Annotated in this window: 53 protein-coding genes and 3 pseudogenes (1 of these 56 only partly in view); 34 read left to right on the forward strand and 22 right to left on the reverse strand. The window is 72.9% G+C overall.

Annotated elements, in window-relative coordinates; genetic code table 11:
* Positions 1–130 precede the first annotated feature (130 nt).
* The 4 genes from ACFW48_RS25450 to ACFW48_RS25465 form a co-directional block, all read right to left on the reverse strand.
* A complete protein-coding gene (locus tag ACFW48_RS25450; RefSeq protein WP_386318179.1) occupies positions 131–1,288 on the reverse strand; it encodes a SchA/CurD-like domain-containing protein in 1,158 nt (385 codons plus the stop codon).
* Between the two features lie 152 nt (positions 1,289–1,440).
* Positions 1,441–2,109, reverse strand: coding sequence for a class F sortase (locus tag ACFW48_RS25455; RefSeq protein WP_386318181.1), 669 nt, complete (start codon positions 2,107–2,109; stop codon positions 1,441–1,443).
* A gap of 106 nt (positions 2,110–2,215) precedes the next feature.
* Positions 2,216–2,788, reverse strand: coding sequence for a hypothetical protein (locus ACFW48_RS25460; protein WP_386318183.1), 573 nt, complete (start codon positions 2,786–2,788; stop codon positions 2,216–2,218).
* Positions 2,789–3,494: 706 nt separating this feature from the next.
* On the reverse strand, positions 3,495–5,393 hold the full coding sequence (locus ACFW48_RS25465; RefSeq protein WP_386318184.1) for a SpoIIE family protein phosphatase: 1,899 nt from the start codon (positions 5,391–5,393) through the stop codon (positions 3,495–3,497).
* 112 nt (positions 5,394–5,505) lie between these two features.
* On the opposite strand from ACFW48_RS25465, the gene ACFW48_RS25470 reads away from it, so the two are divergent.
* Entirely contained in the window at positions 5,506–6,225 is a 720-nt protein-coding gene (locus ACFW48_RS25470) for a hypothetical protein (protein WP_386318395.1), read from the forward strand.
* A gap of 147 nt (positions 6,226–6,372) precedes the next feature.
* Here ACFW48_RS25470 and ACFW48_RS25475 read toward each other — a convergent pair whose 3' ends face one another.
* Positions 6,373–6,813, reverse strand: coding sequence for an ATP-binding protein (locus ACFW48_RS25475; protein WP_386318186.1), 441 nt, complete (start codon positions 6,811–6,813; stop codon positions 6,373–6,375).
* A 122-nt stretch (positions 6,814–6,935) separates the two neighbouring features.
* Positions 6,936–7,673, reverse strand: coding sequence for an SAM-dependent methyltransferase (locus ACFW48_RS25480; protein ID WP_386318188.1), 738 nt, complete (start codon positions 7,671–7,673; stop codon positions 6,936–6,938).
* Positions 7,674–7,852: 179 nt separating this feature from the next.
* Here ACFW48_RS25480 and ACFW48_RS25485 point away from each other — a divergent pair, with 179 nt between their 5' ends.
* Positions 7,853–8,821, forward strand: coding sequence for a LysR family transcriptional regulator (locus ACFW48_RS25485; RefSeq protein WP_386318190.1), 969 nt, complete (start codon positions 7,853–7,855; stop codon positions 8,819–8,821).
* Positions 8,822–8,951: 130 nt separating this feature from the next.
* Positions 8,952–10,157, forward strand: a complete 1,206-nt coding sequence (locus tag ACFW48_RS25490) for a cytochrome P450 (protein ID WP_386318396.1) — start codon at positions 8,952–8,954, stop codon at positions 10,155–10,157.
* Between the two features lie 38 nt (positions 10,158–10,195).
* Here ACFW48_RS25490 and pgm read toward each other — a convergent pair whose 3' ends face one another.
* The 4 genes from pgm to ACFW48_RS25510 all read right to left on the reverse strand — a co-directional run bounded on the left by pgm (position 10,196) and on the right by ACFW48_RS25510 (position 14,276).
* A complete protein-coding gene (gene pgm, locus ACFW48_RS25495) occupies positions 10,196–11,836 on the reverse strand; it encodes a phosphoglucomutase (alpha-D-glucose-1,6-bisphosphate-dependent) (RefSeq protein WP_386318192.1) in 1,641 nt (546 codons plus the stop codon).
* Positions 11,837–11,972: 136 nt separating this feature from the next.
* Positions 11,973–12,401 carry a hypothetical protein gene (locus tag ACFW48_RS25500; protein WP_386318194.1) on the reverse strand — a complete coding sequence of 143 codons (429 nt, stop codon included), beginning with the start codon at positions 12,399–12,401 and terminating at the stop codon, positions 11,973–11,975.
* Between the two features lie 152 nt (positions 12,402–12,553).
* On the reverse strand, positions 12,554–13,294 hold the full coding sequence (locus ACFW48_RS25505; RefSeq protein ID WP_386318196.1) for a Type 1 glutamine amidotransferase-like domain-containing protein: 741 nt from the start codon (positions 13,292–13,294) through the stop codon (positions 12,554–12,556).
* Between the two features lie 46 nt (positions 13,295–13,340).
* A complete protein-coding gene (locus ACFW48_RS25510) occupies positions 13,341–14,276 on the reverse strand; it encodes a LysR family transcriptional regulator (protein ID WP_386318198.1) in 936 nt (311 codons plus the stop codon).
* 94 nt (positions 14,277–14,370) lie between these two features.
* On the opposite strand from ACFW48_RS25510, the gene mdlC reads away from it, so the two are divergent.
* From mdlC to ACFW48_RS25525, 3 genes are all read left to right on the forward strand, one after another.
* Positions 14,371–15,951 (forward strand): benzoylformate decarboxylase, encoded by a 1,581-nt coding sequence (gene mdlC, locus ACFW48_RS25515; protein ID WP_386318200.1) that lies wholly within the window; start codon positions 14,371–14,373, stop codon positions 15,949–15,951.
* Between the two features lie 78 nt (positions 15,952–16,029).
* Entirely contained in the window at positions 16,030–17,484 is a 1,455-nt protein-coding gene (locus tag ACFW48_RS25520; RefSeq protein ID WP_386318202.1) for a benzaldehyde dehydrogenase, read from the forward strand.
* A gap of 95 nt (positions 17,485–17,579) precedes the next feature.
* Complete coding sequence (locus ACFW48_RS25525; protein WP_386318204.1) at positions 17,580–18,842, forward strand: MFS transporter; 1,263 nt, start codon at positions 17,580–17,582, stop codon at positions 18,840–18,842.
* A 97-nt stretch (positions 18,843–18,939) separates the two neighbouring features.
* Here the strand turns inward: ACFW48_RS25525 and ACFW48_RS25530 are convergent, their stop codons facing one another.
* Entirely contained in the window at positions 18,940–19,659 is a 720-nt protein-coding gene (locus ACFW48_RS25530) for a PepSY domain-containing protein (RefSeq protein ID WP_345636659.1), read from the reverse strand.
* Positions 19,660–19,769: 110 nt separating this feature from the next.
* A complete protein-coding gene (locus ACFW48_RS25535) occupies positions 19,770–20,717 on the reverse strand; it encodes a LysR substrate-binding domain-containing protein (protein WP_386318206.1) in 948 nt (315 codons plus the stop codon).
* Between the two features lie 229 nt (positions 20,718–20,946).
* Here ACFW48_RS25535 and snpA point away from each other — a divergent pair, with 229 nt between their 5' ends.
* Together snpA and ACFW48_RS25545 are read left to right on the forward strand one after the other, a co-directional pair.
* On the forward strand, positions 20,947–21,630 hold the full coding sequence (gene snpA, locus ACFW48_RS25540) for a snapalysin (RefSeq protein ID WP_386318208.1): 684 nt from the start codon (positions 20,947–20,949) through the stop codon (positions 21,628–21,630).
* Positions 21,631–21,767: 137 nt separating this feature from the next.
* Positions 21,768–22,028, forward strand: a complete 261-nt coding sequence (locus ACFW48_RS25545) for a hypothetical protein (RefSeq protein ID WP_386318210.1) — start codon at positions 21,768–21,770, stop codon at positions 22,026–22,028.
* A gap of 37 nt (positions 22,029–22,065) precedes the next feature.
* On the opposite strand, the gene ACFW48_RS25550 is transcribed toward ACFW48_RS25545, so the two are convergent.
* Entirely contained in the window at positions 22,066–22,749 is a 684-nt protein-coding gene (locus ACFW48_RS25550; RefSeq protein ID WP_386318211.1) for an adenosylcobinamide amidohydrolase, read from the reverse strand.
* A gap of 181 nt (positions 22,750–22,930) precedes the next feature.
* Between ACFW48_RS25550 and ACFW48_RS25555 the strand changes: the two genes are divergently transcribed.
* Positions 22,931–23,281: a hypothetical protein gene (locus ACFW48_RS25555; RefSeq protein WP_386318213.1), complete on the forward strand. Its 351-nt coding sequence runs from the start codon at positions 22,931–22,933 to the stop codon at positions 23,279–23,281.
* On the opposite strand, the pseudogene ACFW48_RS25560 reads toward ACFW48_RS25555, so the two are convergent.
* Positions 23,265–23,806, reverse strand: a pseudogene (locus ACFW48_RS25560) (hemin transporter); the annotation flags it as partial. The gene ACFW48_RS25555 and the pseudogene ACFW48_RS25560 overlap by 17 nt on opposite strands.
* On the opposite strand from ACFW48_RS25560, the pseudogene ACFW48_RS25565 reads away from it, so the two are divergent.
* Positions 23,805–24,041: pseudogene (locus ACFW48_RS25565) on the forward strand (hypothetical protein); the annotation flags it as partial. The pseudogenes ACFW48_RS25560 and ACFW48_RS25565 overlap by 2 nt on opposite strands.
* 31 nt (positions 24,042–24,072) lie before the next feature.
* Here ACFW48_RS25565 and ACFW48_RS25570 read toward each other — a convergent pair.
* Entirely contained in the window at positions 24,073–24,756 is a 684-nt protein-coding gene (locus ACFW48_RS25570) for an ABC transporter ATP-binding protein (RefSeq protein WP_386318215.1), read from the reverse strand.
* Positions 24,753–25,838, reverse strand: a complete 1,086-nt coding sequence (locus ACFW48_RS25575) for an ABC transporter permease (RefSeq protein ID WP_386318217.1) — start codon at positions 25,836–25,838, stop codon at positions 24,753–24,755. Before ACFW48_RS25575 ends, ACFW48_RS25570 begins: the two co-directional genes overlap by 4 nt.
* 199 nt (positions 25,839–26,037) lie before the next feature.
* Here ACFW48_RS25575 and ACFW48_RS25580 point away from each other — a divergent pair, with 199 nt between their 5' ends.
* From ACFW48_RS25580 to ACFW48_RS25630, 11 genes are all read left to right on the forward strand, one after another.
* Positions 26,038–27,270 (forward strand): sensor histidine kinase, encoded by a 1,233-nt coding sequence (locus ACFW48_RS25580; RefSeq protein ID WP_386318218.1) that lies wholly within the window; start codon positions 26,038–26,040, stop codon positions 27,268–27,270.
* Positions 27,267–27,911 (forward strand): response regulator, encoded by a 645-nt coding sequence (locus tag ACFW48_RS25585; RefSeq protein WP_386318220.1) that lies wholly within the window; start codon positions 27,267–27,269, stop codon positions 27,909–27,911. The genes ACFW48_RS25580 and ACFW48_RS25585 overlap by 4 nt, the downstream gene beginning before the upstream one ends.
* A 136-nt stretch (positions 27,912–28,047) precedes the next feature.
* Positions 28,048–28,740, forward strand: a complete 693-nt coding sequence (locus ACFW48_RS25590) for a GAF and ANTAR domain-containing protein (protein WP_386318222.1) — start codon at positions 28,048–28,050, stop codon at positions 28,738–28,740.
* A 78-nt stretch (positions 28,741–28,818) separates the two neighbouring features.
* Positions 28,819–30,132: a cation:proton antiporter gene (locus ACFW48_RS25595; RefSeq protein ID WP_386318224.1), complete on the forward strand. Its 1,314-nt coding sequence runs from the start codon at positions 28,819–28,821 to the stop codon at positions 30,130–30,132.
* A gap of 176 nt (positions 30,133–30,308) precedes the next feature.
* Positions 30,309–31,988 carry an ATP-binding protein gene (locus ACFW48_RS25600; protein WP_386318226.1) on the forward strand — a complete coding sequence of 560 codons (1,680 nt, stop codon included), beginning with the start codon at positions 30,309–30,311 and terminating at the stop codon, positions 31,986–31,988.
* On the forward strand, positions 31,985–32,392 hold the full coding sequence (locus ACFW48_RS25605) for a roadblock/LC7 domain-containing protein (protein WP_386318228.1): 408 nt from the start codon (positions 31,985–31,987) through the stop codon (positions 32,390–32,392). Before ACFW48_RS25600 ends, ACFW48_RS25605 begins: the two co-directional genes overlap by 4 nt.
* Positions 32,389–32,736, forward strand: a complete 348-nt coding sequence (locus ACFW48_RS25610) for a DUF742 domain-containing protein (RefSeq protein ID WP_386318230.1) — start codon at positions 32,389–32,391, stop codon at positions 32,734–32,736. The genes ACFW48_RS25605 and ACFW48_RS25610 overlap by 4 nt, the downstream gene beginning before the upstream one ends.
* A complete protein-coding gene (locus ACFW48_RS25615) occupies positions 32,717–33,325 on the forward strand; it encodes an ATP/GTP-binding protein (protein WP_386318232.1) in 609 nt (202 codons plus the stop codon). The genes ACFW48_RS25610 and ACFW48_RS25615 overlap by 20 nt, the downstream gene beginning before the upstream one ends.
* Positions 33,322–34,563: a cytochrome P450 gene (locus ACFW48_RS25620; protein ID WP_386318234.1), complete on the forward strand. Its 1,242-nt coding sequence runs from the start codon at positions 33,322–33,324 to the stop codon at positions 34,561–34,563. Before ACFW48_RS25615 ends, ACFW48_RS25620 begins: the two co-directional genes overlap by 4 nt.
* Complete coding sequence (locus tag ACFW48_RS25625) at positions 34,560–35,783, forward strand: cytochrome P450 (protein ID WP_386318236.1); 1,224 nt, start codon at positions 34,560–34,562, stop codon at positions 35,781–35,783. The genes ACFW48_RS25620 and ACFW48_RS25625 overlap by 4 nt, the downstream gene beginning before the upstream one ends.
* 106 nt (positions 35,784–35,889) lie before the next feature.
* The gene (locus ACFW48_RS25630) at positions 35,890–36,291 is read left to right on the forward strand and encodes a hypothetical protein (protein WP_386318238.1); all 402 of its coding nucleotides are present in this window, start codon (positions 35,890–35,892) and stop codon (positions 36,289–36,291) included.
* Between the two features lie 33 nt (positions 36,292–36,324).
* Here the strand turns inward: ACFW48_RS25630 and ACFW48_RS25635 are convergent, their stop codons facing one another.
* Both ACFW48_RS25635 and ACFW48_RS25640 read right to left on the reverse strand, forming a co-directional pair.
* A complete protein-coding gene (locus ACFW48_RS25635; RefSeq protein WP_386318239.1) occupies positions 36,325–37,479 on the reverse strand; it encodes an enolase C-terminal domain-like protein in 1,155 nt (384 codons plus the stop codon).
* Positions 37,480–37,568: 89 nt separating this feature from the next.
* A complete protein-coding gene (locus ACFW48_RS25640) occupies positions 37,569–38,630 on the reverse strand; it encodes a glucose 1-dehydrogenase (protein WP_386318241.1) in 1,062 nt (353 codons plus the stop codon).
* A gap of 180 nt (positions 38,631–38,810) precedes the next feature.
* Between ACFW48_RS25640 and ACFW48_RS25645 the strand changes: the two genes are divergently transcribed.
* Positions 38,811–39,611: a ribonuclease BN gene (locus ACFW48_RS25645; RefSeq protein ID WP_386318243.1), complete on the forward strand. Its 801-nt coding sequence runs from the start codon at positions 38,811–38,813 to the stop codon at positions 39,609–39,611.
* 50 nt (positions 39,612–39,661) lie between these two features.
* On the forward strand, positions 39,662–40,264 hold the full coding sequence (locus ACFW48_RS25650) for a PepSY domain-containing protein (protein WP_386318244.1): 603 nt from the start codon (positions 39,662–39,664) through the stop codon (positions 40,262–40,264).
* Between the two features lie 246 nt (positions 40,265–40,510).
* On the opposite strand, the gene ACFW48_RS25655 is transcribed toward ACFW48_RS25650, so the two are convergent.
* Positions 40,511–41,653 (reverse strand): SDR family oxidoreductase, encoded by a 1,143-nt coding sequence (locus ACFW48_RS25655; protein ID WP_386318246.1) that lies wholly within the window; start codon positions 41,651–41,653, stop codon positions 40,511–40,513.
* Positions 41,650–43,452 (reverse strand): thiamine pyrophosphate-requiring protein, encoded by a 1,803-nt coding sequence (locus ACFW48_RS25660; RefSeq protein WP_386318248.1) that lies wholly within the window; start codon positions 43,450–43,452, stop codon positions 41,650–41,652. The genes ACFW48_RS25655 and ACFW48_RS25660 overlap by 4 nt, the downstream gene beginning before the upstream one ends.
* Positions 43,453–43,993: 541 nt before the next feature.
* Here ACFW48_RS25660 and ACFW48_RS25665 point away from each other — a divergent pair.
* From ACFW48_RS25665 to ACFW48_RS25675, 3 genes and pseudogenes are all read left to right on the forward strand, one after another.
* Positions 43,994–46,033, forward strand: a complete 2,040-nt coding sequence (locus tag ACFW48_RS25665; RefSeq protein ID WP_386318250.1) for an RICIN domain-containing protein — start codon at positions 43,994–43,996, stop codon at positions 46,031–46,033.
* Positions 46,034–46,179: 146 nt separating this feature from the next.
* Positions 46,180–46,821 carry a sugar O-acetyltransferase gene (locus ACFW48_RS25670; RefSeq protein ID WP_386318251.1) on the forward strand — a complete coding sequence of 214 codons (642 nt, stop codon included), beginning with the start codon at positions 46,180–46,182 and terminating at the stop codon, positions 46,819–46,821.
* Between the two features lie 31 nt (positions 46,822–46,852).
* Positions 46,853–47,056 (forward strand): annotated as a pseudogene (locus ACFW48_RS25675) (SAM-dependent methyltransferase); the annotation flags it as partial.
* 46 nt (positions 47,057–47,102) lie between these two features.
* Here the strand turns inward: ACFW48_RS25675 and ACFW48_RS25680 are convergent.
* Complete coding sequence (locus ACFW48_RS25680) at positions 47,103–47,288, reverse strand: hypothetical protein (RefSeq protein WP_337306530.1); 186 nt, start codon at positions 47,286–47,288, stop codon at positions 47,103–47,105.
* Between the two features lie 336 nt (positions 47,289–47,624).
* On the opposite strand from ACFW48_RS25680, the gene ACFW48_RS25685 reads away from it, so the two are divergent.
* The 7 genes from ACFW48_RS25685 (at position 47,625) to ACFW48_RS25715 (ending at position 54,650) form a co-directional block, all read left to right on the forward strand.
* Positions 47,625–48,188, forward strand: a complete 564-nt coding sequence (locus ACFW48_RS25685) for an MSMEG_1061 family FMN-dependent PPOX-type flavoprotein (RefSeq protein ID WP_386318254.1) — start codon at positions 47,625–47,627, stop codon at positions 48,186–48,188.
* Positions 48,189–48,291: 103 nt separating this feature from the next.
* Positions 48,292–49,152, forward strand: coding sequence for a siderophore ABC transporter ATP-binding protein CdtA (gene cdtA, locus ACFW48_RS25690; RefSeq protein WP_386318256.1), 861 nt, complete (start codon positions 48,292–48,294; stop codon positions 49,150–49,152).
* Positions 49,149–50,132 carry an ABC transporter substrate-binding protein gene (locus ACFW48_RS25695; protein WP_386318258.1) on the forward strand — a complete coding sequence of 328 codons (984 nt, stop codon included), beginning with the start codon at positions 49,149–49,151 and terminating at the stop codon, positions 50,130–50,132. The genes cdtA and ACFW48_RS25695 overlap by 4 nt, the downstream gene beginning before the upstream one ends.
* A 7-nt stretch (positions 50,133–50,139) precedes the next feature.
* Complete coding sequence (locus ACFW48_RS25700) at positions 50,140–52,209, forward strand: iron ABC transporter permease (protein WP_386318260.1); 2,070 nt, start codon at positions 50,140–50,142, stop codon at positions 52,207–52,209.
* A 67-nt stretch (positions 52,210–52,276) separates the two neighbouring features.
* A complete protein-coding gene (locus tag ACFW48_RS25705) occupies positions 52,277–52,888 on the forward strand; it encodes an exonuclease domain-containing protein (RefSeq protein ID WP_386318261.1) in 612 nt (203 codons plus the stop codon).
* Positions 52,889–53,101: 213 nt separating this feature from the next.
* Positions 53,102–54,439, forward strand: a complete 1,338-nt coding sequence (locus tag ACFW48_RS25710) for a lipase family protein (RefSeq protein ID WP_386318263.1) — start codon at positions 53,102–53,104, stop codon at positions 54,437–54,439.
* 58 nt (positions 54,440–54,497) lie between these two features.
* A complete protein-coding gene (locus ACFW48_RS25715) occupies positions 54,498–54,650 on the forward strand; it encodes a hypothetical protein (RefSeq protein WP_386318265.1) in 153 nt (50 codons plus the stop codon).
* Here the strand turns inward: ACFW48_RS25715 and ACFW48_RS25720 are convergent.
* Entirely contained in the window at positions 54,614–55,555 is a 942-nt protein-coding gene (locus ACFW48_RS25720) for a DMT family transporter (RefSeq protein ID WP_386318267.1), read from the reverse strand. The genes ACFW48_RS25715 and ACFW48_RS25720 overlap by 37 nt on opposite strands.
* Before the next feature lie 215 nt (positions 55,556–55,770).
* On the opposite strand from ACFW48_RS25720, the gene ACFW48_RS25725 reads away from it, so the two are divergent.
* Positions 55,771–55,843: the beginning of a hypothetical protein gene (locus tag ACFW48_RS25725; RefSeq protein ID WP_386318269.1), read on the forward strand. 677 nt of this gene lie beyond the right edge of the window; 73 of the gene's 750 nt are visible here — the first part of the coding sequence; the start codon lies at positions 55,771–55,773; its stop codon lies off the right edge, out of view.

The raw sequence follows: 55,843 nt of genomic DNA on the forward strand, positions 1-55,843 counted from the left end.
AACCCCCCCACCCCCCGCCGGTCCCCCGCCCCCGCCCCGTCGGCGGCGGCGCGGGCCCGGGCCCCGCCGCCCCCCCCCCCGGCCCCCCGGCCCCCGCCCCCCGACGTGTGCGCGCCGTGAGCGGGGCGGGTCAGGCGTCCGGCGAGCGGCGGTCGGTGACGAGTTCCATGCGAGCGCCCTCGAGAGCGCGGGCGAGGTCACCGCCCGCCGGGGCGGAGGCGTCGGTACCGGCGGGGTCGTCCAGGAGTGTCGTCAGCTCGGCCACCTGGCCGGGGTCCGTGAGCCCGAGGGACACCGCCGGGTCGCCGGCGTCGAGACGGCCTCGTACGTCGACCAGCCGGACCACGACGTCGTCGCGCTGGAAGATCGTGCTGCACAGGACCGGGCTGCGCGGATCGTCCGCCGCCGCCTCGTCGCGGTCGGCGAGCAGCTGGGCCAGCCGCATGCCGCGGCCCGGCCGGGCCGGGTACGACAACGCGTGCCGCCGCGCCGCCGGATCCTCCTCCCCCGCGGTCACATGGTGGACGGCGGGCAGCGCCGCCCGCGTGTAGAACACCCGGGCGGACTCCGGGTCGCCGAGGTCCCGGTCCTGCTCCAGGTACGGATTGATGGCCTCCTCGACGGCCCGCACCTCGGGCTGCTCGGCCACGTGCCGCAGGGCCGCGAGCAGGTCGCCGCGCACCTCGATGGCCCGCACCACCCGGTTGCCGTGCAGGAACAGGGAGGTGCGGCACAGCCGTGTGGTGTCGTCGACCCGCGGCTCGGGCGAGGCGTAGTCGGCGAGGATCTCGGCGACCGCGTCCTCACTGCCCGGCTTCACCGTGAAGGTGAGCGCGTGCCGGATCACGCCGTCACCGATCCGGGGCGACGGCTGGAGCCCGCCCCGGGCGGTACCGTCACCCGCCGCCGGGTGGCTCGTCTCGCGGACGACGTGGAAGCGCAGCGACCTGGTGTCCCGGACGCAGCTGTGCAGCGGCTTCACCATCCGCACGTGCTCCTCGCTGCTCACCCAGTTCAGGAAGGGCGGGGCACTCTCCCATTCGCTGGTGATGAGCCACTGGGAGGGGTTCTCGATGGACTGGCACAGCTGCTCGCCGAGGTGCCCGGGAACGGACTCGACGTGGCTGCGCAGCTGCTCGTACGTCTCGAGGAACTGCTGCTGTGCTCCGTCGTAGACCTCCACCAGCAGGACGACCCGGAGTCTGGAGCCGTCGAACACCGACTGGGAGACACGGTGCGACACCTGTCGCGTCAGCGGTTCGGAAGCAGGGGTGGATGTGGTGGTCATCCTGCGCACATCTCCTTCGCGGGGGCGGAACTGAACGTCGGCCGCGGTGATGCGACGCCAGCGTGCCTCGATCCTGTGCCCGGCCCCGCGGGCGCGCGACTCGTATGCACTGCGCGGGTGACCGGGCGGCACCGGGACGACTCGTACGGGACTCAGGTGAGGTGCGCGAAGACCACCAGGTTGTCCGTGTAGTCCTTGGCCTTGCGGTCGTAGTCGCCCGCGCAGGTGATGAGCCGTACCTCGGCCCGGTCCCCGTCGCCGTACACGCGCTTGCTGGGGAAGTCGTCCTTGTCGAAGGTCTCCAGGCCGTCGACCACGAAGGACGCCTTTCGTCCGTCGGCTCTCTCGACGTGGAAGACGTCGCCCTTCTCCAGTTGGCCGAGGCGGGCGAAGACGGCCGCCGACGTCTTGGTGTCCACGTGCCCGGCGATGATCGAGGTGCCCTCCTCCCCGGGGGAGGCGCCCTTGGCGTACCAGCCGACGAGGTTGGTGTCGTCGGGCGGCGGGGCCTGGAGCTGTCCGTTCGCACCGATGGCGAGGTCGGTGAAGGGGGCGTCGACGGAGATCTCCGGGATGTGCAGGCGTACCGGCTTCGACCGTGGCAGGTTCTTCCCCGGCTTCCCCGAGGCGGGCGGGGCGGACGGGGCGGACGCGCCGGGCTGTGCGGAGAGCGGTGGGCGGGAGGAGTCGGCCGAGGTGTCGTTGCCGCCGATCAGGCTCACCGCCAGGACCAGGAGGGCCACGGCCAACAGCACGGTCATGCCCGAGCGGGACCCGGTCGGCGCCGGCTCGTCGTCGGCGGGGGAAGGGGGGACTGCCATCGAGGACCACCTCACTGGGTCACGGGCGGACGGGGTGGGGGGAAGCGAGCCGGGCCGCCGCGCGGTGCCTGGGCGGCGGCCCGACTGCTATCTCGCCCGGCACGGCTTACGCCATTCCGTGAGCCGACTTCCTGCGTCGGACGGCGTACAGACCGGTCCCGGCGACGGCCAGGACGGCCAGTCCGCCCGCGGTCGTGGTCGGCGTGTCCAGCCCGCCGCCTCCGGTGTGCATGCCGCCGCGCGGCTTCTCGTGCTCGCCGCCGCCCCAGGACTTCTCACCCTCGTCCTGCTTGTAGGTTCCCGAGCCCTGCTTGGAACCGCCCTCCCAGTCGCCCTCGTTCACCGCGGTCAGCGCGCCGCCTCCGGTGTGCATGCCGCCGCGCGGCTTCTCGTGCTCGCCGCCGCCCCAGGACTTCTCACCCTCGTCCTGCTTGTGGGTCTCCGAGCCCTGCTTGGAGCCGCCCTCCCAGTCGCCCTCGTTCACCGCGGTCAGGGCACCGCCACCCGTGTGCATTCCGCCGCGCGGCTCCTCGTGCTTGCCTCCCTTGTCGTGCTCCTTGCTGTAGGAAGAGTCGTCGTGGTCCCAGTCGCCTCCGACCGCCGCGTAGGCGCCGGGAGCACCGAGGACGAGGACGGCCGAGGCCGCCGCTGTGGTCAGGAGCATGTGAGCAGAACGCATCTGAGGTTCCTTCCGTCACGACCGGGCAGCTGGTGCTTCGTCAGCTGAGGTGACCCGGCCCCGACGTGAATTACCGTCAGCCAGTCGTCCCGCTCGCACCACTCAAGGCGCTCAGCCGGGTGACGACCCGCCCGGCGCGGGAGCCCTCCCGCTCGCCCGTCCACCGGCCGGTGGACGACGGGTGCGGCCGGACACCTCCGCCCGTCAACCGCCTTGGCCCGCACGGCAGTCGGCGCCGACGGCCCGAGGCGGCGGACCACCGTGCCGGCGAGGCCGGCCGGAGCGCGGCCTGGGCAGGGAACCACGGAGCAGGTGCCGATCTCCGCCCGTTCGGGTGCCCCGAACGGGCGAGCCGCCGCGCCGCGCCCACCGGCTTCCGTGCCTCGCTTCGGCGGCCTGACCGACGCGGGTCCGACCACGACCGACGAGAGCCGGGACATCGAACCTCTTCAGGTCCTCGTGGGCGTCAAGGGTGCCGAACGCGTCCACGCAGTCGACGCCGCCCGTCCTTGTCTCCCCGCGTGGCCTTGTTGCCGTCGCGGTCGGCGGAGAAGAAGCCGACCGCGGGAGGGACGCCGCTGTGTCCCCCCAGAAGCCGCCGCATCCCCCGGAAGGCGAACGCACCCGCTTCGCCACCGCACGCAGCACGCCGCCGGACGAGTACGGGGAACAGGTGGGCACGTGAACGCGCCGCCGCCCTCCCCCTCTACTCGTCCGGGTCGACGTGTGTCGGGTCCCGCACCTCGGGCTGCTGGCGGCGTGAGCCGGGAGCGGCCCGGTCCGGGCTGGCCTCGCTGTGCGCGGATTGGGGCGGTGGAGGCGGTGCGGTGTCCCCGGGGGCGCCGACGCCGGCGGCGGGCAGGCGCAGGGCGAGCAGCGCGACGTCGTCGCCGCGGGGTGTGATGCGGTCGAGCAGCTCGTCGCAGTACTCGTCGATGCTCCGTCCCTCCAGCCGGCGGGCCAGGACGCCGGCGTGGTGGCGGAGCTTGGCCATGCCGAGGTCGATCGGGCGGTCGCGGCTCTCCACCAGACCGTCGGTGTAGAGCAGGAGGATGCTCTCCGGCGGGAGTTCCTCCCGCGCGTCGGGCCAGCTCAGACCGAGGCGCAGAGTGGCGCTCATACCGATGAGCGGGCCGTGGCCGCCCTCCAGGAAGCGCGTCTCCCCGTCCCGCGTGATCAGCAGGGGCGGCGGGTGCCCGGCGTTGACCCAGTGGAACTTCCAGGGGCCTCCTTCGGGACCTTCGACGCGGGCGAAGAGGAGCGTGGCCATGGGAGCGTCGCTGGTGTTGGTCACGGCCTCGTCGAGGCGCCGCATGACCAGGCTCGGCGGTTCCTGGTGGTCCCAGGCCAGGGCGCGCAGCATGTTGCGGACCTCGGCCATGTGGGCGGCGGCCTGGAGGTCGTGCCCGACCACGTCCCCGATGACCAGTGCCATGACACCGTCGGCGAGCAGAAAGGCGTCGTACCAGTCCCCGCCGACCTCCATGGCGCTCTCGGCGGGCCAGTACCGGGCCGCCATGCGCAAGTGGTCGACCTGCGGGAGAGGTGTCAGCAGCTGGCGTTGCATGGTCTCGGCGACGTTCTGCTGCTCGTGGTAGAGCCGGGCGTTGTCGAGGACCAGTCCGACCCGGCGGCCGATGTCGGCCAGTAGGGCGACCTCGGCCTCGGTATGGGCGGGACGGTCCTCCGCGCGGGCCACGGTCAGTGTCCCGTACGACCGTTGCCGGGTGCGGAGCGGGACGACGACGGCCGAGTGTCCACCGAGCCGTTCGAACAGCACCCGGTGGGTGGCGGCCAGGGGGCTGTGCGGGTCGTTCAGCAGGTCCTCGGCGCTCAGCGGGGCGGGGCGGTCACTGTTGATCAGCCGGGTCAGCGCGGCGCGGGCCGAGTCCGGCAGCGAGGTCACCGGCCCTCTCAGCCGTCCCGCCCGGTGCGGGTGTGTGCTGCTGCGCACGGCGACCCGCTCCAGGACGTCCGACTGTCCCTGGCAGACGTCGACCGCGGCCCACTGGCCCAGCTCCGGCACCAGCAGCCGCAGGAGGCGGCGGAGCGTGGCGGAGGTCCGCTCGGTGGGGATCAGTACCGTGGAGATCTCGGCCACCAGGTGCAGCTGGGCGGTGAGTGCCTCCAGGGCGGCGGTGCGCGCCTCGTTCTCCTCGGCGGCGCTGCGGTGCAGGCTGAAGTCGTGGAAGACCAGCACCAGCCCCTCCTGTCGGCCCTCCTCCCCGACCAGCGGTGTGGCGGCCCAGCTGATCGGTACCGTGGTGCCGTCCGCCCGCTGGAAGTACTCCTCGCTACCCTCCTCGGAGGGCACTCCGTCCAGGGGGTTGCGCAGGGCGCACCGCTCGCGCGGCACGGGGCTGCCGTCGGCGTGCCGGTGCAGGAGGTCGTGCGCGTCGTGTCCGATCATGTCCCGCGCCGGCCGGCCCAGCAGGTGCTCGGCCCACGGGTTCACCGAGGTGATGCGCGCGGACGGGTCGAGGGTGAGGACGCCGGCGCCGAGAGCGTGCAGGACGGCACGGTCGAAGCCGGGCGCCGGGGCACCGTCCGCTCCCTCGTCACCTGGCTCGTCGCCCTCCCGGTGGCTCGCCCAGCGTGATGTCACGACCCTCACAGCCTTCCGATGCCGTCCATCCCGCCAGGTTCCCTCAGTGGGCGGGTACGGACCGCTCCGGAGGGCCGAAGGAGGGAGGTCGGGTAGGCTCCCGGTGCTGATCATGCACCTGGAGGGTTTCGTGCGGACGAAGACCACGACCACGGCGTCGGCCGTGCTGACCTGTCTGCTGGCCGGGACCCTCGTGGCGGGGTGCGGCAGCGGTGGCTCCGGCGGGAACCAGTCCGCCGACGACATGCTCGAGGACGCCAACGCCGCGATGCGGGCGCTGAAGTCCGTGCGGGTCGACTCCACCAGCACCGCGGCGGAGGGCGGCACCGTCTCCATCCGGCTCGTGACCGACCTCGACAGCCGGTGCACCGCGAGGACCACCATGTCCGAGGGCGGCAGCCTCGACCAGATCCGGATCGGCGAGACCGACTACGTCCGTCCCGACCGCGCCTACCTGCAGAAGTGGAAGGGCGGGACGAGCGTCACCGGCGAACAGAAGCTCTGGATCAAGAAGCCCGTGGACGCCGCGCAGCCCGGCGACGGCCTCTCCTCCTGCACGCGCCCCTTCGTCTCCTTCGGCACGGCGAAGAAGGGGAAGACCACCCGCGTCGGCGACCGGAAGGCGGTCGAGCTGACCGTGACCGACAAGGAGGACAAGGACGGGACGTACCGCTTCTACGTCGCCACGCAGGGCAAGCCGTACCTGCTCAAGGCGGTGTACAAGGGTGCCGAGTACGACACCACCACGAACTTCGCCGGCTTCGACGAGCCGCTGGACATCCAGCCTCCGCAGCCGACCGAGGTGGTCGACGCGGAAGAAGCACTGAGGTGAGGCCGTGAGCGGCTCCGGACTCCTTACTGATCGCCTACTGCTCCGCGTGTGGCGGACGTCCGACCTGGCCCCGTCGGCGGCCATGAACGCCGACCCGGTGACTCTCTCCACTCGCGGGCGGTGATGCGCCGCCCGCTACCGTGCCGTTCACGCGTCGGCGAGCCTCACCGCGGCCCTCATGCGCTTGCCGACCGGTTCGCGGTGCACCTCGAAGCTCTGGCAGACGGCCATGACTATCTCCAGCCCGTGCCGGCCGATCCGGCCCGGGTCCGCGGGCTCGGCCACCGGCAGCACCGGATCGCTGTCCCACACCGTGACCTCCACCCGGTCCTCGGCCAGCTCGAGATCGACCAGTGAGGGGCCGGGCGCGTATTTGCAGGCGTTCGTCAACAACTCGCTGACCACCAGCTGCACCAGGTCCGTCGCGCGGTCGGACACCGGGAGGCCCTGCGCCGCCCGCACCCGCGCCAGAAACTTCCGAGCCAGCTCGCGGCCCCGGGCGATGTCGCCGGGCATGCCCTCGTACTCTGCGGAAACCCTGACCAGCTCATTTCTCAGCTGGTCCCCATTGTGGGCAGCCACGTCCATCCGATCCGCCCTCTTCCTGAGCCTTGACCGATACGCCAGCCCGTCTACCCAGAAAATCCGGGAACACCGGAGGAAACCGGAGAACAGCCCGTCCGATCGGCAGAACACCGTGGTCCTGCCACTCAGTCGCCCGTGGGGCGCAGGACGAGGCAGAGGAAGCCCAGCGCGTCCCGGTAGACCCGAAGCCATCCGTCACGGTGGGTGGTGGCCGCCTCGAGCGCTTGCGCACTGTCCGGGTCGGTGGGGTGGTCCAGGGCCCAGGAGGCCAGCGACCCGGTCCAGGACCACTCGTAGTCGTCGAGTTCCCTCCGCGTACTGACGTGTCCGCCCACGGGCGTCCAGCCGTCCGCGACGACCTGCTCCAACGTGGTCGGCAGATCGGTGAGGTCCCCGAGCATCTCGATGGCCTCGGCGGACGGCTCGCTTTCCCAGAAGCCGTCACCGACCAGGACACGCCCCCCTGGCGCCAGGTACTCGAGTGCGGCCGCGAGGGTGGCGGGCAGGCCGCCGAAGGCGTGCGTGGCGCCGACGCACAGGACGAGGTCGTACCGGTGCGGGGCGGTGAACAGTGCGGCGTCCTGACGGTGGAGGACCAGGCGGTCCCGCACGCCGAGCCGGTCCGCCGTCTCCCGGGCGTGTGCGAGCGAGATCTCGGAGATGTCGACGCCCTCGGCCGTGAGCCCCGGATGTTCCGCGAGGGCGCGCAGGAGCCACTCTCCCCCTCCGCAGCCCAGGTCGAGGACGCGCGCGTCACCATGTGGGACGCCGCGTGCCAGGAGCCGGCGTACCGAGTCGTCGTCGAGCGGGGCCGCGATCGGGTGATCGGCATGGGCGAGTCTGGAGATCTTCTGTCGGTCCACCGGCGGAGCCTTGCACAGCCGCCCCGACGGCGCACCCGGTTTCGGAGCGGCTCACGGGGCCGCGCGAGACCGGGCGTCATGCGGTGCCGAGCCAGGCCGTCATGCGGTGCCGAGCCAGGCTTCGCACGTCCGTGGCCGCCCCACGCACAACCACTGGTTGTACTCCTAGGATGGCCGGCGTGGATCTCATCGCCGTACGCACCTTCGTCGCCGTCGCGGAGGCGGGGCAGTTCCAGGTCGCCGCCGCCGAGCTGGCGATCACCCAGCAGGCCGTCTCCAAGCGCGTCGCCGCGCTGGAGCGGGACCTCAAGGTGCCGTTGTTCACCCGCACCGCGCGGGGGGCCCGGCTCACCGTCGACGGGCAGGCCTTCCTCCCGCACGCGCGTGCGCTCCTCGCCGCCGCGGAGCGGGCCGCCGCCTCGGTGCGGCCCGGACGGCGCCCGCTGCGGGTCGACGTGATCGGCAGACGGCTCTCCATGGCCGGGGTGCTGCGCGACTTCCACCGGGCCCACCCCGAGGTCGACCTCGACGTCGTCACCCTCTTCCACGTCGACGCGGACGCGGCCGTGACCGCCATCCGGTCCGGGACGATCGACGCGTCCTTCCGCTGCGTCACCATGCCGGGAAGCACCCTTCCCGACGGTGTCGAGGCCACGCCCGTCTTCGACGAGCCGCTCCAGCTCTTCACCGGGCCCGCCCACGAGTTCGCGAAGGCCCGGGCGGTGACCCCGGCCCAGCTCTCCGGTCATCGCATCTGGATGCCCGGAAACGCCCCCGGCACCGAGTGGTCGGCCTACTACGACGCGCTCGCCGCCGAGTTCGGGCTCGCCATCGACGCGATCGGCCCCGACTTCGGCGTCGAGGGGCTCCTCGACACGATCGCCGAGTCCTCGACGATCGCGACCTTCCTCAGCGAGCAGACTCCGCTCGTCTGGCCCGCCGTCCACGATCTGCGGCGTATCCCCCTGCGCGACCCGACGCCCGTCTACCCGCACTCCCTGCTCTGGCACGCCGACAACCCGCACCCCGCGCTGACCGTACTGCGCGCCTACCTCGCCTCCCGGCCGTCCGGTCGTCTCGACACGGAGGTCTGGACCCCGGCGTGGGCCCTGCGCTCCCACCCACGGGGCGAACGCGCCCGGTCGTGATGTGCGCGGCACGCCCGACTCGGCGGATTCCGGGGGTGGCCAAGGGCCGGTGCGTGGCCGATCCTGTGGACCACGTCATCAAGGCCACGCGGTCACCGGGGCCGTACGGTACTGGATTCGGGGGTGCCCACTGGTGCGCGGCGGACACGAAGCAGCCGGCTCCGCGCGCAAGGCCGACCGGGGTCGGTCACGGCCGGCGTGCCCGGTCGGTCGCGCGGCGGACGGGACGTGGCAGGTACACGATTTCGCGGTCGCGCGTGCGCTGCTGCGTGGCCCGGGCACCGTGCAGGCCGGTCTCGGCATCGAGACGGTGGAGAAGCTCCCGCCCCGCGTGCGCCGGCCCGTGCTCTACCGGGACGGCCCCGAACACCGGGAACACCGCCGGCAGACCGCGCGCTTCTTCACTCCCCGCCGGGTGGACGAGCACTACCGGGACCTGATGGTCCGCATCGCGGAGGAGCAACTGGCGGCCCTGCGCGCGGCGGGCGAGGCGCAGCTCTCCGATCTCGCCTTCGACCTGGCCATCGGCGTGGTGGGCGAGGTCGTCGGACTGCGCTACAGCCGGCCCGGCATCCGCCGCAGACTGGAACGCTTCTTCCCGGAGGAGTTCGGCGAGCCCGGCCTGACCAGCGTGCGGGGTCTCTACTGGTTCCTGCGGCAGAACACCAACTGGCTCCGCATCCATCTGGCCGACGTCCGCCCCGCCATCCGCGCGCACCGCCGCCGCGAGCACGACGACCTGATCTCCCACCTGATCGCGGAGGGCTGCTCGGACACGGAGATCCTCGGTGAGTGCCTGACCTTCGCCGCGGCCGGCATGGTCACCACGCGCGAGTTCATCTGCCTGGCCGCCTGGCACCTGTTCTCGGACGCCGATCTGCTCGACCACTACCGTTCGGCGGACGAGGCCGGGCGCCTCGGCGTCCTCCAGGAACTGCTGCGGCTGGAGCCCGTGATCGGGCGGTTGCGCCGGCGGGCCACCGAGACCGTCGAACTCTCCTGCCCCGAGGGGCCGGTGACCGTCCGCCCGGGCGAGTACGTCGAACTCCTCCTGGACGACGCCAACACCGACCCGAAGGCCATGGGCGACGACCCGCTGGTGATCCGGCCCGGCCGCGCCACAATGGCCGGTGCGGGACTCTCCTTCGGCGACGGGCCGCACCGGTGTCCCGGGGCGCACATCGCCCTCCTGGAGACCGATGTCTTTCTCAGCCGTCTGTTCGCCCTCGACGGCATCCGGATGAACGGGGAACCGCGCGTCGCCTTCCAGGAGGCGATCGGCGGTTACGAGATCCGCGGGCTGAGCGTGGAATTCCCCCGGGCCGGTCGTCGCTGACCGGCCCGGGGACCGGGTGCGGGGGTGCCGGTGCGGCGTCAGCCGCCCAGGGCGCCGAGGACGACGAGCTTTGCCTCGTCCTGCACCTGCCGGAGGTGGTCCGCCCCGAGGAACGACTCCCCGTAGATCTTGTACACGTCCTCGGTGCCGGAGGGGCGGGCCGCGAACCAGGCGTTCTCGGTGGTCACCTTGATGCCGCCGATGGCCGCGCCGTTGCCCGGTGCCTCGGTGAGCACGGCGGTGACCGGCTCCCCCGCGAGGGTGTCGGCGGTGACCTGGGCCGGGGACAGCTTGGCCAGGCGGGCCTTCTCCTCACGGGTCGCGGGCGCGTCGATGCGGGCGTAGGCGGGTTCGCCGAAGCGGGCGGTGAGAGCGGCGTAGTGCTCCGAGGGCGTCCTGCCGGTGACGGCGGTGATCTCGGAGGCGAGCAGCGCCAGGATGATGCCGTCCTTGTCCGTGGTCCACACCGAACCGTCCCGGCGCAGGAAGGACGCCCCGGCGGACTCCTCGCCGCCGAAGCCGAGCGTGCCGCCGAGCAGCCCGTCCACGAACCACTTGAAGCCGACGGGTACTTCGACCAGCCGTCGGCCGAGGTCGGCGGCGACCCGGTCGATCATGCCGGAGGACACCAGCGTCTTTCCCACGCCCGCGTCGGCGGGCCACTCGGTGCGGTGGGCGTAGAGGTAGGCGATGGCGGTGGCGAGGTAGTGGTTGGGGTTCATCAGCCCGGCGTCCGGGGTGACGATGCCGTGCCGGTCGGCGTCCGCGTCGTTGCCGGTGGCGATGGTGAAGCGGTCGCGCTGTTCGATGAGCGAGGCCATCGCGTGCGGCGACGAGCAGTCCATGCGGATCTTGCCGTCCCAGTCCAGCGTCATGAACCGCCAGGTGGGGTCGGTGAGCGGGTTGACCACCGTCAGGTCGAGGCGGTGCTGCTCGGCGATGCGGCCCCAGTACGCGACGGAGGCGCCGCCCAGCGGGTCGGCACCGATCCGCACGCCCGCCGACCGGATCGCGTCGAGGTCCAGGACGCTCGGCAGATCCGAGACGTACGCGTCGAGGAAGTCGTAGCGCCCGGTGCCGGGCGCGGCGAGCGCCTGGGCGTAGGGGACGCGTCGTACGTCCTTCAGGCCGGCCGCGATGATCTCGTTGGCCCGGTCCTGGATCCAGGAGGTGGCGTCGGAGCCCGCGGGACCGCCGTTCGGCGGGTTGTACTTGAAGCCGCCGTCGGCGGGCGGGTTGTGCGACGGGGTGACGACCACACCGTCGGCGAGGCCCGAGGTACGGCCGCGGTTGTGGGTGAGGATGGCGTGCGAGACCGCCGGGGTGGGGGTGTAGCCGTCCGCGGTGTCGACGAGGACGGTCACGTCGTTGGCCGCGAACACCTCCAGTGCGGTGATCCTCGCCGGCTCGGACAGGGCGTGCGTGTCGGCGCCCAGGAAGAGCGGGCCGTCGGTGCCCTGTGCGGTGCGGTACTCGCAGATGGCCTGGCTGGTGGCGGCGATGTGGTCCTCGTTGAACGCCGCCGCGAGGGACGATCCGCGGTGCCCGGACGTGCCGAAGGCCACACGCTGCCCCGGCTCGGCCGGGTCCGGATGCAGGGCGTAATACGCCGTCACCAGCCGGGCTACGTCGGTCAGGTCCTCGGGGCCGGCCGGCTTTCCGGCTCGGTCGTGCTGCATGCGCCCACTCCTCCGCTTCGGTCGGGACTTCGCTCGCGGTCCCATCTTCCCCTGTCCGGGGAGCGGTCCCGCGTGTTCCCGCCGAGGTGGAGGTACCGGGAGCGCCGGTCGTGCCGGCGCACCGGCCGGCCGGACGTCAGATCCGGCCGCCGGTGAGACGGGTGAGAGGACCGTGCGAGTGACGTCCCGCGCGGCGCCCCACCGCGTACGACGCGGCGCTCACGGCGGTGATGCCGGCGCCGACGCCCGCGGCGACGAGCTTGCGGTGGGCGATGGCCGTCCACGCCGTCTTCGCCGTGGCCGCGACCTGTCCCGAGGTGGTGACGACCGCTTGGCGGCCGGCCGCGACGCCCTTGGCCGCCGTCTGCACGGCGCCGTTCGCGGCCTCGGCCGAACGCTGGGCACCGGCCTTGGCCGCCGACGCCGCGTCACCGGCCCTGTCCGCGGCGGCCCGGCTCGCCCGGGAGGCGGGTGCCGTCGCCTTCTCGGCGGCGCCGCCGGCCTTGGACTCGGCGGTCCGGGTGCTGGTGGGCTTCTTGTTCGTGTCCTTGTTCGGATCGCTCATGGAGACCGCCTTGCCCCTCACCGCGGCGGCAAACACGAACGCCTCCTCCGTGCGCTCAACGGGGCTCCGTTGTCGAGCTTTTGACGCGCCGGAGGAGCACGGCCTCCGCCGCGCGAGCGGAGGAGGCCGTCGCGAGTGACCGCGCCGAGCCGTCATCCCCGCAGGCCGGGCAACTCGCGTGGCTCGACGCGCTCCTCCACCGCCGTGTCACCCTCGCGTACGACCACGTAGGCGCCCTTGCCCGGAATCTCCGTGACCGCCTCGGCCAGTTCGGTGCCGCGGTAGACGAGGCCGACGCCGTCGTCCGTGCAGTGGGCCGCCGGGAGGGTGCCGTCGGCGACGAGGCGGTGGATCAGGGGGCGCCGGCCCGGGTCGACGTCGTAGTGCACGCCGTTGCCGTAGGGCAGGAAGCCCAGGGCGTCGGTGACCGGGCGCAGCTCGGGGCCGAAGGAGTCGGTCGCCCCGCCCCGGAACCAGCAGAGGGATCCCGCGCTCACGCCGCTGAGCACGACGCCCGCCTCCCAGGCCCGGCGCAGGATCCGGTCCAGGCCGTGCACGCGCCACACGGCCAGCAGGTTCGCCACCGAGCCGCCCATGACCCATACGACGTCCTGGGCGAGCACGGTCTCCTCCACGTCCTCGACGTTGGGCATGGGGAACAGGTGCAGCGGTGTCAGGTCGAACCCGGCGACGCGGGCCGCCTCCGTCATGCGGGCGGTGAAGTGCTCGGCGTCCCCTATGGCGGTGCCCACGTACAGGACGCGCGGGCGGCGGCCGTGCGCGCCCGAGAGGTCCACGGCGTGATGGACCAGGGCGTCGAAGGTCACCATGGTCCGGCCACCCGCTCGGTGTCCGCCGGAGGTGGCGAGGATGGTCGGTTCCGGTGCCGTCATGCGGGTGATCCTAACGAGGACCCGCCGGTGGCTCGGTGACAGGCCGTCACCGAGCGGCGGTCGGCGGCAACTGGGCCGGGCTCACCTGCTCGCCCAGCACCTGGGCCATGAACTGCACCAGCCAGCGCTGCGCCGGGCTGCGCGAGGACTCGTGGCGTGCGTACAGGGCGATCTCGATCGGCTCGGTCTCGAAGGGCAGCCGCACCAGTCGCACCCGGTGGGAGGCGGTGAAGACCTCGCCGACGTACTCGGGGACGATGGCGATCAGGTCGGTCTGCTCCAGCAGGTAGGGCAGCATCGAGAAGCGGGTGGCGTCCACGGCCACCCGTTCCAGCAGCCCGTGCGCGGCCAGCACGGCCCGGGGCGCGACGTGCCCGCTCGGCCCGAACACCGTCGCGTGGTGCTCGGCCGCGAGGTCCGACAGTGTGACCGCGTCGCCCCGCACGCGCGGATGGTCCGCGGCGACCATGAGGACGTAGCGCTCCCGGAAGAGCGGGATCCGCACGGTCAGGTGCGAGGTGATCACCGGGGTGGCCACGAACGCGTCGAGGTCGCCGCGGCGCAGCTGGCTCTCGGCGTCCTCCACGTCGAAGGGGCGGACGGTGAACGACACCGCCGGCGCACGCTCGCGGGCCGCGGCGAGGAGCCTCGGCAGGAGGGTCGCCTCGCCGAGGTCGGAGAGGGCGATCGTGAAGCGGCCCGACATGGTCCCGGGGTCGAAGGCGTCGCCCTGCCGGACCGTCCCGTCGATCTCCGCCAGGGCGCGCTGGAGCGGCTCGTACAACCGTCGGGCGCCGGCCGTGGGCGTGAGCCCGCGTCCGTTGCGGCGGAACAGCTCGTCGTCGAAGTGCCGCCGGAGCTTGCCCAGGCTGTAGCTCACGGTGGGCTGCGTGACGTGGAGCGTCTCCGCGGTGGCCGTGACGCTGCCGGTCTCGTACAGGAGGACGAAGACGCGGGCCAGGTTGAGATCGAAGGTGCCCATATCGATGGACTCTATATCGGCATGCCGAAACATCTATTGGTGCCCATGTCGCGGGGTGCCTAGCGTGGCGGACGTCACTTCGAAAGGAACGTCCGTGCCATCCGTGCGCCGTGTCTCCCACGATTTCCTGGAGCGCCAGGGGCTCACCACCGTCTTCGGCAATCCGGGCTCCAACGAGCTGCCCTTCCTCGCCGAGCTGCCCGACGGTTTCCGCTACGTCCTCGGGCTGCACGAGGGCGCCGTCGTCGGCATGGCCGACGGCTACGCCCAGGCGACCGGCCGCCCCGTCCTGGTCAACCTGCACGCCGCCTCGGGTTCGGGCAACGCGATGGGCGCGCTGACCAACGCCGTGGCCTCGCGCACCCCGCTCGTGGTGGTGGCCGGCCAGCAGGTGCGGCCCGCCATCGGCCCGGAGGCCAACCTGGCGAGCGTCGACGCGCAGACCCTGATGAAGCCGCTGGTCGGCTGGGCGGCGGAGCCGGCGTGCGCCGAGGACGTGCCGCGCGCGCTCGCCCAGGCCGTCTTCGAGGCGCGGCTCCAGCAGCGGCCGACCTATCTCTCCGTCCCGTACGACGACTGGACGGCCGAGGCCGGCGACAACGCCCTCGCCGTGCTCGACCGGCGGGTCGAGCGGGCCTCCGTGCCCGGCGGTGAGCACGGCCGCCGGCTCGTCGAGCAGGTCGCCTCCGCACGGCGCCCCGCGCTCGTGCTGGGCGGCGACATCGACTCGGCCGGCCTCTTCGACGACGCCGTCCGGCTGGCCGAGCGCCTGGGCGGCCCGGTGTGGGCGGCTCCCTCGCTCTTCCGGCTGCCCTTCCCCAACCGGCATCCGCAGTTCCGGGGCGTGCTGCCCGCCGGGATCGCGCCGATCTCCGAGGCCTTCGAGGGGCACGACCTCGTACTGGTGCTGGGCGCGCCGGTGTTCCGCTACCACGAGTACCTTCCCGGCCGGTACCTGCCGGAGGGCACCCGGTTGATCCAGGTGACCGAGGACGCGTCGGCCGCCGCGCGGGCACCGATGGGCGAGGCGCTGGTCGCCGACCCCGGGGCCGTCATCGACCTGCTCCTGAAGGCGCTCGACCCGCCCGGGACGCCCGCGGGCCCCTACCGGCCCGCGCCCGAGCCGCTCACCGCCGAGGGACCGGGCCTCCACCCCGAGCAGGTCTTCGCCGCGCTGCGCGACGAACTGCCCGGGGACACCGCGTACGTCGTCGAGTCGACGTCGACCAACTCCGCGTGGTGGCGCCAGATGGACCTGCGCCGCCAGGGCTCCTACTACTTCCCGGCGGCCGGCGGACTCGGCTTCGGTCTGCCCGGGGCGGTCGGCGTCGCGATGGCCCAGCCCGGCCGCCCGGTCGTCGGCGTGATCGGGGACGGCTCGGCCAACTACGGCATCACCGCCCTGTGGACGGCGGCGCAGCACCGGGTCCCGCTGACCGTGGTGCTGCTGCGCAACGGCACGTACGGGGCGCTGCGCTGGTTCGGCGGTCTGCTCGGCGTGCCGGACGCCCCGGGGCTGGACATCCCCGGGCTGGACTTCACCCGCGTCGCGGAGGGCTACGGCGTCCGCGCCCGGCATGTCGGCGGGGCCGAGGAGCTGCGCGCCGTACTGGCCGAGCGGCCGGAGCACCCCCGTCTGATCCAGGTGGACACGGCGCTCACCACGCCCTCCTGAGACACGACTCGACCGGCCGAGCGCCCGGAGCCGCCGAGGCGCTCGGCACCCGAAGATCCCGAAGAGAAGGGGAAGACGATGACACTCCTGGACAGCGACGTCTGGGGCGGGAAGTTCTTCAGCGACGGCTGGCAGGACTCCCCCGCCGAGCAGCCGGTGACCGAGCCGGCGACCGGCGACCGGCTCGGCACGGTGGGCCTGGCCACGGCCGAGGACGTCGGCCGCGCCGCGGCCCGGGCCGCCGAGGCCCAGCGAGAGTGGGCGGCGACCTCACCGCAGCAGCGGGCCGCCGTGCTGCGCCGCGCGGGTGAGCTGTTCACCGAGCACGCCGCCGAGATCGAGGAATGGCTGGTGCGCGAGGCCGGCTCGGTCCGGTCCAAGGCCGGCTTCGAGGTGGGGCTCGCCGTGGGCGAGTGCTTCGAGTGCGCGGGCCTGCCGACGCATCCCCAGGGCGAGGTACTCACCTCGGAGGAGGCCCGCTGGTCACTCACCCGCCGCCGTCCCGCCGGTGTCGTGAGCGTGATTGCGCCCTTCAACTTCCCGCTCGTCCTCGGCCTGCGCTCCGTGGCCCCTGCGCTCGCCCTCGGCAACGCCGTACTGCTCAAGCCGGATCCGCGCACCGCGGTCAGCGGCGGCGTCGTCATCACCCGGGTCTTCGAGGAGGCCGGGCTCCCCGCCGGTGTCCTGCACCTGCTGCCGGGCGACGGCTCGGTCGGCCGGGCGGTCGTCGAGGCTCCGGAGGTCCGGGTGATCTCCTTCACCGGGTCCACGCCGGTCGGGCGGGCCATCGGCGAGCAGGCCGGGCGGCTGCTGAAGCGGGCCCATCTGGAGCTGGGCGGGAACAACGCGCTGGTCGTGCTGCCCGGCGCGGACGTGCGGAAGGCCGCTTCGGCGGGGGCGTTCGGCTCGTACCTGCACCAGGGGCAGATCTGCATGACGACCGGCCGGCACATCGTGCACGAGTCGCTGGTGGAGGAGTACACCGCCGCACTCGCCGCGAAGGCCGAGGCGCTGCCGGTCGGTGACCCCGCCCGCGAGGACGTGGCGCTGGGCCCGATCATCGACCGCCGTCAGCTGGAGCGCGTGCACGGCATCGTCACCGACAGCGTCGCGGCGGGTGCGAAGGTCGCCGCGGGCGGCGAGATCGACGGCGCCGGCTACCGCGCCACCGTCCTGACCGGCCTGACGACCGAGATGCCTGCGTGGCGCGAGGAGATCTTCGGCCCCGTCGCCCCCGTCATCGGCTTCTCCACGCCGGAGGAGGCCGCGCGGATCGTCAACGACTGCGAGTACGGGCTGTCGGTCGGCATCCTCGGGGACGTCGGGACGGCGATGAAGCTCGCCGACCGGATCGACTCCGGCAAGGTCCACATCAACGAGCAGACCGTGAGCGACGAGCCGAACGCCCCCTTCGGCGGGGTCAAGGCCTCCGGTACCGGGTCCCGCTTCGGCGGCGCCGCGGCCAACGTCGAGGCGTTCACCGAGACCCAGTGGGTCACGGTCCGCCCGGACATCGCCGACTACCCGTTCTGACCCTTCCGGCCGCCCTCGGCCGACCCGGCCGAGGGCCGCCGCCCCGGCCGTTCCGGTTCCGCTCACTCACACCCGTCCCCGGGGGGAGAGTCACCATGGCTTCCGCCACCACGTCCGGCGCGCCCGCGAAGGCAGGCCGCGCCGGCAACGGCACCTGGACGGTGATCCTGTGCTGGATCACCGTCCTGCTGGAGGGCTACGACCTCGTCGTCCTCGGCGCCATCATCCCCACCCTGCTCAAGACCCACCACCTCGGCATGACCGCGGGCGACGCGACCACCATCGCGACGCTCTCGCTCGTGGGCGTCGCCATCGGCGCGGTCTGCGTCGGTCCGCTGGCCGACCGGCTGGGGCGCCGCCGACTGCTCATCGGCTCGGTGGTGCTGTTCTCGCTCTTCACCATCGTGGTGCCCCTGGCGAACTCCGTCGCGATGTTCGCCGCGCTCCGCCTGATCGCCGGTCTGGGCCTGGGTGCCTGCATGCCGGTCTCGCTCACCATGATGGCCGAGCACATGCCGGCCAGCCGCCGGGCGCGGGCCAGCACGCTGACGATGACCGGCTACCACACCGGTGCGGTGATCACCTCGCTGCTGGCCCTGCAGGTGACCGACAACTGGGAGATCCTCTTCTACCTGCTCGGCGTCGTCGGCCTCGTGGTCGCCGCCGTCCAGTGGTTCAAGCTGCCGGAGTCGGAGGCCTTCGTCCGGGCCAAGCGGGCCGAGCGGGACGCAGACCGGCGGGTGCCGTTCACCGAACTGCTCAAGCCGGCCTACCTGCGGGCGGGCATCGGCATCTGGGTCGCGTCGTTCATGGGTCTGCTGCTGGTCTACGGTCTCAACACCTGGCTGCCGAAGCTGATGAACGACGCCGGATACCCCGTGCCCACGGCCGTCACCCAGCTTCTCGTGCTCAACATCGGCGGCGTCGTCGGCCTGGTCGTCGGCGGGTTCGTCGCCGACCGGCGGGGCATCAAGGGGACCACGATGGTGTGGTTCGCCGTCTCGGTGGTCATGCTCGCGTGCCTGAGCGTCAAGATGGAGAGCGACCTGCTGCTCAACGTCATCGTCTTCTTCACCGGCGTGTTCGTCTTCTCCGCCATGGTGCTCGTCTACGCCTACGTGACGAGTTTCTACCCGGCGTCCGTGCGGAGCACCGCGCTCGGCTCGGCGTCCGGGATCGGCCGGATCGGCTCGATCGTCGGCCCGTCGATCACCGGTGCCCTGGTCGCCTCGGGGATCGGTCACCCGTGGGGGTTCTACTTCTTCGCCGCGGTGGCGGTCTGCGGCTTCCTCGCCGTGCTGACGCTGCCCCGCACGGTGGCGAGCGGACGGACGGAGGCAGTGGAGCCGGCCGCCTGAGACCTCCGGGCACGTACGGCGGGAGCAGCCGGGTGGAGTCACCCGGCTGCTCCCGCCGTACTGCTTCGGTTCTCGTCGCGGTGTTCGGGGCCGGCGCTCAGTCGCGGTCCACGTGCTCGCGCAGGATCTTGCCGTTCGCCGCGTCGACGTCCACGGTCGTCTTGTTCCAGTTGTCGGTCGACACCACGTCGACGCCCCACAGGAGCTGCTGGTTGTCGTTCTCGTCCAGCTCGACGCCGGTGACGGTGCCCTTGGTCTTGTCGGTGGCCACCTTCACGGCCTGTTCCGGCGTCTGCGTCGCCTTCTTCAGCCGGTCGGCGACCTGCTGCTTGTCGTCGGCGTCCTGGTCCTCGACCTGGGTGCGGAAGACCTCGCCGGAGACCGCGTCGACGTCGATCCGGTGCACGGTGCCGTCGGGGGCGGCGACCTTGGCCTCCCACTCGGGGGCGCCCTGGCTGGGAGCCGGGTTCGGCATGCTGGGGCTGGGCGAGCCGGTCGACGCGGTGGCCTCGGCGGACGTGGGCTTCAGTTCGAGGTCGACGAGCTTGCCCTCGGGGACCTCCTTGACGGCGGTGTCGGCCGCCTTGTCCCAGGTGACCTTCGCCTTCGGGACCAGAGCCTGGCGCTCGGCCTGGTCGTCGGTCAGGGACTCGGAGGGAGAGGGGGAAGCGGTGTCGGTGGCGGAAGCCGTGTTGGTGGGGGACGTGGTGGGGGGAGTGGTCTGAGCCGCCTCGGCGACACTGGAGCGTGTCGTGTCGGCGTTCGTGCAGCCGGTCATCAGGAGGACGGAGCTGCCCAGGGCACAGATGACGGCCATCGAACGAAGAGGCGGAAGACGTCGCACAGAGCTCATACACCTCTCCGTAACCATATGACCTTCTTGCCATACCGGTTCGAGTGGAAGACCACCGCAATGGCCGATACGGCTCAGGAGGCCGGTACGAGACGGGGCTCAGGGGGCCCGGCGTGTTCCAGCCACTCCCGGTACGGGGCGGACTGCCGGGCCACCTCCCAGTACGCCTCCTCCAGCGCCGGATAGACGGCGTCCAGCTCGGCCCGGGTGCGCGCGGCCAGCAGCAGGCGTACGCCGAGGGGGTCGCCGTACAGCCGCCGTACGGCCGTGTCGGGGCGGGACTGGGAGCTGGGCTGGCAGACGGTGACCACCTCGCCGGTGGCGACGAGGGACGCGGCGGTGTGGTAGTCGCCGTGCAGGACGCGCGGGTCGAGGCCGACTGCGCGCAGCATGCGGTGCACGCCGTCCCACTCACCGTCGACGGTGGGATCGACCATCCAGCGGTCGTCTGCCAGGTCGGCGAGGCGGACGACGGACCGGGTGGCCGCGGGGTGGTCGGCGGGCAGCATGACGAACTGGGGTTCGCGCTCGACGAGGACCCGCAGCCGCAGGCCCTCGGGGACGCGCAGCGGGCAGCCCTCCACCTCGTGCACGAAGGCGACGTCGAGCTGGCCGTCGGTGACCCTGCGCAGCAGCGCGTTGGCGGAGACGTCCATCTGGAGTGTCGGTTCCAGGCCCGGCTGTCTGAGCCTGCGCAGCCAGCCGGCCAGGGCACGGCTGGCCGTGGAGCCGACGCGCAGCCGGCTGTCGCCGCCGGCCGCGGCGGCGCGGGCCTCGCGGACCAGGGTGCGCATGTCGGCCAGCAGCGGACGGGCCCGGCCGAGGACCGTCCGACCGAGCGGGGTGGGCCGGCAGCCGGTGCGTTCACGAGTGAACAGGGGCCCGCCCAGGGCCTGTTCGATACGGACCAGCTGAGTACTCAAGGTGGGCTGGGCGACGCCCAGTTGGCGTGCCGCCCGGTGCAGGCTGCCGGCGTCGGCGATGGCGCACAGCGCGCGTAGGTGCCTCACCTCGAGCTCCATGCAGGGAGCGTAAAGCGGAACAGTTGGTTGCGCCAGGTGAACAAAACGCGGCGGATCAGGGCGAGTTCTGCACTCCGGTCCAAGCTGTTCCGGGGCGGCCGCACGGCGGTGGCCCCGTGGGTGATAGCCCCGCCCTATCGCCTGTTGCCATCATCACAGCGGGCTCATGGGCGCCCCACACTCACCGGTGACGACTTCTCTCCCCACTCCCCCACACAAGGAGTCATCGATGCGTATCAGCCTGCCTCTGCTGTCCACCACGGTCGGCCTCGGCCTGACGGCGGCCGTACTCGGCTCCGGTCCCGCCGCGACGGCCGCCGCTCCCCAGGCGCCGGACCGGGCCGCCCACGTCGGCTACCAGCCCGCCGCCGGCTCGGGCGAAGACGCCGCCGCCAACCGGGCGTTCTTCGAGGCGGTCATCAAGTCCGTCGCCGAGAAGCGCGCCGCGAACCCGGCCTCGACGGCGGCCGTCACCGTCTACTACAGCGCCACCAACGCGCCCAGCTTCCGCTCGCAGATATCCCGCTCCACCCAGATCTGGAACAGCTCGGTGTCCAACGTGCGGCTCGCGGAAAGAAGCTCGGGCGCCGACTTCGCGTACTACGAGGGCAACGACTCCCGTGGCTCGTACGCCTCCACGGACGGACACGGCAACGGCTACATCTTCCTCGACTACCGGCAGAACCAGCAGTACGACTCGACCCGCGTGACCGCCCACGAGACCGGGCACGTGCTCGGTCTGCCCGACCACTACTCCGGCCCGTGCAGCGAGCTGATGTCGGGCGGCGGTCCCGGCCCGTCCTGCACCAACGCCTACCCGAACGCCAACGAGCGCGGCCGGGTGAACCAGTTGTGGGCGTACGGCTTCAAGGCCGCCCTCGACAAGGCGCTGCAGAAGACCTCTCAGCGCTGATCGCCCGAGACGGACGCGTGCGTGGGGGCGGCCCGGCCCGGGTCGCCCCCACGCACGTACGCCCCCTTGACCGCTTGCGCGACCTCCCTGCGGGTACCCGGAGTTCACTCTTCCGCGAACCTCCGAAGGAGTCCGACGTGAACGAGCGGCAGGCACCCACCGGCAACGGTCTCGGCGATCTGGAACCGGGCACCCGGCAGCGCGCGCAGTTGCGCACCCGCGTCGCCGACGTCGCGTGGACGGCGTTGTGCGTCGTACTCGCGCTGTGGGCCGTGTGGAGCGCCGTGGACCTCGCGCGGGGCGCGACGGCGTGGGCATACTGCGCCGTGGCCTGGGTGCTGCTCGCCGTGGCACTGGCCCTGCGGGTGGTGGCGGTACGGCGCAGGACCTCGTTGTAACGGACCTGGGCTCACCGGTCTTGCAACGGTCCCGGGTTCACGGGCCGGTGGGCAGCGCGGAGAGTACGGCCCGGTGGACCGCCCGGGCCAGCCGGGCTCCCCACTCGGAGCGCGGGCAGGCGAAGGCGTGGACCCCGGCTCCGGACCGCTCGGCGCGGGCGGCGACGCACACGGCGTCCGTGGGCGTGCCGGAGCAGTCGAGGCCCGCGTCCAGCAGCGCCTGGACCTTGGCCTCGGTCGCCGTCATCACGGCGTTGACCAGGGCGGCGTCGCTCAGCGCGACCGGCAGCGCGGCGATGATGTTGATCGTCCCCGGTGCGGCGGGCGCGACGGCGCCCTGCTCGGGTGAGGCCGCCCATCCGCGTACCGAGATCCCCGCGGTCACCACGGCCTCCGCGCCGTCGTCCCGTGCCCGTGCGCAGGCGGACACGTCGGCGGCCGTCAGCAGACCCACCCCGGGCCCCCGGGCACCCGCGGCGCGAGCCAGGTCGGCCAGGTGACGCGCCGGGTCGGTTCGCCGGTAGCCGTGGGCGACCTGGGCGTTGAGCACCCATGCGCGGTCGGCGATCCCCCCGCCCAGCACGGCACTGCTGGCCATCCGCCAGCCCGGTCCCGGGCGCCACAGCAGGGCGTGCAGCCGTTCGCCGTCCTCCACCCGCGTCAGCCGCTCCGGGTCCAGCAGGCGGGGCCCGGTACGGGGCGGGGGCAGGAGGGCGGACAACGGTCGGGGCTCCTTGCGTCGATCAGGGTACGGAGGGCGGCGGACCGGACGATCGTACTCAGTGCCGGGTGCAGGCACCGGCCGGCCGGTGCCGCGCACGGGCGCGGGCGCGTTGCGAACGCGGTACCGGGCACCTTCACTGAACACAACTTCGCCACCAGGCGTCGGATCGGAGGCCACGATGCTGTCCCACACCCTGGAGCATGGGGTCCTGGTCATCACGGTGGACCAGGACCCGGGAATCGACGGGCGGGCCACGCTGACCACGCACATCACCAACCTGGTCGACGCCCATCAGCCGACCCCCGTCGTCATCGTCCTCACCGAGCGGGCCGCCGGCCACGCCTCGGTCAGTGCCGTGCTCCGGGCCCACCAGTGGTGCCGCCGGCTCGGCGTCCTGATGTGCGTCGTCACCCACAGCGCGCCCGTCCGCCGGCTGTTGGAGAACAACTCCGGCACCTCGGGCCCGCGTCTGGTCGTGCACGCCCGCGTCGACACCGCCATCACCACCGCGTTCACCGCAGCGGCCTAACGCCGGTACGCGATTCCCAGTGGCTGGCCGCCGCGGGCACACCGCGGCGCAGCAGGCCGCCGCGGACGGCGCGCATGAAGGGCAGCGGGCCGCACAGGCGGACCGTGAGCCCCGCGGGCAGTGCGAGGCCGGCGATGTCGGCGTGGCCGGCCGATGCCTCCGGTGCCTGGTCGCCGGGCTCCTCGTACCACAGGTGGAGCCGGGCGTCGGGCAGCTCGCGTATCAGGTCGAGCTGTTCCCGCCGGTGGGCGTGCGAGGCGGGGTCGCGGTCGGCGTGGACGACGGTCACCGGCCGGGTGGCGCCGGAGGCGGCCAGGTGACTCAGCATGGCCGGCATGGAGGTCACGCCGATTCCGGCGGAGGCCGGCAGCAGCGGGCCGTGGTCCTCGGTCGGCACCAGGTCGCCGAACGGTGCGGACACGGTGAGCACGTCACCCTCGCGTGCGCGTGGAGCCAGGACGAGACCTCGCCGTCCGGCTGCCCGTCGCCCCGCACGCGCTTGACGGTGATGCGCCGGCCGGTCCGGTCCGGCACGCACACCGAACCGGACCTCGACGTCCTGCTGCTCGTCCTCGACGGTGCGGCGGTCCTCGTCCGCACCGACGGCGACCGCCCCCTGCGCGCGGGCGTCCTGACCTGGCTGCCGCACGGTTCGTCCCGTGGCGTCGTCACCGGCCCGGACCGGGTGACGTGCCTGACCGTGCACCGGCGGCGTCCCGGCATGCGGATCCAGCCGCCGGACGCCACCGACCGGCTCCGGCCCGGCGGCGCCCGCACCGGCGGACGCACGGTCAGCCCGCCGGTGCGGGCAGTGTCAGGCGTCCGTCGTGCACCTCGGTGACACGGTCGGCCGCGGCCAGATGGGCGTGGTCGTGGGTGACCAGCACGGTGGCCGTGCCCCGCTCCCGGGTGAGGCCGGTGATCAGGTCGATGACGGCGGCGCCCCGCTCGTGGTCGAGGGCGCTGGTGGGTTCGTCGACGAGCAGCACCCCGGGGTCGTTCATCAGGGCGCGGGCGATGTTGACGCGCTGACGCTGGCCGCCGGAGAGCTGATGGGGCCGGCGGTCGGCCCGGTCCGCCATCCCGACCGCGTCGAGGAGGTCCAGCGCCCGGCCCCGGGCGGCGCGCGGCCCGCGCCCGTCGATGTGGGCCATCACCTGGAGCTGCTCGGCCGCGGTGAGGGACGGCAGCAGGTTGGGCTGCTGGAAGACGATGCCGATCCGGTGCCGGCGCAGGTCGGCCAGCTCCCCGCGGCTCATCCCGGTGGTGTCGGTGCCGTCGACGGTGACGGTGCCGGAGTCGGGGGTGATGAGGGTGGCGGCGACGGCCAGCAGGCTGGACTTGCCCGAGCCGGAGGGGCCGATGACGGCGGTCAGGTCACCCCTCGGGACGTCCAAGGTGACGCGGTCGAGGGCGGTCAGACGGCCGTCACCGTCGGGGTAGGTGAGGGTGATGTCGGTCAGGCGCAGGCTCATCGAGCGCTCCCCAGGGCGGTCAGCGGGTCTACGGAGGTGATACGGCGGACGGCGAGGCCGGCCCCGAGCCCGCCGAGCAGGACCATCACGGCGGCCGGGACGAGGACGGTGGCGGGAGTGAGGACGAACGGGACAGAGCCGGACACCGCGGCGCCGATCGCGGCGGCGGCCGCGGTACCGGCGAGGGTGCCGCAGGCCAGCAGGACGACGGCCTGGCCGAGCGCGTCGCGCAGCAGTCCGGCCGTGGTGGCCCCCAGGGCCTTCAGCACGGCGATGTCACCGCTGCGCTGAATCGTCCACACGGTGAAGAAGGCGCCGACGACCAGGGCGGAGATGGCGAACAGAAAGCCGCGCATCAGTTGCAGCGAGGCGTTCTCGGAGGCGTAGGAGCCGATCGCGGAGAGCGATTCGCCCTTCGTCACGGTCTCGGTGCCCGCCGCCCGGTCCGTCGCCGCGATGTCGGCGCCGGAGGCGCTGTCGAGTGCGATCACCGTCGCGGCGGGTCCCTCGGCCCCTCCGGTGGGCGGGGCGACGGCCTGCCAGGTGCGCAGGCTCGTCCACACCACGGGGGTGTGACTGAAGGAGACGTCACGGTCGGTGGCGGCGACGGTCAGCCGCCGGCCGGCGAGGGCGACGGTGTCGCCCGCGCGGACGCCGAGTTCCTCGGCGGCGGCGGGCGGCATCAGCACCGTGCGGTCGTCGACGCGGTCACCGCCGGGAGCCAGGGACGAGCCGGGCTCGACGCCGAAGACGGACACGCCGGTGCTCCGGTCGCCCGCGGTGACCCGGGCGGTGGTGATGCCGAGCGGCTCGGCGTCGCCGACGCCGGGCGCCTTCGCCCACCGACGCCACTGGTCCTCGGTGACGGTGGAGTTGGCGTACGACAGGTCCTGACCGCCACTCGGAGCGGCGAAGGCGATCCGGTCGGCGGGCAGGGACGTGACGGCGGAGACGTTGTCCCGGGCGAGGCCGGCGGTCAGACCGGACAGCAGCCCGACCAGCAGGGTGATCAGTACGACGACGCTGCCCATCAGGGCGAAGCGCCCCTTGGCGAACGTCAGGTCTCTGAAGGCGACAAACACGTCTTCGCCCGGCCTTTCGACGACGGTTGGGAGGGGGAGGGATGACCGCCGACGGAATCGGCGAGGTGTACACCGTCGCCGCTCGGGGGCCTCGCGGGCATCGCTCCTGGGCGGGGACTTCGCGGGCCGAAGGGTGCGGCCCGACTTGTAACTTTCGGCAGATGCCCGGCCCCGGCACGGTCCGTAGGCTGGGACGATCGTGAACGCGCTGACTCCCACCACCCGGGCCCTGGCCTGGAGCCTGCACCTGCTGGTGGCCGGCCTGCTCGTCCTGCCGGCGGTACGGGCGGTGGCGGACGACCGGCCGCACGCGCCCGCCGTGATCGCCGCGGCCGCGGTGGTGGGCGTGGTGTACGCCGCGGGCCCCGCGCTCCCCACCGTCCGCGCCTCCCGCCGTGCCGCCGCGCTGTGGCTGGGCGCGGTCGGCGCGGTGTGGCTCGTGCTGCTGGCCCTGTCCGCCGAGGGTGTGTGGCTGGCCTTCCCGCTGTACTTCGTCCAGCTCCACCTCCTGTCCCGCCGTGCCGGACTGGCCGCGGTGGTCGCCACGGCGGTCGCGGCGATCGCCGCGTTCTCCGCCCATCAGGGAGCCTTCACGGCGGCCACCGCGATCGGGCCGGCGCTCGGGGCCGCCGTCGCCGTGGCGGTGGTGTGGGGCTACCAGGCGCTGTACCGCGAGAGCGAACAGCGGCGCCGGCTCATCGAGGAGCTCACCGTCACCCGGGCCGACCTGGCCGACGCCCAGCGGACCGCGGGCGTGCTGGAGGAACGCGAGCGCCTCGCCCGCGAGATCCACGACACCCTCGCCCAGGGCCTGTCCAGCATCCAGTTGCTGCTGCGTGCCGCCGAGCGGGCCCTGCCCGACCGGCCGGGGCCCGCGACCACCTACGTGGGCCAGGCCCGGCAGGCCGCGCTGGACAACCTCGCCGAGGCCCGACGGTTCGTCGCCGCCCTCTCTCCGCCGGCCCTGGACGACACGACCCTCACCGACGCGCTGGACCGGCTCTGCGCCACCACCGGTGACCGGCATCGCCTCGACGTCCGTTTCCGCCTCGCCGGCCGGCCCCGCCCGCTGCCCACCGCGCACGAGGTGGCCCTGCTGCGCGTCGCCCAGTCCGCGCTGGCCAACACGGTGGGGCACGCCCGCGCCGGTGGCGCCGAGGTGACCCTGAGCTACCTCGACGACGCCGTCGCGCTCGGTGTCACCGACGACGGGGTGGGTTTCGATCCCGCCGCCGTCGCCGCTCCCGGGCCAAAGGGCGGCGGCTTCGGACTGGCCGCCATGCGGGCCCGTATGCACGCCCTGGACGGCACGCTCTCCGTCGAGTCCGCCCCGGGACGCGGTACGGCGCTGGCCGCCCGGCTCCCCCTGGCGTCCCCGCCCACGCCCCCGGGCGACACCGACGCCGCCGACGACCCCGAGGCCCAGCCGTGACCGAGACCGCCCGGACGCCGATCCGTCTGCTGCTCGCCGACGACCACCCAGTCGTCCGTGCGGGGCTGCGCGCGGTGCTGGAGACCGAGGAGGGCATCACGGTGGCCGCCGAGGCCGCGACCGCCGAGGGGGCCGTCGAGCGGGCGGCCCGGGGCGACATCGACGTGGTCCTGATGGACCTGCGGTTCGGCAGGGGCATGAACGGCGCGGAGGCCACGGCCGCGATCACCGCGCGACCGGGGGCACCGCGCGTCCTGATCGTCACGACGTACGACACCGACGCCGACACGCTGCCCGCGATCGAGGCCGGTGCCACCGGCTACCTCCTCAAGGACGCGCCGCCCGAGGACCTCGCCGCGGCGGTACGCACCGCGGCGACGGGCCGGACCGCGCTCGCGCCCACGGTGGCGGACCGGCTGATGACCCGCCTGCGCGAGCCGCACACCTCGCTGACCCGCAGGGAGACCGAGGTCCTCGCCCTGGTCGCCGAGGGCCTGTCCAACCAGCACGTCGCCGAGCGGCTCCATCTGACCGAGGGCACGGTCAAGTCCCATCTGGCCCGCGTCTACACCAAGCTGGGCGTGGACTCCCGCACCGCCGCGGTCGCCACCGCCACCGCCCTCGGTCTCATCCGGCGCTGAACCGGGCCGGCTCGCACGCGTTCGCCGTCGGTGGCGCGTGCGGATTTGCGGCACCGAACCAGGAGGGGCGTGGTTGGATCTCCTTGTTGCGTCCGGCAGTCTCCGGGGCACTCCTTCAAGAAGTGAGGAGGACGGTATGGAGGACTGGCGCGGGTTCGCGCAGCAGCTGGCGTCGTTGGCGCGCGACCTGCTGGCGCAGGAGTCGGTGAACGACACGCTCAAGCGGATCACCGGTTCGGCCACGGAGCTGGTGGAAGGCTGCGACGCCGCCGGCATCCTCATCCTGCGCGGCAAACAGGTGCAGTCGCTCGCCCCCACCGACCAGGTGGTGGTCGACAGCGACGAACTTCAGGGGCGCGTCGGGGAAGGGCCTTGTTTCGACGCGGCTCGCACCTCCGACGGGCAGCGGCAGTTCCGGATCGCCGACTTCACGGACGAGGCACGGCGCTGGCCCAAGTACCTGCCCGAGGCACGCAAGCTGGGCCTGGGCAGCATGATGGGCTTCCTGCTGTTCACCGAGGAGGAGGATCTCGGGGCGCTGAACATCTACTCGTATCGGCCCGGCGCGTTCACCGAGGCCAGCGAGACGGCGGGCTGGCTGCTGGCCTCCCACGCCGCGGTCGCCTTCTCCAGTGCCCGTACGCACGCCCAGTTGCAGGAGGCCATCGGTACCCGGCACACGATCGGCGAGGCCATGGGCATCCTCATGGGCAGGCACCGCCTGACCGAGGACCAGGCCTTCGCCGCGCTGCGCCGGTACTCGCAGGACCGCAACGAGAAACTCCGTGACGTCGCCCGCCGGGTCTGCGAGCAGGGCGGTCTTCCCTGAGCCCGCGGGACGCACAATCGTCCGGGATTCAACCGGGCGACCGGCGTACGGCGGCGCGGCAGCGGGCACACGTCAGCGGTGACCTTGGCTGACTTCCTCTTCACCGTGCTCGGGGCGGGTGCGCTCGCGGCGGCCGTGCTGCCCCGGCTGGTGGCCGGGCGACCGCTGTCCATGCCGCTCGTCTTCCTCGCCTGCGGGGCCGTGCTGCAACTGCTGCCCACGCCTCTGCCGGAGATCGACCTGGTGCGCGACCGGGTGTGGGTGGAGCACCTCACCGAAATCTGCGTCATCGTCTCGCTGATGGGTGCCGGTCTCGCGCTGAACCGTCCCCTCGGCCTGCGCCGCTGGCAAGGCCCCTGGCGGTTGATCGGCATCACGATGCCCCTGACCATCGCGGCCACGGGGCTCCTCGCCTGGTGGCTGCTGGACTGGCCGCCGGCCGCCGCGCTGCTGCTGGCGGCCGTGCTCGCGCCCACCGACCCGGTGCTCGCCTCCGAGGTGCGGGTGGGCGCGCCCACCGATTCCGAGCACGACGAGGACGAGGTGCGCTTCGCACTCACCAGCGAGGCCGGCCTCAACGACGGCCTCGCCTTCCCCGTCGTCATGGCGGCGATCGCGCTGACCGCGGCGGCGGGCACGGGCCTGTCCGGCGGCTGGGTCGGGCACTGGCTCCTGGTCGACGTACTGTACGCGTGCGTGATCGGAGTACTGGCCGGTCTCGCCGTCGGCAAGCTGCTCGGCTGGCTCTTCTTCCGCGCTGGCCGGGCGTCGGTGCGGCTGTCCGAGCACCGGGAGGGCTTCGTCGCCCTGGGTGCCACGTTCCTCTCCTACGGCATCACCGAACTCGCCCACGGCTACGGGTTCCTGGCCGTCTTCGTCACCGCCTGCCGGATCCGCGCCGCCGAACGCGACCACGGCTACCACGCCGTGCTCCACGACTTCGTCGAGCAGATCGAACGACTGCTCACCGCCGGGCTCCTCTTTCTCCTGGGCGTCTGTGTCGCGCAGGGTGCCCTGGCCGACCTGACCTGGCGGGGCGCCGCCGTCGGTCTGCTCGTGCTGCTCGTCGCCCGGCCGCTGAGCGGCTGGGTCGCGCAGTTCGGCACGGCCGCCGGCCCTCGGGAGCGCCTCGTGACCGCCTTCTTCGGCATCCGCGGCATCGGCTCGCTGTTCTACCTCGCCCATGCGCTCGGCACGGAGGGCTTTCACGTCCCGGCCGGGGAGCTCTGGGCCGTGGTGGCCTTCACCGTCCTCGCCTCCGTCGCCCTGCACGGGGTGACCGCCTCTCCCGTGATCTCCCGTCTCGACCGGCTGCGGCTCCTGAAGGCCCGCGCCCGCCGGCTCACCGGACGGACGCCCAGCGAGGACGACGTGGCAGGCGAGCGCCTGTGACCGTCGCACGAGGAACCGACGTAAAGCATGCGGTAGTTGAGCGGAATTCTTCTCAATTGGATCACGAACTCTCGTATAGTGATCGCCTGTTGCGTGCCGTGTGAAAACTCTCGGCACTCACGCGCCCCGAAGGACGACACGAGGGCCGCTCCGGCGGCCTGGCGAGGACCCGATTGATGACCGCGCCCGCCCGCCCCGGCGACCGACCCGCTCCCCGTGTACTCCTGGCCGTGGCCCTGCCCTGCGCGGTGGTGTCGGCGCTCGTCGTCGGCGGTGCCGTCGCCGCGGCGCCGTCCTCGGTACGCGTGCCACTCGGCCTGGGCGCGAGCGCCGCGGCGATCCTGCTCTGCGCGGCGGTGACCGTGGCTGTGCACGCCGTCCGCCGGGAGCGGGCCACCCGCCGCCTGCTGGACACCGCCCGCGCGGACGCGGCCGGGCTCGCCCAGGACCGGGCGCGGCTGGCCGAGCAGGCGGGACGGGAACAGGAGCGCCTGCGTGCGGAGGCCGATCGTGAACGGACCCGCGTCGTGGCGGAGTTCGACCGGGAGCGGGAGCGGCTCGCGGACGGTTTCGAGCAGGAGCGGGTACGTCTCGCCGAGCAGCGGGCCCAGGAGGTCGCCCGGCTCACCGAGGAGGCCACCCGGCTGCGGGCGCTGCTCGACCGGGCGACCGGTGAGCGCGCCGCCGCCGTCTCCGCGACGGCCAACGCGGCCGGCCGGATGCAGGCGCTGGCCACCGGGATGCTGGCCGACCTGCGCGCCATGGAGGAACGGCACAGTGACGAGGACGTCCTCGCCGACCTGCTCCACCTCGACCACCGCACCGCGCAGGCGGGCCGGCTCGCCGACTCCGTCGCCGTCCTCACGGGCGCCCGCTCCGGGCGTCGTTGGGCGCGGCCCATCGGCATGGAATCCATTCTGCGTGGCGCCATGGGACGTATCGCCGGCTACCAGCGGGTGCGCGTGCACTCGGCCAGCGACACCGCGGTCGCCGGGCACGCCGCCGAGGGCGTCATGCACGCCCTGGCCGAACTACTCGACAACGCCGCGAACTTCTCCCCGCCGACCGCCGAGGTCCACGTGTACGTCGAGGAGGTGCCGGCCGGCGTCATCGTGTCCGTGGAGGACAGCGGGCTGGTGATGGGCGAGGTGCAACTGCGCCGGGCCCAGCGGGCGGTGGCCGGCGAGCCGGCCGGTCTCGGCGGCCTGACCGGTACCCGGCTGGGCCTCTCCGTGGTGGGCCGGCTGTCGGCCAAGCACGGGCTCAAGGTGTCCTTCCGGCCGTCCGCGCGCGGCGGTACAGGCGTGCTGATGCTCATCCCCCAGGACATTCTGAGCGGTCCCGCCGCTTCCGACGGTCCGGCGGCGTCCCCGCCGCCCGCCGCTCCGACCGGCCTGCCGCGCACCCCCGCACCGTCCGCTCCCGCACCGTCCACCGCCGGGCCGGAGCCCGCCCTCGCACCGTCCACCGCCGGGCCGGAGCCCGCTCCCGCCGACGTGGCCCCCGAACCGCTGCCCACCCACGAGTCCGCGGACCGCGAGCCGGACCCGTCGGCCGAGTCCGCCGAGCCGTTCACGGGGCTGCCCAGGCGCCGCCGCGGCCGCACCCTCGCCGCCGCCGAACGCGCCCGGGCCACCGCCCGGTCCGCCGAGCCGCGCCCCGCACCGCCCGCCGACGACGCGAAGGCACGAGCGGCCCGCTTCAGCAGCTTCCGCCAGGCCGTACGGGCCGCCGGCCCCGCCACCTCACGGGACAGTGCCCAGCAGGAGGAGCCCGCGGCACCCGCACCGGCCGAGACGGCCCCCGACCACCCGTCCCACTCGCACGCGCACCCGGAAGGCGACACCACTCCATGACCGGCTCGACCACCGCCGACGAGAAGCTCACCTGGCTCATCGAGGGCCTCCTGGAGCGCACCCCGGGCGCGCGGCACGCGCTCGTCCTGTCCCGCGACGGGCTCAAGCTCTGCCGCACCCCGGAGCTCTCCGTCGACCAGGCCGACCAACTGGCCGCGATCGCCGCCGGCATCCAGTCGCTGTCCCACGGCGCGTCCGTGGAGTTCGGCGACGGCAGCGGCGGGGTGCGCTCGGCCATGACCGAGTTCTACGGCGGGATCCTGTTCATCGTGGAGGCGGGCCAGGGCGCGCATCTTGCCGTCGTCACCTCCGAGGACGCGGACGCGGGGCTCGTCGGGCACAACATGAGCGAGCTCATCGAGCAGCTCGGCGAGCACCTCACCGCGCAGCCCCGTACGTCATGAGCCGCCCCGGCAGGGACGACGCGCCCGACCGGCTGTACACCGTCACCCAGGGACGCAGCCGGTCGAGCCCCGGCAACCCCTTCGACCTGGTCACCCTCGTCGTCGCCGAATGCGAGCCGACGCCCGGCATGCAGTCGGAGCACACGGCGATTCTCAGGATGACCGAGGCCCCCACCGCCGTCGTGGAGATCGCCGCCGAACTGCGGCTCCCGGTGAGCATCACCAAGGTCCTGCTCTCCGATCTGCACGCCGCGGGCCGGGTGAGCGCACGCCACCCGCACACGGCAGCCGTCCCCGATCCCGACATCCTGGAGCAGGTGCTCGTTGGACTCCGCAACCTCTGACGCCCGCACCCCTTTGGGTGCGTCCGCCAGCAACGGCCTGAAGATCGTGGTCGTGGGCGGGTTCGGCGTCGGCAAGACGACCATGGTCCGCTCGGTCAGCGAGATACGCCCCCTCAACACCGAGGAGACGATGACGCAGGCCGGCGAGGCGGTCGACGACATCAGCGAGGTACGCGGCAAGACCGCGACGACCGTGGCCTTCGACTTCGGCCGCATCAGCCTCGACGCGCGCAACGTGCTGTACCTGTTCGGCGCGCCCGGCCAGGAACGCTTCTGGTTCCTGTGGGACCGGCTGTTCTCCGGCACGCTCGGCGCGGTGGTCCTGGTGGACACCCGCCGCATCGACGACTCCTGGTACGCCATCGACCGCCTGGAGCACCACGGCACGCCGTTCATCGTCGCCTGCAACGACTTCGGCGGGCCCCGACACCGCCCCGAGGCCGTGCGCGAGGCGCTCGACCTGGACCCGCGGGTGCCGCTGGTCTTCTGCGACGCCCGGTCCCGCGAGTCCGGCAAGCAGGTGCTGATCGCGCTCGTGGAACACCTCCAGGCGCGCTACGCCGCCCAGCCCCGACAGGAGTTCGTGTGAGCACCGACGCCACCGACGTCCAGAACGCCGTACCGCTCGGCGGCCCCCGCTTCCAGACGGATCCCGCCCTGCTGTACCGCCGGATGCGGCGCGAGCACGGCGCCGTCGCCCCGGTGCTGCTGGACGGGGACGTCCCGGCCTGGCTGGTGCTCGGCTACCGCGAACTGCACCAGGTGACCGGCGATCCAGTGCTGTTCAGCCGGGACTCCGACCTGTGGAACCAGTGGGAGAACATCCCCGACGACTGGCCGCTGCTGCCGATGATCGGCCGCAGGCAGCCGTCGATCCTCTACACGGTCGGCGAACGGCACCGTGAACGCGCCGCCATGATCAGCGACGCGCTGGAGGCGGTCGACCCGCACGTCCTGCGCGGCCACGCCGAGCGGTTCGCGGACGAACTCGTCGACCGGCTGTGCGCCAAGGGCGAGGCCGACCTCGTCGCCGACTACGCCATGCTGCTGCCGGTACGGGTCCTGGCCCGCCTGTACGGCTTCTCCGACGAACAGGGTCCGGCGCTCGTCACCGCCCTCAACGACATGATCGACGGCAGGGAGCGGGCCATCGCCGGCCAGACGCACCTCGCCACGTCGATGGCGCGGCTCCTCGCCGACCGGAAGGCGACGCCCGCCGACGACGTCGCCTCCCGGATGCTGGCCGACGACAGCGGCTTCACCGAGGAGGAGGTCGCCCAGGACCTGATGGTGATGATGGCCGCGGGCCACCAGCCGACGGCGGACTGGATCGGCAACTCGCTGCGGCTGATGCTGACCGACGACCGTTTCGCCGCCTCGCTCTTCGGTGGCCGCAACAGCGTCGCCGAGGCCATGAACGAGGTGCTGTGGGAGGACACGCCAACGCAGAACGTGGCCGGCCGCTGGGCCTCGCGCGACACGCAGCTCGGTGGGCGCCGCATCCGGGCCGGCGACCTGGTGCTCCTCGGCCTCCAGGGCGCCAACTCCGACCCGCAGGTCCGCACCGACGGCTCCGCGCTCACCGGCGGCAACAACGCGCACTTCTCGTTCGGCCACGGCGAGCACCGCTGCCCCTTCCCCGCGCAGGAGGTCGCCGAGGTCATCGCGCGCACCGGCATCGAGGTCGTCCTCGACCGGCTGCCGGACATCGACCTGGCCGTACCCGCCGGGTCCCTCACCCGTCGCCCCTCGCCCTGGCTGCGGGGGCTGACCGAGTTGCCCGTGCGGTTCACCCCGACCACTGCCCTGGGAGGCACGTCAGCATGACGACCGGAACCGAAGAAGCCCGGATCCCGCTGGACCCGTTCGTCACCGACCTGGACGGCGAGAGCGCCCGGCTGCGCGCGGCCGGACCGCTCGCCGCCGTGGAGCTGCCGGGCGGCGTGCCCGTCTGGGCGGTCACCCACCACGCCGAGGCCAAGGCCCTCCTCACGGACCCCCGCCTGGTCAAGGACATCAACGTGTGGGGGGCGTGGCAGCGCGGCGAGATCCCCGCCGACTGGCCGCTGATCGGGCTGGCCAACCCCGGCCGCTCGATGCTCACCGTGGACGGCGCCGAGCACCGGCGGCTGCGCACGCTCGTCGCTCAGGCGCTCACGGTGCGCCGGGTGGAGCACATGCGGGGGCGGATCACCGAGCTCACCGAGCGGCTGCTCGACGACATGCCCGCGGACGGCGGCGTCGTCGACCTCAAGGCGGCCTTCGCCTACCCGCTGCCGATGTACGTCATCGCCGACCTGATGGGCATCGAGGAGGCGCGGCTGCCGCGGCTGAAGGTGCTGTTCGACAAGTTCTTCTCGACGCAGACGCCGCCCGAGGAGGTCGTCGCCACCCTCACCGAGCTGGCCGGGATCATGGCCGACACGGTCGCCGCGAAGCGCGCCGCCCCGGGCGACGACCTGACCAGCGCGCTGATCCAGGCGTCCGAGAACGGCGACCACCTCACGGACGCGGAGATCGTCTCCACGCTCCAGCTGATGGTGGCCGCCGGTCACGAGACCACGATCTCGCTCATCGTGAACTCCGTGGTCAACCTGGCCGCACATCCCGAGCAGCGGGCCCTGGTGCTCTCCGGGAAGGCGGACTGGTCCGCGGTGATCGAGGAGACGCTGCGCTACTCGACCCCGACCTCGCACGTCCTGATCCGGTTCGCGACCGAGGACGTCAAGGTCGGCGACAGGGTGATACCCGCCGGGGACGCGCTGATCGTGTCGTACGGCGCGCTGGGCCGGGACGAGGGGGCACACGGCCCGACGGCGGGCGAGTTCGACATCACCCGCGCCTCGCAGAACCGGCACATCTCCTTCGGCCACGGCCCGCACGTGTGCCCGGGCGCGGCCCTGTCCCGGCTGGAGGCCGGCGTGGCGCTGCCCGCGCTCTACGCCCGCTTCCCGCGCCTGGACCTGGCGGTGCCGGCATCGGACCTGCGCAACAAGCCGGTGGTCACGCAGAACGACCTGTTCGAGCTGCCGGTGAGGCTGGCGTAGCGGCGTCCGGAGCGGCCGGGACGACGGCGGTCCTCACCCGCGGGGCGTTTGCTCCCCGCCCTGCGGGTAACTCCGGCATTCCGGACGCCGATCCCCGGGAGTCGCCATGTGGAAGCGCAAGGGCAGGAAGGACCGCCGGACCGCCAAGCCGGTCCCCATGGAGCTGTGCGACCTGTGCGCCAGGGTCTTCCCCGAGGACGAAGCCGTGAGCGGCTACGTGCCGGACTCCTCCGCGGCCCACCTCGCCAACGAATGGTTCGACGGGCTGCGGCTCATCACCGCGTGCTGCGACGACCACTTCGACGTGATCAAGAACGGTTACGCGCACCGGCCCTTCGTGGACGAGGAGCTGTGGGCGGCGAAGCTCACCCGCGCCCTGACCACGGGCCCGCCGGCGCTCTCCATGGACCAGCTCGGCTGCCGGACCGGCCTTCAGGAGCCGCAGATACGCGCAGCCATCGCCTGGCACAACGAGCGCATGCGTGAGCAGCAGCGCATGGACCCCTGACGAGGCCGTCGCCCGCCTGTTTCCCGGTCGTGGTCAGGACGGGCGGGTACCGTGCACGCGGTACGGCTCCGCGTCGGCCCACTTGACCTCCAGACCGAGTCCCGGCCGGCCCGTGTCGGGGCGCAGGCCTCCGCCGTCGGGCGACAGGACGCCGTCGAACAGCAGCCGCTCGACGCGCACGTGGTCGTGGAAGTACTCCAGGTGCCGCAGTCGGCGCACGGCGCAGAAGGCGTGGGCGGACACCGCGGGGGCGCAGTGCGCGGACAGGTCGAGGTGGCGGCCGGCCGACAGACCGGCGACCTCCAGCACGCCGGTGATGCCGCCGCAGCGGGTGACGTCGGCCTGGAGGCAGTCCACGGCCGGCCCGTCGACGAGGTTGGCGAAGTCCTGGGCGGTGAAGGCGTACTCCCCCGCCGTGATCTCCAGCCGGGCCGGGCCCCGGTCGCGCAGCATCCGCAGCCCCGCCAGGTCCGCGGAGCTCACGGGCTCCTCGAACCAGCGCACGTCCCACTCGTCGTGGAACCTGTGCGCCCAGTACAGGGCCTCCTTGCGGCCGAGCGCCCCGTTGGCGTCGGTGAACAGCTCCGGCCCGTCGCCCACCGCCCGGCGTACGGCTGTCAGGCGCCGCGCGTCGGCCTCCGGTTCCCGCGAGGTCTTCAGTTTCACGCGCGGGATGCCCTGCTCGACCCATCCGGTGAGCTGGTCGGTGAGGCGGTCCTGGGAGTAGTTGGTGAAGCCGCCGCTGCCGTAGACCGGCACCCGGTCGTGGTGGGCGGGGAGGAGGTGGACGAGCGGGAGGCCGAGCAGTCTCGCCTTGAGGTCCCACAGCGCCACGTCGACGGCGGACAGGGCCATGGCCCCGACGCCGGGGCGGCCGGCGTTGCGCATCCGGGCCCCCATCCGCTCCCACAGCGCCGGCGGCGAGGCGACCGGCGCGCCCTTGATCACCGGCGTCAGCACGGAGTGCGCGAAGGCGGCCACGGACACGTCCCCGTAGGTGTAACCGAGGCCGGTCCTGCCGCCCGCGTGCACCCGCACCAGGACCATGGTCGTGGAGTCCCACTCCAGGGTGCCGTCCTGTTCCCGGCCGTCCGGGCCGTCGGTGGGGACCTCGAAGGCGTGGACGTCGACCGCGTCGACCGTGCACTCGTCCAGCGCCGTCGCGTCGAAGCCGGTTGCCGGCGTCATCTCCTACTCCCTCGGATCGCCACTGCCCCCGCGGACCGTCACGCACTTGCCCGGATCGTCACGTACTCGCTCGGATCGTCCGCGAGCGGTCAGTCCGCGCCGCCCTCCAGCATGATCACCGTCTTGATGTCGTCGGCACTCCGCTCGAACGCCCGTGTCGCCCGGTCCAGCCGCACCCGGCGGGTGAGGAGCCGGTGGAGCCACTCCCGGTCCGCTCGTGCCAGGGCGTCGGCGGCCTGCCGGAAGTGGCGGAGGTTGGCGTTGACGGAGCCCACCACGACGTCGTTCTCCAGCACGATGTCGCGGTTCACCGTGCCCGCGTCGACGGTCAGGCTCCGCCCGGCGGGCGAGACGCCGGTGAGGCAGACGATGCCGTACGCCGCCGTCCCGCGCATCGCGTCGAACACCAGCCGGCCGGCCCCGGTGGCCTCCACCACGACGTCCGGGCGTACGACGGCGAACACGTCGTCGGCCGCACCGCTGTGGTACGTGGCTCCGAGGGCGCGTACGAGGTCCGGCTTGGGCCCGTCCGTGACCCGGTCCAGGACGTGCACGTCGAGGCCGCGCTGCCGGCCGAGCAGGGCGGCGAGGAGGCCGATGGGGCCGGCGCCGGTCACCAGTACGCTGCGGGGCTCGAACCAGGCCCTGGCGCCCACCCTCTCGATCTGTTCCCAGGCCTTGGCGACCACACTGGTCGGCTCCATGAGCACGCCCGCGAGGCCCAGTCCCGCGTCGACGCGCACGGCGTAGTCGGTCTCGACGCACCACAGCTCGGCGCCGTACCCGTCGAGTCCCTTGATGCCGCGTTCGCGGTAGCGGCCGTTGCGGCACATGTCGAACTCGCCGTGCGCGCAGGCTCCGCAGGGCTCCGGGTCGGGGCGTCGCACCACGCCGGCCACCAGGTCGCCGACGGCGAATCCGCTGCCGTGCGGCGCCTCGGCCACGCGCCCGAGGGACTCGTGGCCGAGAATCAGCCGGTCGTGTTCCGGCGGGGCCTCGCCGTACGCGCCGGAAGCGATCTCCCGGTCCGTGCCGCAGACACCCAGGGCCACCCCTCGGACCAGCAGCTCACCGGCGGTCGGCTTCGGCTCCCCGACCTCCTCCACCGCGAGCGAGCCGTCCCGGCCGGGTCGGACGGTCAGTGCGCGCATGATACTCATCCTCTCGGCTCACCTTCCCGGAGCCGGTTCCCCGCATCGTTCGGCCCATGCGAGGGCCGTCCGGTCGGCAGGCGGCGGGCGTCCGGGTGGCGCCACGTTTGTCCGGCCCGCCGACGGGTCACTCAGTTCCGCATCCGCGAGCCATCGAAGGGACCGCCCGAGGAGCATCCCGTGAACCGCTTCCGGCAGCCGTTCCACCGTGCGTGGGACCGGTTGGCCGCGTCCGCCCTCGTCCGGCGCGGCCGGGACCTGGAGCTGATGCACCGGGCCATGGGGTTCGCGACGCTCGCCCTGGTCACGCTGGCGCCGCTGCTGATCGTGGTGGCCGCCTTCGATCCCCTGGGGGCGCGCGGCGGGTTCGCTTCCTGGCTGGCCGACGGCATGGGGCTGTCCGGCCGGTCCGCCCGGGTGCTGACCGACATCATCAGTCCGCCTACCAAGATCGTCGGCACCACGAGCGTGTGGGGCGGCATCCTGCTCGCCGTGTTCGGCGTGTCCTTCGCGGCGAGCGTGCAGAACGGCTACGAACGCATCTGGGAGCTGCCCTCCGGCCCGTGGCACCGCGTCTGGCGCCAGGCGACCTGGGTGGTCATGCTGACCGCCTACCTCTACCAGGAGGTGCAGACGCGTACGGCGCTGCACGGGTCGGTGCGGATCGCGCTGTCCACGGCGACGGGCATGCTGTTCTTCTGGTGGGGCCAGCACTTCCTGCTGGGCAGCCAGGTCCGCTGGCGTGACCTGCTGCCGGGGGCGATCGCGACCATGGTGGGCCTGATCGGCCTGCGCGGCTTCTCGTACCTCGTGTTCACTCCGCTCATCCTCGACAACGCGTTCAGTTACGGCACGGTCGGCATCGTGCTGGTGGTGGAGTCCTGGCTGATCGGGGTCGGGTTCGTCGTCTTCGGCGGCGCGATGGTCGGCCACTGGTTCTGCGAGCACCACTGGTGGACACGGAACATCGACCGTGAATGACCCGTTCTCCGCCGACGCTCCCGTCCGGCTTCCAGGAAGGCAGACAACCCATGGCCCGCCCGCTCACGAGCACCAGCGTCCGGCGTCGTGTCCGCGGTACCGGTGTATCCGCGCTCGCCGTGGCGGGCGCGCTGCTCGCCACGGGCGCCGCGTGCGACGGCCCGCCGCCGTCTCCCCACCCCGAGGTGTTGCCGCAGGTCGAGGCGCCCTACGACCGGGCCGTCCGTGAGGCGCTGGACGAGGTTTCCGGCAGCCGCCTGCTCTCCGTGGCGTTGCGCCGGGTGTCCGATCCGCAGCCCGTCTGGCACACCAGGGTCGCCGCCCAGGACGGAACCGTGCACCTGGTCCGCGTCGACGCCGTGCACGGGCGGCTCCTCGGCACCGCCGTGCCGGGCGGGCAGTCGGCCGCGGACAAGGAGCGGGTCTCCGCCTTGGCCGCCTCGGCGCAGGTGCTGCCCGAGGAGGCCGTCGAGCAGGTGAAGAGTCCGGACTTCGGCAAGGTGACCGGCATCCGGCTGGAGGAGGACCGGCAGCGCGAGGCCGTGTGGTTCGTCGACGTCACCACCGTCCGGCGGGACGACACGCAGACGTACCTGGTCGATGCCGTGACGAAGGAGGTGCTCGACCGGCGGACGGCTTCGCCGTCGGCCTGAGCCGCCCAGGGGCCGGGGGCCCGGGAGGACGGGCGTCAGCCGACGGGGGGCAGACAGGCAGACCCGTGGCCGGTGAGCGACCACGCGGAACCCGGCGCGCCAGGCGGGACGCGGTACCCGGTGCTCGGGCGGCCGCCACCATCCTCCGTGCCGTGCCGCGACGGCGCTCCGCATCGCGCCCCGCGACCGTCGGCCGGGCACCCGGCACCCAGCACCCAGCACCCAGCACCCGGCGCGGGCATCGCGTCAGCGGCGCGGCAGTACGTTCCGGGACCGCGTCCACGCCCCTCGGACGGAGCACGCGGCCCGCCCCAACGACGCCTCGGCCCCGCCCCACCGAGAACGTCGGCGCACGCCGTCGGCCAGCACCGCGGCGACCGTTCCGGTCACTGCGGCGCCCAGCGCGAGCGGCCGGCGGTGGCGGGAGAGCCAGAACTGGAGGCTGCGGGCGTGGGCCTCGTCGTCGAAGGCCCCGTGCGCTCCGTAGTCGGCCGGTGCGGTGCCGTCCGGCGGCTCCCAGAGGTTGACCGGGCGGGACGGGTCGACGGGCTCGTCCGTCTGCTGCCCGTCGTAGCCGGTCCGGGCCAGGTAGCGGTCCAGCAGCCCGGGGGCGAGCTTCTGGCCGAGCAGAGTGGCGACGGTGGAGCCGCCGACCCAGTACTCGCGCCGCCCGGGGTGGTCCGCGGCGTACAGGACCGCCTCGGCGGCGACCTCGGGCTGGTAGACCGGGGCCACCGGGCGCGGATGCCGGGGCAGCCGGGTGAGGACCCAGCTGAACTGGGGCGTGTTGAGTCCGGGCATCTGGACCATGGTCACCCGGACCCCGCTGCGGTCGTGCAGGAGTTCGCAGCGCAGGGAGTCGGTGAAGCCCTGGATGGCGTGCTTGGCCCCGCAGTACACCGCCTGGAGCGGGACGCTGCGCTGGGCCAGGGCCGAACCGACCTGGACGATGGTGCCGCGATCGCGCGGCGTCATGTGCCGCAGGGCGGCCTGGGTGCCGTGGACGAAGCCGAAGTAGGTCACCTCCGTGGCCCGCTTCAGTTCCTCCGGAGAGACCTCCGCCACCGGAGCGAAGACGGTCGAGAACGCGGCGTTCACCCAGACGTCGATCGGGCCGAGCTCCTCCTCGATCCGGGCGGCCGCCGCGTCCACGGCCTCGGGGTCGGCGACGTCCACCACCAGGGGCAGTGCGCGCCCGCCGGCCTCGCGGACCTCCTCCGCCGCCTGCTCCAGGGCATGCTCACCGCGCGCGAGGAGGGCCACGGAATTTCCGCGGGCGCCGAAGGCCCGGGCGGTGGCCCGGCCGACGCCGCCGCTCGCCCCGGTGACGACCACGACTTCCGCCCTGCGGTGTCGGCCACCACGCGGCGCCCGCCGCCCGCCGCTCACTTCTTGCCCCGGCCGGGGAGGTGCTCGGCGTACTCGGTGAGCTTCTGGCGTACGCCCTTGGTGGCGATGCCGGTGGCCTGCGGGTCGTGCAGCGCCGCCTTGACGGCCTTCTTGCCCTGCTCCTTCATGATGTGCGGCGGGATCGGCGCGATCTCCGCGTCGACCTTGAACTCCAGGACCACGGGCCGGCCCGCGGCGAGCGCCTCGTCCCAGGCGGCGCCGACCTTCTTGGGGTCGGCGCAGACGATGCCCTTGAGGCCGAGGAGTTCGGCGTAGGCGGCGTAGGGGACGTCGGGGATGTCCTGCGAGCCCGGGTACTTGGGGTCGCCGGCCATGGCGCGCTGCTCCCAGGTGACCTGGTTGAGATCCTGGTTGTTGAACACGCAGAAGACGAGCGGGGCCGTCCCGGTCAGCCGGTCCAGATACCGCTTGACGGTGATCATCTCGTTCATGCCGTTCATCTGGAACGCGCCGTCCCCGATGAAGGCGATCACCGGCCGGTCGGGATAAGCGAACCGCGCCGCGATGGCGTACGGCGTCCCCGGCCCCATCGTCGCCAGCGTGCCGGACAGCGAGGCCCGCATGCCCTCGCGCAGCTTGAGGTGCCGGGCCCACCAGTTGGTGCCCGAGCCGGAGTCGGCCGTGAGGATGGCGCCGTCGGGCAGGCGGGGCGACAGTTCGGCGGCGACGGCCTGGGGGTTGATCGTCTTGCCGAAGTGCTCGCCCGCCCAGCGGTCGCACAGGTCGTGCCATTCCCGGACGTCCTTCTCGATCTTCTCCCGCCAGCCGCGGTCCTTCTTGCGCTGGAGCATCGGGATCAGGGCACGCAGGGTCTCCCTGGAGTCACCGACGAGGTGGGCGTCCATGGGATAGCGGATGCCGATCATGCGGCCGTCGATGTCGATCTCGACGCCCCTGGCCTGTCCCTCCTCCGGCAGCCACTCCGAGTACGGGAAACTGCTGCCGACCATCAGCAGGGTGTCGCAGCCCTGCATCATGTTGTCGCTGGCCTTGCTGCCCAGAAGGCCGATGGGCCCGGTGACGTACGGCAGGTCGTCGGGCAGGACCTCGCGGCCGAGCAGTGCCTTGGCGACACCGGCGCCGAGCAGTTCGGCCACCTCCATCACCTCGGCCTCGGCGTTCGCCGCGCCCTGGCCGACCAGCATGGCGACCTTGCCGCCCGCGTTGAGGACGTCGGCGGCCTTGCGCAGCTCGTCGAGGTCGGGCAGGACCCGGGGCCTGCTCCAGCCCACGCTGGAGAAGACGGATCCGTGCTCCCTGGGCGGGGAGGGCTGGGCCTCCTCCTCCTGCACGTCGTTGGGAATGATGATCGTGGCGACGCCCCGGGTGGTCAGCGCGGTCTTGAAGGCCCGGTCGATCACGTGCCGGGCTTGGCCCGGGTGCACGACCATCTGGCAGTACTCGGAGACGTCCGCGAACAGCTGGTCGAGGGCGATCTCCTGCTGGTAGTGGGTGCCGAGCGACAACCGCTTCTGCTGGCCCACCACCGCCACCACGGGCTGGTGGTCGAGCTTGGCGTCGTAGAGGCCGTTGAGCAGGTGCACCGCGCCCGGACCCGACGTGGCGATGCAGCACCCCACCTCGCCGGTGAACTTGGCGTGGGCGCAGGCCATGAACGCGGCCATCTCCTCGTGCCGCGCCTGGATGAACTCCGGGTCGCCGTCGGCCCGGTCGAAGGCGCCGAGCAGGCCATTGATGCCGTCACCCGGATAGCCGTACACACGCTGGACGCCCCACTCGGACAGGCGCTGGAGCACATAGTCGGCGACTTGGGTCATGAGGCTCTCCTGGGCGTGGGGGACGACGGTCGGCTTGTGGAGTTGCCTTCCCCGGCAGCCCGTAAACCGGCCGGTACTCACCCGTTCGGCCAGGAACCGGCCGATCTTCGCACAAGGCAAAGGAAGGCGGACACACGTCCGGCGCCCGGCGGCACGGGCTCCATGAGCGCACGGACTCCCGCGCCGCACCTCAGCCGGCCACCACGGCCCACCCGCCGGTCGCCCGGCGGATCGCGCGGCGCCACGGCTGCTCCGAACGGACCCGAGAGGACCTCCACCAGGTGGCGCGCCTCGGGCTCGCGACGGCGCGGTGGGGCCCGGAACGGGCGGCACGACCCTTGACCGTCGCCCTCGGGGCAGGGTAGACATGCCGCCATCGATGTTTACGTAAACATCAACCCCGTCCCGAACAGCGCAAACGACCTCCGCAGTCGCTTGATGTTCACGCAAACAGAGCAAACGGAACGAGGCTCCAGGACCTCCCTGGCTCGGGGCGGGAGGGGCCACCGCAGCGACCACACCTTCCAGTCGGGAGCACACGATGGCACGCCGTACCCGCAGCAGACGCCTTCTCGGGGCCGCGGCCCTGACCTCCCTGGTCACGGGGGCCGCCCTGATCAGCGTTCCCGCCCAGGCCGAACCGGCCGCGGCCGCCGCCTCCGTCACCGTGCGGCCCGGCCCGTCGTACCAGCAGGAGGAGTTCGAGGGCTGGGGCACCAGCCTGGTCTGGTTCGCCAACGCCACCGGCGACTACCCTCCCGAGATCCGCGAGAAGCTGGCACGGCTCCTCTTCGGCGACGACGGCCTGGGGCTGAACATCGCCCGCTACAACATCGGCGGCGGCAACGCGCCGGACGTCAAGGACTACCTGCGCGCCGGCGGCGCCGTCGAGGGCTGGTGGAAGGCGCCCGCGGGCACCACCCGCGAGGACACCGACTGGTGGAGCGCCGACGACCCGGCCGACTGGAACGAGGACGCCGACGCGACCCAGCGCTGGTGGGTCGAGCGCATCAAGGAGGACATCGACCACTGGGAGACGTTCAGCAACTCCCCGCCCTGGTTCATGACCGTCAGCGGCTACGTCTCCGGCGGTTTCGACTCCTCCGCCGACCAGCTCAGGACCGAGTCGGTCGACGACTTCGCCGCATACGTGGCCGGTGCGACGAGGCGGCTGGAGAAGGCCGAGGGCATCAAGGTCGACACCGTCGACCCGTTCAACGAGCCCAACACCTCCTACTGGGGCACGCGGCTGGGCGCGGACGGCGAACCCGTCGGCGGCCGGCAGGAAGGGGCGCACATGGGCCCCGGACTGCAGCGCGAGGTCCTCCGGGCCCTCGCCCCCGCGCTGAAGAAGGCGAAGGTCAAGGCGGGCATCTCGGCGATGGACGAGACCAACCCCGGCACCTTCGCGACGAACTGGAACGCCTACTCCCAGGCCGACCGCGACCTCGTCGACCAGATGAACGTCCACACCTACGGCACCGGGCAGCGCACCACCGTGCGGGACCTGTCCAAGGCCGCGGACAAACGCCTGTGGATGAGCGAGGTCGGCGGCGACTGGGGCGACGGCCAGGACTTCCAGGACATGCGCCCCGGCCTCGGCCTCGCCCAGCAGATCGTCGACGATCTGCGCGAACTGGAGCCCCGCGCCTGGGTGTTCTGGCAGCCCGTCGAGGACTACGACAACATGAAGCCGGGCGGCGAGTCGGCGAAGGGCGGCAACTGGGGCAGCATCCAGCTTCCGTTCGGCTGCACCGCCGAGGACACCCTGGAGACCTGCCCGATCCGGACCAACACCAAGTTCGACACCGCCCGCAACTTCACCCACTTCATCCAGCCCGGCGACCGGCTGATCAAGACGGACGACACCTCCAGCGCCGCCGCCGTCACCCGCGACGGCAAGGGCGCCTCGCTCGTCCACGTCAACCGCACCGGCGAGGCCCGCACGGTCACCGTCGACCTGTCGAAGTTCCGCGACGTGCGCCGGGGCGCCACCGTCACCCCGGTCGTGACCAGCGCCGACGGCAAGCTCGAACAGCAGGCCCCGATCAGGGTGAGCGACCGCGCGGCCACCTTCACCGTGCCCGCGCAGTCCGTGACCTCCTTCGAGATCAAGGGCGTCTCCGGCGTCGCGAAGGACGCCGCGCTGCTGCGCGAGGGCCACACCTACACGCTGACCGGCGTGCAGAGCGGCAAGGCCGTCACCGTCGCGGGCAACGGCACCGACCTGGTCCTCGGCGCCGGGGCCGGAACCAGCGCCCAGCAGTGGCGGCTCAGCGCGGTGCGCCACGACAGCGGCGTCCGCGACCGCCATGTCTTCACCAACCCGGAGGACGGCACGCGACTGGCCGTACGCGACGACGTCCCGGTGGCCGAACCCGACACCGGCAGGCGTGACAAGGCCGCCGAGTGGATCATGTCGACCACCGGTGACGGCACCTGGACGCTGGTCAACGCGGCCACCGGGCGCCTGCTGGAGGTCGGCGGCCAAGCGACGCACGAGGGCGCGGCCGTCACGACGTGGCCGCCCAACTCCGGCGCCAACCAGCGCTGGACGGTGGCGGACGTGTCCGCCGGCTGACCCTCCCCCTCATGGCCGAACGGCCCCGCCCGCCTCCACCCGCGGTGCGGGCGGGGCCCGGCCCCGCCCCGTGCAGCCCCGCCCCGCCCCGCCCCGTACAGACGGAACCCATGCAGACCGATCCCGTACAGACACAAGGAGACGGCATGACCAGTGACCCTCGCGAGCTCGACGTCCGCCGCAGGATGGCGGCGCAGGAGCTCTACTCGGACGGAGCGCCGGGACTGGAGGGCCTGGCGGAGGAGCGGCTGCGGGGCAAGGAGCTGGCCGACGCCTACAACCGGACCGGCGCCCGGGACGAGGAGGGCCGCCAGTCGCTCCTGAAGGAGATGCTCGCCTCCGTGGGCACGGGTGTCTGGATCGAGCCGCCGCTGCACGTGGCCTACGGCAACCGTGTGCACCTGGGCGACGACGTGTACGTCAACTTCGGCCTCACCCTCGTCGACGACGTCGAGGTCTTCGTCGGGAACCGGGTGATGTTCGCCCCGCACGTGACCGTCAGCACCACCGGGCACCCCGTCCACCCGGACCTGCGCAGGGACGGTACGCAGTTCTCGGCGCCGGTGCGCATCGAGGACGACGTGTGGATCGGAGCCGGCGCGCTGCTCATGCCGGGGGTCACCGTCGGCCGCGGCTCGGTGGTCGGCGCGGGCAGCGTGGTGACGGCGCACGTGCCGCCCATGGTGGTCGTCGCCGGGACGCCGGCACGGGTGATACGCGAGATCACGGACGCGGACCGGGAGTGGGCCTACCGTCCGCCCCGCACCCTGGGCCGCGGCTCCGAGTGATCGCGGGACGGCCGCCGGATGATCGCGGCGTATCGACACCGGCCGGGCCCACCCCGCGCGTGTCTACGACTGGCCGCTGGGCGGCAAGGACAACTACGCCGTCGACGAGGCGGTGGGCCGGATACTGCCGCCCGAGGCGCGGGACGCGGCGCGGCAGAACCGCGCCGCGTCCATGATCCGTGCCGTGGCCCACCTCGCCGCGCGGGGCGTCGTCCGGTTCCTGGACACCGGCACGGCGGGCGTGGCGCGGATCCGCCGACGACGGGCAGGCGCGCGGGGGCTCAGCGGCGCCGCCCGCGCGTCGCCCAGCCGCTGCCGATCCCGGCGACGTGCAGGGCCAGCAGGGCGAGGCCGATGAGCATGACGTTGGTGGCGGTGAAGATGTCGTTGGTCGAGATCTCCGCCGCGTTGATCAGCCAGGCGATGAGGAACAGAACCGCCGCGATGATGGCAAGCACGGTGTACATCCCTTCGGATCGGCGGCACCGGACCGGTGCCCTGTCACGCGTATGCCCCCGACCGGTTGCGTGACACGGCGGAAGGCACCACTCGCTTCGTCCAGTGGGGGGAGCGGGACCGTTCGCGGCGCACCGAGGCCGGGAGCGGTCCGTCCCGCACCCGCCCACCGGAGCACCCATGCACGGCCCGTCCACCGCACCGGACGACGGCTCCGGCACCCTGTTCGGCCTCGGCGCCCCGCTCCGGGCGCCAGGTAAGGCGTACCTAACGTCAGATAACGTGCTGGGTGCAGCCATCCGCCGGAAGGCCACACTTCCGGCAAGCACACACCTGGGGAGCTGGCCTTGCCGCACACGATCGACGCGACCGGAGAACGACCGGACGCCGTCACCGAGGAGGGCTGGGTCGAACTCGGCTCGCGCGCGGAACTGCGCGAGCTGCTGGGCGAGCCCTGGCCCATCGTCATAGACAAGGTCCACGACCGGCTCACGGACGAGGACCGGGACATACTGGCCCGCTCCCCCTTCTGCCTGCTGGCCACCTCCGACGCCGAGGGCGACTGCGACGTCTCGCCGCGTGGTGACGCCCCGGGCTTCACGCACGTCCTCTCACCCGGCACCCTCGCCCTGCCGGACCGGGCGGGGAACCGGCGGGGAGACAGCTTCCACAACATTCTCGACAATCCGCACGCCGGACTGCTCTACCTGATCCCCGGCGGCAAGGAGGTGCTGCGGATCAACGGCCGGGCCCGCATCCTCACCGACGCCCCCTTCTTCGACGCGATGGCACGGGACGGGCGGCGTCCGGACCTTGCCCTGCTTCTGGAGATCGACGAGATCTACCTTCACTGCCCGCAGTCCCTGAACCGGGCGGGACTGTGGAAACCCCAGTCGTGGCAAGCGAGTTGAGCCGGTCGGCCGGCCGGTGGCGAACGGGGTGCCGCGGTCGCCGCCGGGGCCGTGTGAGCCCCGCCTCTACCAGCAGTTTTTAGGTTAGGCTAACCTTCGCCACGTGAGATCTGGTGAAGACGCAGCCGGCACCCCGCGCCTGCGCGGTCATGAACTGTCGGCGACCGGCGTGACCGTGGCGTACGACGGTGTCGATGTCGTGCACGACGCGGAGGTCCGGCTCAGGCCCGGTGAAGTGACCGTCCTGGTGGGCCCGAACGGCAGCGGCAAGTCGACGCTGCTGCGGACCGTCGCCCGGCTCCAGCGTGCCCGCAGTGCCACGCTCAGGATCGACGGCGGCACCGACGGCATGGCGCTGACGTCCCGTGAGTTCTCGCGGTACGTCGCCCTGCTCACGCAGGGCCGCCCGACGCCCGGCGGGCTGACCGTGCGGGACGTCGTCGAGTTCGGCCGCTATCCGTACCGGGGCCGCTGGGGGCGGCCGGATCCGGACGGCCCGGCCGCCGTGGACCGGGCGCTCGCGCTCACCGGCGTCGACGGCCTCGCCGACCGCGGCGCCGACCACCTGTCCGGCGGGCAGTTGCAGCGGGTGTGGCTCGCGAGCTGCCTCGCCCAGGAGACCGGCGTACTGCTCCTGGACGAGCCGACGACGTACCTCGACCTGCGCTACCAGGTCGAACTCCTCGACCTCATCCGCGACCTGGCGGACGACCACGGCATCGCCGTCGGAGTCGTCCTGCACGACCTCGACCAGGCCGCGGCCGTCGCCGACCGGATCACGCTGCTCGAAGCGGGCCGGATCGTCGCCGACGGCCGGCCCGAGGACGTCCTGACGCCGGAACGCCTCAGTTCCGTCTACGGCATCCGGATCGACGTCGACACCGACCCCATGACCGGCCGGCTGCGCACCCGCCCGATCGGCCGCCACCACATACGAACCGAAAGGCTCGGCACCACCTCATGAGACGCCTCCTGCTCACCGCGGCCGCCACCACCGCCGCGGCGCTCGCCCTCGCCGCCTGCGGCACCACCGAGCCCGCCGCCGACAAGACCGAGAAGAAAGCCTCCGAGGCCATCACGCTCAAGGACGGCAAGGGCACCGAGGTGAAGCTCGACGGCCCGGCCACCAAGGTCGTCGCCACCGAGTGGAACGCCGTCGAGAGCCTCGTCTCGCTGGGTGTCGACCCGGTCGGCGTCGCGGACGTCAAGGGCTACAAGACGTGGGACACCTCGGTCCCGCTGAAGAACGAGCCCAAGGACATCGGCACGCGCGGCGAGCCGAGCATGGACACCGTCGCCTCCCTCGCCCCCGATCTCATCGTCGCCACCACGGACCTGCCGCCCGCCGCCGTGAAGCAGCTGCGCGAGGTCGCCCCGGTGCTGGAGGTGAAGTCCGCCGACAGCACCGACCAGATCGGGCAGATGCTCGACAACATCGACCTCATCGCCAAGGCCACCGGCACCACGGACAAGGCGAAGACGATCCGCGCCGACTTCGAGGCGAAGGTCGCGGAGGGCAAGAAGGCCCTGACCGACGCCAAGATGGCCGGCCGGGAGATCGCCTTCGCCGACGGCTACGTGACCTCCAACCAGGTCTCGATCCGCCCCTACACCGCGACCTCCCTCATCGGTGAGGTCAACGAGGCGATCGGTCTGAAGAACGCCTGGAAGGTGAAGGGCGACGAGGCCTACGGTCTCGGCTCCACCGACGTCGAGGGCCTGACCGCCCTGCCGAAGGACACCCACTTCGCCTACATCGGCAACGACGACGACCCGAACGCCACCCCGTTCACCGGCGCGCTGGCCAAGAACTCGGTGTGGAAGTCCCTGCCGTTCGTGAAGGCCGGCGACGTACACCGGCTGGAGGACGGCATCTGGATGTTCGGTGGCCCCGGGTCGATGGAGGCGTACATCGACGCCGTCGTCGGCGCGCTGACGAAGTAGCGAGGCCATGGCCGTCACCGCAACCAAACCCGCTGCCCGTCCGTCGACGGCTCCCACGTCCCGGTCGGGTGCGGCCGCGGTGACGGCCGGACTCGTCCTGCTGGTCGCCGTCCTGGCCGTCGTCGACATCACCCAGGGCACCGCCGCCGTGGGACCCGCCGAGGTGTTCAAGGCCCTGACCGGGCAGGCCGATCCGGACGACGCGTCCGTCGTGATCGCGTCCCGGCTGCCCCGGATGGCCGCAGGACTCCTGGTCGGTGCCGTCCTCGGCACGGCCGGTGCCGTGCTCCAGGCGGTCAGCCGCAATGTGCTGGCATCCCCCGACACCCTGGCCGTGAACGCGGGTTCCTACCTGGCGCTCGGGCTGGTCGGCGCCACCGGCGTCTCGCTCCCGATGATCGCCTCCTCCGGCGTCGCCTTCGCCGGCGGTCTGGCGGCGGCGGCCGTCGTGCTCGGTCTGTCCGGACTCGGCACGGGCACCGTCCGGCTGGTGCTCGCCGGTACCGCGCTGATGCTGGGCCTGAACTCCATGACGGAGGGACTGCTCCTGCTCTTCCCCGAGCAGACGGACGGCCTCTACCAGTGGAACCAGGGCAGCATCGGCCAGAACGGCTTCGACGGCATCCTGCAGATGCTGCCCATCACCCTGCTCGGGCTCGTCGGGCTGCTGCTGACGGCCCGACGGGTGGACGCTCTCGCGCTCGGCGACGACGCCGCGCGTGGTCTGGGCGTCCCGGTCCGGGCCACCCGGGTCACGGTCGTCGTCCTGGCGGCGCTGCTGTCCGCCGCCGCGGTCACGCTCGCCGGGCCGATCGGATTCGTCGGCCTGTGCGCACCCGCCCTCGTCCGCCCGCTCGCCCGCCGGTTCCGCGGCTTCGCACGATCCCGTACGGCCATGCCCGCGGCGGCGCTCACCGGCGCGGCCCTGGTACTCGGTTCGGACGTGCTGCTGCGGACCTTCGTCGCGGACGACCTCTCGGTGGCCGTCCCCACGGGTGTCGTCACCAGCCTGGTCGGCGCCGTGTTCCTGGTCGTCATGGCGCTGCGGCTGAAGGACACGGCCGGGGCCGGCGCGCCCGACCGGTTGCGCATCCCGAGCCGGACGGTGTTCCTGGCCACCGTGGCGGTACTGGCCGCCGTCCTGATCGGTCTCGTGATCGCCGCCGTACTGGTCGGCGACAGCAAGCTGCTGCTCGGTGACGTCGTCAACTGGGCGCAGGGGCGGGCCGGGCGGACCGTCTCCTTCGTCCTGGACACGCGGGTGCCCCGGGTGCTCGCCGCGCTCTGCGCGGGTGCGGCGCTCGCCCTGGCCGGCACGCTGGTGCAGGCCGTGACCCGCAACCCGCTCGCGGAACCCAGCGTCCTGGGTGTCTCCGGCGGGGGCGCGCTGGGCGCCGTGGTCCTGGTGACCACCGTTCCGGTCGCCGGGACGTGGGGGGTGGCCGGTGCCGCATTCGCGGGGTCCGCCGTCACCGCGGTCCTCGTCTTCGGGCTCGCCGCCCGGGGCGGCTTCCAGCAGAACCGGCTGGTCCTCGTCGGCATCGGTGTCGCCGCCGCGACGACCGCGCTGATCAGCCTGCTGATCGTGCTCACCGACCCGTTCAACGCGACGAAGGCGCTGACCTGGCTGTCGGGTTCCACCTACGGGCGGACCATGCCGGACATCGTGCCGGTCGCGCTGGCCCTGGTCGTCGGCATCGGTGTGGCGGTCGCCCGGCGCACCGAGCTGGACCTGATCTCGCTGGACGAGGACACGCCCCGGCTGCTGGGCCTTCCGCTGGGTCCGGGGCGCCTCGGGTTCCTCGTGCTCAGCGTCGTACTCAGCTCGACGGCCGTGGCCTGCGCGGGCACCATCGGCTTCGTCGGGCTCGTGGCCCCGCACGCGGCCCGCGCCCTCGTGGGCCGGCGGCACGTGCGGGTCGTGCCCGTGGCGCTCCTCCTCGGCGCCACGCTCGTCTGCGCGGCCGACCTCATCGGCCGCACGGTGATCGCGCCGGCACAGCTCGGCGCGGGGCTCATGACGGCGGTCATCGGTACGCCGTACTTCCTGTATCTGCTGGTGCGCAGCCGCCGGTAGGTGCCCCTCCCCCCCCCGGGGCCGAAAACCGGGTGACGCCGATCGTGTGCCCTCGTACGGTGCCGGGGTGGACCGACGCACCGCGGACGGGGGCCGCGAGGGCCTGCTGAACGTCATCGACCTGGAGGCCACCTGCTGGGAGGGGCAGCCGCCGCCCGGCGCGGTGAGCGAGGTCATCGAGATCGGGCTCGCCGTGGTCGACCTCGGCGCCCGGGAGCGCGTGAGCCGGCACCGCATCCTGGTGCGGCCCGCCCGCTCCCGGGTCAGCGCGTTCTGCACCGAACTCACCGGCATCACCCAGGCCGAGGCCGACCAGGGCGTGAGTTTCGCCCGAGCCTGCGCCACGCTGGTGCGGGAGCACGGCGCGGGCGTCCGGCCCTGGGCGAGCTGGGGCGACTACGACCGGCGCCAATTCGTCCGCCAGTGTGCCGCGGACGGGGTCCCCCATCCCTTCGGCCACCCCGCCGAGCGCACGCACACCAACGCCAAGGCGGCCTTCACCGACGCCCACGGGCTGCGCCGGAGGCCCGGCATGGCGCGGGCTCTCGAACTCGCCGGGCTGCCGCTGGAGGGGCGGCACCACCGGGGCGTGGACGATGCCTGGAACATCGCGGCGCTGGTGCTCCGGCTGGCCGACCGGGGCGCCTGGCCCGCTGTCCGAGGGAGCGGCGGGTCCTGACGGTTCCCGTCGACAAGTCGGGCACGTCCTGGTTCGCGTCGTGACCGTTGTTAGACAAACCGTCAAGTTACTGAACCGTAATAAGCATGGCGCTACCCGTGGTAACTCCTGGCCGGTTACGGTCCCGTCACCCCACAGGAGCAGCGCGACCACGGCCCTGACCCCCACCGGGCCGCGGACGACCGGTTCCGGTCCTTCCCCAGGAGGTTCGCCATGCCCCCACGCCCACGCACGCTCGCCGCGGCCGTCACGGTCGCGCTCGCCCTCGGTGCGCAGGCCGTCCCGGCCGCCGCTGCCGACGGATCGGGCACCGCCGCGGCCACCGAGGTGTCCCGCGGCGTCGAGATACCCGCCTTCTACACCCCGCCGTCCACGCTGCCCGACGCCGACGGCGCGCTGGTCCGCAGCGAACCGCTGCACCTCGCGCTGAGCCTGCCCAGCCTCGACGGCCCCCTGCCGGGGCGGGCGACCCGGCTGATGTACAAGTCCACCGACGCGAACGGCGAACCGGTCGCCGTGACCGGCGCCTACATCGAGCCGGCCGCGAAGTGGCGCGGCGACGGACCGCGCCCCCTGGTCGCCGTGGCACCCGGCACCATGGGACAGGGTGACCAGTGCGCCGCCTCGATGGCCCTGGAGCACCCGCTGCTGCTCAACGGCGAGACCGTGTCGGTGGGTTACGAGGACCTGTCGATCTACCGGCTGCTGCTGCGCGGCGTCGCGGTCGTCGTCACCGACTACGTCGGCCTCGGCACCACCGACCGGCTGCACACCTACGTCAACCGCGTCGACGGAGCCCACGCCGTACTGGACGCCGTACGCGCCGCACGCTCCCTCGACTCGGCGTCGGTCACCACCGACTCACGGGTCGGCCTCTTCGGGTACAGCCAGGGCGGCGGGGCGACGGCCGCCGCGGCCGAGCTCCAGCCGTCCTACGCCCCGGACGTCGAGCTGGCGGGCACCTACGCGGGCGCTCCGCCCGCCGACCTGACCGAGGTGACCGAGGCCATCGACGGCGGAGACCTGGCGGGCGCGCTGGGCTGGTCGCTCAACGGCTTCCTGCAGACCGAGCCGGCCCTGCGGCCCATCGCCGACCGGTACATCAACACGGCCGGCGAGGAGGCGCTCAAGGACCTGTCGACCATGTGCGTCGGCGACGCGCTGTTCGGGTACGGAGGGGCCGACAGCACCGACTGGACGGAGACCGGGCAGTCGATCAGCGACATCATCCGGGCAGAGCCGACGCTCCAGGCCTTCCTGGCCGAACAGCGCATCGGCTCGCTCAGGCCCGACAGCCCGGTGCGCGTGGCCACGGGCGTCAGCGACGACCTGGTCCCCCACGAGCAGTCCCGCCGACTGGCCGTCGACTGGTGCCGCAAGGGCGCGAAGGTCACCTACGACGCGGTCCTGCTGCCCGGTGTCGGCAGTGGCCTGCTCAACCACTTCGCCCCGCTGCTCGCCGACCAGGGCAAGGCCATCTCCTGGCTCACCGACCGCCTCTCGGGGAAGCCGGCCGGCTCCAACTGCTGGAGCATGCCCGTACAGCCCTGAGCCCTGACGGTCACGCACACAGGGCCCCCGGCGGACGTCCGCCGGGGGCCCTGTGTGCGTGACCCGCGTGAACCCGGGCAGCAGCCCCGGCATGCGCCGAACGATCATCGCGGCGCAGAATTCGCTCAGGCGAAGTCAGGAGCGGCGGGAGTTCATCAGCACCTCGAAGGACCTCTACAGCTTCTCCAAGGAGCGCTCCGAGGTCCGCTGACGCGTGCCCGGCACGCGGCCCCGGCGGGCGAACCCCAGCGACGCGGCGCCCGACCCCACGGCGACCCCCGCGCAGACCAGGGCGCTGCCCACGGCCTGCGCGGCGCCGTAGGAGCCCGTGCCGACGAGCGGTGCCGTGCAGGCGGCGGCGACGGGGATCAGGCCGGAGAACAACGTGGCGCGCTCCGCCCCGATCCGCCGCATGCCCATGTACCAGCACACGAACCCGACGACGGTGACCACCGTCGCCTGCCACAGGAGCGCACCGGCCTCGACCGCGTCCGGCCGCCGCAGCCATCCGCCACCGTCGGCCAGGACACCCGCCAACGCCGACTCGACGGCGGCCACACCGCACACCACGGTGGACAGCAGCCGGGGGCCCAGGGGCCGCAGTACGGGCACCGCGAGGACGGCGAAACCGACCTCGCCGACCAGGGCGCACACGGAGAAGGCGATGCCCGCGCCGTCGGTGCGCCCCCACCCCTGGACCGTGAAGGCGCCCACGGCCACGAACAACGCCCCGTACAGCACGACGCGCTGCGGCCGGCGCCCGTCCAGGAGGGGGACGAGGACGGCGACCACCACGGGAGCGCAGCCCACGAAGACGCCGGGGACCGCCGGTTCCGCCGTGCGTTCCGCGGCGAGGACGGCCAGGTTGAAGCCGACCATGCCGACGGCGGCGAGCAGGGCGAGGCGCAGCCACCGGCCGGCTCCCAGCGTGCGCAGCCGGGTCGTCGCGCCGGGGCCGGCGAGCGGGACGAGAAGCAGGAAGGCCAGGCCGTAGCGCAGGAACTGACCGCCCGCGTACGGGTAGTCGCCGAGCAGGCTGTTGGCGGTGAAGGACCCTCCGACGAGGACACAGGCGAACGCGGCGAGCAGGGCTCCGCGCGTGGTGGTGGCGTTCATGACCACGACGCTAGAAAGCGCGGCGGTCCGTCACGGGGTCCACTCGACGGGCACCATCGGGGACCAATCGGCGGCGACCGCCCTCACACGGGCATCACGGCTTCTTCATCACGTGCATGTCGCGGAAATCCGGGGTAGTCGGAACGTCCCGGTGCCAACACATCGGGACAGTAAGGGATTTGACGGGAATGAACAGACATGTGAAAGGACTTCCAGTGCGCACCAGCAAAGTGGCAACCGCTGTGGCGACCGCGAGCGTCTCGGTCGCCTTACTGGCCGGCTGCGGCG

Source organism: Streptomyces sp. NPDC058812 (assembly GCF_042744565.1).
Classification (GTDB): Bacteria; Actinomycetota; Actinomycetes; order Streptomycetales; family Streptomycetaceae; genus Streptomyces; species Streptomyces thinghirensis.

Excerpts from the sequence above, each read along its gene's own strand:
- ACFW48_RS25530 (WP_345636659.1), bottom strand. The coding sequence starts at position 19,659 with ATGGCCGTCATCTGTGCCCTGGGCAGCTCCGTCCTCCTGATGACCGGC.
- ACFW48_RS25640 (WP_386318241.1), bottom strand. The coding sequence starts at position 38,630 with ATGCGCGCACTGACCGTCCGACCCGGCCGGGACGGCTCGCTCGCGGTG.
- ACFW48_RS25460 (WP_386318183.1), bottom strand. The coding sequence starts at position 2,788 with ATGCGTTCTGCTCACATGCTCCTGACCACAGCGGCGGCCTCGGCCGTC.
- ACFW48_RS25635 (WP_386318239.1), bottom strand. The coding sequence starts at position 37,479 with ATGACGCCGGCAACCGGCTTCGACGCGACGGCGCTGGACGAGTGCACG.
- pgm (WP_386318192.1), bottom strand. The coding sequence starts at position 11,836 with ATGCAGCACGACCGAGCCGGAAAGCCGGCCGGCCCCGAGGACCTGACC.
- ACFW48_RS25535 (WP_386318206.1), bottom strand. The coding sequence starts at position 20,717 with ATGGAGCTCGAGGTGAGGCACCTACGCGCGCTGTGCGCCATCGCCGAC.
- ACFW48_RS25670 (WP_386318251.1), top strand. The coding sequence starts at position 46,180 with ATGACCAGTGACCCTCGCGAGCTCGACGTCCGCCGCAGGATGGCGGCG.
- ACFW48_RS25555 (WP_386318213.1), top strand. The coding sequence starts at position 22,931 with ATGCTGTCCCACACCCTGGAGCATGGGGTCCTGGTCATCACGGTGGAC.
- ACFW48_RS25600 (WP_386318226.1), top strand. The coding sequence starts at position 30,309 with ATGACCGCGCCCGCCCGCCCCGGCGACCGACCCGCTCCCCGTGTACTC.
- ACFW48_RS25660 (WP_386318248.1), bottom strand. The coding sequence starts at position 43,452 with ATGACCCAAGTCGCCGACTATGTGCTCCAGCGCCTGTCCGAGTGGGGC.
- ACFW48_RS25500 (WP_386318194.1), bottom strand. The coding sequence starts at position 12,401 with ATGAGCGATCCGAACAAGGACACGAACAAGAAGCCCACCAGCACCCGG.
- ACFW48_RS25505 (WP_386318196.1), bottom strand. The coding sequence starts at position 13,294 with ATGACGGCACCGGAACCGACCATCCTCGCCACCTCCGGCGGACACCGA.
- ACFW48_RS25695 (WP_386318258.1), top strand. The coding sequence starts at position 49,149 with ATGAGACGCCTCCTGCTCACCGCGGCCGCCACCACCGCCGCGGCGCTC.
- ACFW48_RS25470 (WP_386318395.1), top strand. The coding sequence starts at position 5,506 with ATGCACCTGGAGGGTTTCGTGCGGACGAAGACCACGACCACGGCGTCG.
- ACFW48_RS25450 (WP_386318179.1), bottom strand. The coding sequence starts at position 1,288 with ATGACCACCACATCCACCCCTGCTTCCGAACCGCTGACGCGACAGGTG.
- ACFW48_RS25700 (WP_386318260.1), top strand. The coding sequence starts at position 50,140 with ATGGCCGTCACCGCAACCAAACCCGCTGCCCGTCCGTCGACGGCTCCC.
- ACFW48_RS25455 (WP_386318181.1), bottom strand. The coding sequence starts at position 2,109 with ATGGCAGTCCCCCCTTCCCCCGCCGACGACGAGCCGGCGCCGACCGGG.
- ACFW48_RS25710 (WP_386318263.1), top strand. The coding sequence starts at position 53,102 with ATGCCCCCACGCCCACGCACGCTCGCCGCGGCCGTCACGGTCGCGCTC.
- ACFW48_RS25665 (WP_386318250.1), top strand. The coding sequence starts at position 43,994 with ATGGCACGCCGTACCCGCAGCAGACGCCTTCTCGGGGCCGCGGCCCTG.
- ACFW48_RS25510 (WP_386318198.1), bottom strand. The coding sequence starts at position 14,276 with ATGGGCACCTTCGATCTCAACCTGGCCCGCGTCTTCGTCCTCCTGTAC.
- ACFW48_RS25520 (WP_386318202.1), top strand. The coding sequence starts at position 16,030 with ATGACACTCCTGGACAGCGACGTCTGGGGCGGGAAGTTCTTCAGCGAC.
- ACFW48_RS25625 (WP_386318236.1), top strand. The coding sequence starts at position 34,560 with ATGACGACCGGAACCGAAGAAGCCCGGATCCCGCTGGACCCGTTCGTC.
- ACFW48_RS25680 (WP_337306530.1), bottom strand. The coding sequence starts at position 47,288 with ATGTACACCGTGCTTGCCATCATCGCGGCGGTTCTGTTCCTCATCGCC.
- ACFW48_RS25650 (WP_386318244.1), top strand. The coding sequence starts at position 39,662 with ATGGCCCGCCCGCTCACGAGCACCAGCGTCCGGCGTCGTGTCCGCGGT.
- ACFW48_RS25590 (WP_386318222.1), top strand. The coding sequence starts at position 28,048 with ATGGAGGACTGGCGCGGGTTCGCGCAGCAGCTGGCGTCGTTGGCGCGC.
- snpA (WP_386318208.1), top strand. The coding sequence starts at position 20,947 with ATGCGTATCAGCCTGCCTCTGCTGTCCACCACGGTCGGCCTCGGCCTG.
- ACFW48_RS25475 (WP_386318186.1), bottom strand. The coding sequence starts at position 6,813 with ATGGACGTGGCTGCCCACAATGGGGACCAGCTGAGAAATGAGCTGGTC.
- ACFW48_RS25525 (WP_386318204.1), top strand. The coding sequence starts at position 17,580 with ATGGCTTCCGCCACCACGTCCGGCGCGCCCGCGAAGGCAGGCCGCGCC.
- ACFW48_RS25610 (WP_386318230.1), top strand. The coding sequence starts at position 32,389 with ATGAGCCGCCCCGGCAGGGACGACGCGCCCGACCGGCTGTACACCGTC.
- ACFW48_RS25630 (WP_386318238.1), top strand. The coding sequence starts at position 35,890 with ATGTGGAAGCGCAAGGGCAGGAAGGACCGCCGGACCGCCAAGCCGGTC.
- ACFW48_RS25570 (WP_386318215.1), bottom strand. The coding sequence starts at position 24,756 with ATGAGCCTGCGCCTGACCGACATCACCCTCACCTACCCCGACGGTGAC.
- ACFW48_RS25605 (WP_386318228.1), top strand. The coding sequence starts at position 31,985 with ATGACCGGCTCGACCACCGCCGACGAGAAGCTCACCTGGCTCATCGAG.
- ACFW48_RS25720 (WP_386318267.1), bottom strand. The coding sequence starts at position 55,555 with ATGAACGCCACCACCACGCGCGGAGCCCTGCTCGCCGCGTTCGCCTGT.